Annotated in this window: 43 protein-coding genes and 3 pseudogenes (1 of these 46 running past the window's edge); 20 read left to right on the forward strand and 26 right to left on the reverse strand. The window is 71.4% G+C overall.

The features are described 5' to 3' along the window. Nucleotides 1-191: 191 nt before the first annotated feature. Nucleotides 192-692: a phage holin family protein gene (locus QQM72_RS08380; protein ID WP_314220162.1), complete on the reverse strand. Its 501-nt coding sequence runs from the start codon at nt 690-692 to the stop codon at nt 192-194. Between the two features lie 166 nt (nt 693-858). Between QQM72_RS08380 and QQM72_RS08385 the strand changes: the two genes are divergently transcribed. Together QQM72_RS08385 and QQM72_RS08390 are read left to right on the forward strand one after the other, a co-directional pair. Further along, a complete protein-coding gene (locus tag QQM72_RS08385) occupies nt 859-1,209 on the forward strand; it encodes a VOC family protein (RefSeq protein WP_020125573.1) in 351 nt (116 codons plus the stop codon). 90 nt (nt 1,210-1,299) lie between these two features. Then, a complete protein-coding gene (locus QQM72_RS08390) occupies nt 1,300-1,647 on the forward strand; it encodes a DUF6204 family protein (RefSeq protein ID WP_314220163.1) in 348 nt (115 codons plus the stop codon). Here QQM72_RS08390 and QQM72_RS08395 read toward each other — a convergent pair. The 10 genes from QQM72_RS08395 to QQM72_RS08440 form a co-directional block, all read right to left on the reverse strand. Next, nucleotides 1,619-2,170, reverse strand: a complete 552-nt coding sequence (locus QQM72_RS08395) for a GNAT family N-acetyltransferase (protein WP_314220164.1) — start codon at nt 2,168-2,170, stop codon at nt 1,619-1,621. The genes QQM72_RS08390 and QQM72_RS08395 overlap by 29 nt on opposite strands. 20 nt (nt 2,171-2,190) lie before the next feature. Then, nucleotides 2,191-2,439, reverse strand: a complete 249-nt coding sequence (locus QQM72_RS08400) for a LapA family protein (RefSeq protein ID WP_314220165.1) — start codon at nt 2,437-2,439, stop codon at nt 2,191-2,193. A gap of 71 nt (nt 2,440-2,510) precedes the next feature. Further along, the gene (locus QQM72_RS08405; RefSeq protein WP_314220166.1) at nt 2,511-3,434 is read right to left on the reverse strand and encodes a S66 peptidase family protein; all 924 of its coding nucleotides are present in this window, start codon (nt 3,432-3,434) and stop codon (nt 2,511-2,513) included. Further along, the gene (locus QQM72_RS08410; protein ID WP_314220167.1) at nt 3,431-5,665 is read right to left on the reverse strand and encodes a S9 family peptidase; all 2,235 of its coding nucleotides are present in this window, start codon (nt 5,663-5,665) and stop codon (nt 3,431-3,433) included. Before QQM72_RS08410 ends, QQM72_RS08405 begins: the two co-directional genes overlap by 4 nt. 15 nt (nt 5,666-5,680) lie before the next feature. Next, entirely contained in the window at nt 5,681-6,985 is a 1,305-nt protein-coding gene (locus QQM72_RS08415; protein ID WP_314220168.1) for a M20/M25/M40 family metallo-hydrolase, read from the reverse strand. Nucleotides 6,986-7,065: 80 nt separating this feature from the next. Then, nucleotides 7,066-7,899, reverse strand: a complete 834-nt coding sequence (locus tag QQM72_RS08420; protein WP_314220169.1) for a M55 family metallopeptidase — start codon at nt 7,897-7,899, stop codon at nt 7,066-7,068. A gap of 558 nt (nt 7,900-8,457) precedes the next feature. Beyond that, entirely contained in the window at nt 8,458-9,183 is a 726-nt protein-coding gene (locus QQM72_RS08425; RefSeq protein WP_314220170.1) for a class I SAM-dependent methyltransferase, read from the reverse strand. A 151-nt stretch (nt 9,184-9,334) separates the two neighbouring features. Next, nucleotides 9,335-11,887 carry a SpoIIE family protein phosphatase gene (locus tag QQM72_RS08430; RefSeq protein ID WP_314220172.1) on the reverse strand — a complete coding sequence of 851 codons (2,553 nt, stop codon included), beginning with the start codon at nt 11,885-11,887 and terminating at the stop codon, nt 9,335-9,337. Between the two features lie 154 nt (nt 11,888-12,041). Next, nucleotides 12,042-14,438, reverse strand: a complete 2,397-nt coding sequence (locus tag QQM72_RS08435) for an MFS transporter (protein WP_314220173.1) — start codon at nt 14,436-14,438, stop codon at nt 12,042-12,044. Between the two features lie 153 nt (nt 14,439-14,591). Beyond that, the gene (locus QQM72_RS08440; protein ID WP_142266885.1) at nt 14,592-15,035 is read right to left on the reverse strand and encodes an SRPBCC family protein; all 444 of its coding nucleotides are present in this window, start codon (nt 15,033-15,035) and stop codon (nt 14,592-14,594) included. 201 nt (nt 15,036-15,236) lie between these two features. Between QQM72_RS08440 and QQM72_RS08445 the strand changes: the two genes are divergently transcribed. The 4 genes and pseudogenes from QQM72_RS08445 to QQM72_RS08460 all read left to right on the forward strand — a co-directional run bounded on the left by QQM72_RS08445 (nt 15,237) and on the right by QQM72_RS08460 (nt 19,009). Beyond that, nucleotides 15,237-16,280, forward strand: coding sequence for an Rv2578c family radical SAM protein (locus QQM72_RS08445; protein ID WP_314220174.1), 1,044 nt, complete (start codon nt 15,237-15,239; stop codon nt 16,278-16,280). Nucleotides 16,281-16,459: 179 nt separating this feature from the next. Further along, the gene (locus QQM72_RS08450; protein WP_314220175.1) at nt 16,460-18,037 is read left to right on the forward strand and encodes an alpha/beta hydrolase; all 1,578 of its coding nucleotides are present in this window, start codon (nt 16,460-16,462) and stop codon (nt 18,035-18,037) included. Nucleotides 18,038-18,093: 56 nt separating this feature from the next. After that, nucleotides 18,094-18,492: a RidA family protein gene (locus QQM72_RS08455; RefSeq protein ID WP_314220176.1), complete on the forward strand. Its 399-nt coding sequence runs from the start codon at nt 18,094-18,096 to the stop codon at nt 18,490-18,492. Nucleotides 18,493-18,515: 23 nt separating this feature from the next. Continuing rightward, nucleotides 18,516-19,009 (forward strand): annotated as a pseudogene (locus QQM72_RS08460) (N-acetyltransferase family protein). 31 nt (nt 19,010-19,040) lie between these two features. On the opposite strand, the gene QQM72_RS08465 reads toward QQM72_RS08460, so the two are convergent. Continuing rightward, nucleotides 19,041-19,616 carry an adenylosuccinate lyase gene (locus QQM72_RS08465; RefSeq protein ID WP_314220178.1) on the reverse strand — a complete coding sequence of 192 codons (576 nt, stop codon included), beginning with the start codon at nt 19,614-19,616 and terminating at the stop codon, nt 19,041-19,043. A 436-nt stretch (nt 19,617-20,052) separates the two neighbouring features. Here QQM72_RS08465 and QQM72_RS08470 point away from each other — a divergent pair, with 436 nt between their 5' ends. The 9 genes from QQM72_RS08470 (at nt 20,053) to pssA (ending at nt 30,984) form a co-directional block, all read left to right on the forward strand. Next, a complete protein-coding gene (locus tag QQM72_RS08470; RefSeq protein ID WP_314220179.1) occupies nt 20,053-21,858 on the forward strand; it encodes a 3-hydroxyacyl-CoA dehydrogenase family protein in 1,806 nt (601 codons plus the stop codon). A gap of 118 nt (nt 21,859-21,976) precedes the next feature. Continuing rightward, nucleotides 21,977-22,810, forward strand: a complete 834-nt coding sequence (locus QQM72_RS08475; protein WP_314220471.1) for a TetR family transcriptional regulator — start codon at nt 21,977-21,979, stop codon at nt 22,808-22,810. Between the two features lie 432 nt (nt 22,811-23,242). Beyond that, nucleotides 23,243-24,580, forward strand: coding sequence for a crotonyl-CoA carboxylase/reductase (gene ccrA / locus QQM72_RS08480; RefSeq protein WP_314220472.1), 1,338 nt, complete (start codon nt 23,243-23,245; stop codon nt 24,578-24,580). 17 nt (nt 24,581-24,597) lie between these two features. Continuing rightward, on the forward strand, nt 24,598-26,625 hold the full coding sequence (locus QQM72_RS08485) for a protein meaA (protein ID WP_314220180.1): 2,028 nt from the start codon (nt 24,598-24,600) through the stop codon (nt 26,623-26,625). Next, nucleotides 26,622-27,581, forward strand: a complete 960-nt coding sequence (locus QQM72_RS08490; RefSeq protein WP_314220181.1) for an HpcH/HpaI aldolase/citrate lyase family protein — start codon at nt 26,622-26,624, stop codon at nt 27,579-27,581. The genes QQM72_RS08485 and QQM72_RS08490 overlap by 4 nt, the downstream gene beginning before the upstream one ends. 5 nt (nt 27,582-27,586) lie before the next feature. Then, entirely contained in the window at nt 27,587-28,099 is a 513-nt protein-coding gene (locus tag QQM72_RS08495) for a MaoC family dehydratase (protein WP_314220182.1), read from the forward strand. A gap of 2 nt (nt 28,100-28,101) precedes the next feature. Continuing rightward, nucleotides 28,102-29,316, forward strand: a complete 1,215-nt coding sequence (locus QQM72_RS08500; protein ID WP_314220183.1) for an acyl-CoA dehydrogenase family protein — start codon at nt 28,102-28,104, stop codon at nt 29,314-29,316. Between the two features lie 170 nt (nt 29,317-29,486). Next, nucleotides 29,487-30,143 (forward strand): phosphatidylserine decarboxylase, encoded by a 657-nt coding sequence (locus QQM72_RS08505; RefSeq protein ID WP_020125547.1) that lies wholly within the window; start codon nt 29,487-29,489, stop codon nt 30,141-30,143. Nucleotides 30,144-30,165: 22 nt separating this feature from the next. Beyond that, nucleotides 30,166-30,984: a CDP-diacylglycerol--serine O-phosphatidyltransferase gene (gene pssA / locus QQM72_RS08510; protein WP_314220473.1), complete on the forward strand. Its 819-nt coding sequence runs from the start codon at nt 30,166-30,168 to the stop codon at nt 30,982-30,984. A 194-nt stretch (nt 30,985-31,178) separates the two neighbouring features. Here pssA and QQM72_RS08515 read toward each other — a convergent pair whose 3' ends face one another. Beyond that, entirely contained in the window at nt 31,179-32,297 is a 1,119-nt protein-coding gene (locus QQM72_RS08515; protein ID WP_314220474.1) for a glycerate kinase, read from the reverse strand. Nucleotides 32,298-32,507: 210 nt separating this feature from the next. Between QQM72_RS08515 and QQM72_RS08520 the strand changes: the two genes are divergently transcribed. Both QQM72_RS08520 and QQM72_RS08525 read left to right on the forward strand, forming a co-directional pair. Then, nucleotides 32,508-33,596: an ADP-ribosylglycohydrolase family protein gene (locus QQM72_RS08520; RefSeq protein ID WP_314220184.1), complete on the forward strand. Its 1,089-nt coding sequence runs from the start codon at nt 32,508-32,510 to the stop codon at nt 33,594-33,596. A 184-nt stretch (nt 33,597-33,780) separates the two neighbouring features. Then, nucleotides 33,781-33,918 (forward strand): annotated as a pseudogene (locus QQM72_RS08525) (NUDIX hydrolase); the annotation flags it as partial. Between the two features lie 26 nt (nt 33,919-33,944). On the opposite strand, the gene QQM72_RS08530 reads toward QQM72_RS08525, so the two are convergent. The 6 genes from QQM72_RS08530 to lpdA all read right to left on the reverse strand — a co-directional run bounded on the left by QQM72_RS08530 (nt 33,945) and on the right by lpdA (nt 39,684). Continuing rightward, nucleotides 33,945-34,145 (reverse strand): DUF2191 domain-containing protein, encoded by a 201-nt coding sequence (locus QQM72_RS08530; protein ID WP_314220185.1) that lies wholly within the window; start codon nt 34,143-34,145, stop codon nt 33,945-33,947. A gap of 119 nt (nt 34,146-34,264) precedes the next feature. Further along, the gene (locus tag QQM72_RS08535; protein WP_314220186.1) at nt 34,265-34,774 is read right to left on the reverse strand and encodes a methylated-DNA--[protein]-cysteine S-methyltransferase; all 510 of its coding nucleotides are present in this window, start codon (nt 34,772-34,774) and stop codon (nt 34,265-34,267) included. Nucleotides 34,775-34,783: 9 nt separating this feature from the next. Then, nucleotides 34,784-36,274 (reverse strand): AlkA N-terminal domain-containing protein, encoded by a 1,491-nt coding sequence (locus tag QQM72_RS08540; protein WP_314220187.1) that lies wholly within the window; start codon nt 36,272-36,274, stop codon nt 34,784-34,786. Between the two features lie 118 nt (nt 36,275-36,392). Next, the gene (locus tag QQM72_RS08545) at nt 36,393-36,857 is read right to left on the reverse strand and encodes a DUF7144 family membrane protein (protein ID WP_314220188.1); all 465 of its coding nucleotides are present in this window, start codon (nt 36,855-36,857) and stop codon (nt 36,393-36,395) included. Next, nucleotides 36,854-38,140, reverse strand: a complete 1,287-nt coding sequence (locus tag QQM72_RS08550) for a hypothetical protein (RefSeq protein ID WP_314220189.1) — start codon at nt 38,138-38,140, stop codon at nt 36,854-36,856. Before QQM72_RS08550 ends, QQM72_RS08545 begins: the two co-directional genes overlap by 4 nt. A gap of 131 nt (nt 38,141-38,271) precedes the next feature. Continuing rightward, the gene (gene lpdA / locus QQM72_RS08555; RefSeq protein ID WP_314220190.1) at nt 38,272-39,684 is read right to left on the reverse strand and encodes a dihydrolipoyl dehydrogenase; all 1,413 of its coding nucleotides are present in this window, start codon (nt 39,682-39,684) and stop codon (nt 38,272-38,274) included. Nucleotides 39,685-39,770: 86 nt separating this feature from the next. Between lpdA and QQM72_RS08560 the strand changes: the two genes are divergently transcribed. Further along, entirely contained in the window at nt 39,771-40,121 is a 351-nt protein-coding gene (locus tag QQM72_RS08560) for a DUF6980 family protein (RefSeq protein WP_314220191.1), read from the forward strand. A 171-nt stretch (nt 40,122-40,292) separates the two neighbouring features. On the opposite strand, the gene QQM72_RS08565 is transcribed toward QQM72_RS08560, so the two are convergent. Together QQM72_RS08565 and QQM72_RS08570 are read right to left on the reverse strand one after the other, a co-directional pair. Next, a complete protein-coding gene (locus QQM72_RS08565) occupies nt 40,293-44,201 on the reverse strand; it encodes a glycoside hydrolase family 2 TIM barrel-domain containing protein (protein WP_314220475.1) in 3,909 nt (1,302 codons plus the stop codon). A gap of 203 nt (nt 44,202-44,404) precedes the next feature. Then, entirely contained in the window at nt 44,405-48,577 is a 4,173-nt protein-coding gene (locus tag QQM72_RS08570) for a molybdopterin-dependent oxidoreductase (protein ID WP_399076639.1), read from the reverse strand. Between the two features lie 379 nt (nt 48,578-48,956). Between QQM72_RS08570 and QQM72_RS08575 the strand changes: the two genes are divergently transcribed. Continuing rightward, entirely contained in the window at nt 48,957-49,397 is a 441-nt protein-coding gene (locus tag QQM72_RS08575; protein ID WP_314220193.1) for a TetR-like C-terminal domain-containing protein, read from the forward strand. A 397-nt stretch (nt 49,398-49,794) separates the two neighbouring features. Here QQM72_RS08575 and QQM72_RS08580 read toward each other — a convergent pair whose 3' ends face one another. The 5 genes and pseudogenes from QQM72_RS08580 to QQM72_RS08600 form a co-directional block, all read right to left on the reverse strand. Then, nucleotides 49,795-51,354, reverse strand: a complete 1,560-nt coding sequence (locus QQM72_RS08580; protein WP_314220194.1) for a pectate lyase family protein — start codon at nt 51,352-51,354, stop codon at nt 49,795-49,797. A gap of 1,086 nt (nt 51,355-52,440) precedes the next feature. Next, nucleotides 52,441-52,938 carry a hypothetical protein gene (locus tag QQM72_RS08585; RefSeq protein WP_314220195.1) on the reverse strand — a complete coding sequence of 166 codons (498 nt, stop codon included), beginning with the start codon at nt 52,936-52,938 and terminating at the stop codon, nt 52,441-52,443. A gap of 331 nt (nt 52,939-53,269) precedes the next feature. Then, a complete protein-coding gene (gene trhA / locus QQM72_RS08590) occupies nt 53,270-54,064 on the reverse strand; it encodes a PAQR family membrane homeostasis protein TrhA (RefSeq protein WP_314220196.1) in 795 nt (264 codons plus the stop codon). Between the two features lie 123 nt (nt 54,065-54,187). Continuing rightward, nucleotides 54,188-54,562, reverse strand: a complete 375-nt coding sequence (locus QQM72_RS08595) for a MerR family transcriptional regulator (RefSeq protein WP_314220197.1) — start codon at nt 54,560-54,562, stop codon at nt 54,188-54,190. A gap of 875 nt (nt 54,563-55,437) precedes the next feature. Further along, nucleotides 55,438-55,689 (reverse strand): annotated as a pseudogene (locus tag QQM72_RS08600) (hypothetical protein); the annotation flags it as partial. A gap of 374 nt (nt 55,690-56,063) precedes the next feature. On the opposite strand from QQM72_RS08600, the gene QQM72_RS08605 reads away from it, so the two are divergent. Then, nucleotides 56,064-57,671, forward strand: the 5' portion of a protein-coding gene (locus QQM72_RS08605; protein ID WP_314220198.1) for a M1 family aminopeptidase. It continues 393 nt past the right edge of the window; 1,608 of the gene's 2,001 nt are visible here — the first part of the coding sequence; it begins with the start codon at nt 56,064-56,066; the stop codon falls past the right edge of the window.

Genomic DNA, 57,671 nt, shown 5'->3' on the forward strand with positions numbered 1-57,671 from the left:
CCCCCTGGCAGGAGCCGCAAAACGACGCCGGGGTCCCCGCCGGGCGCCCGGCCTCCGCAGCGCGAGGGCCCCGGAGCAACCGGGCGCTCCCCCCACCCGCCGGGCGGCCCCGCGGCAGCGTGTGCCGCGGGGCCGCCCGGATGCCGAACACGTGACGCGGATACGTCACTTCGGCGGACGTGTACCGCCCGTCAGGCCCGGTGCGGGCTCTCGGGATCGATGTCGTCGGCGCGCGGCGCCCCGCCCGGTTCCGGCACCTGGGCGCCGGGCGCGGTCGGCGGCATCGGCGGGTACGGCAGACCGGTACCACCGGGCGGTCCGGCCGGCGGCGTACCGCCGATGACCCGGCCGGGGCCCTTGTCCGGTGCGGCCTCGAGCCCGGCCGTGGGCGGGGACGACGCGTGCGGCCTGGCGGCGCCGCGCAGCAGGTACGCCACGACGGCGAGGATCGCGGCGGTGATCAGCGCCGCGGCCCAGTCCGGCAGAGCGGTGCCGAGGGCGAGCCCCACCGCGAGTGCGACGGCCGCGCCCGCGTAGAGGGCGACGGCGCCGGACGCCGCGTAGAGCATGGCCGTACGGCGCTGCTTGCGGGTCTGCTCGCGCAGCTCCTCGCGGATCGTCTCGCGCGCCACCTGCGCCAGCTCGTCGACCAGATGCTTGTCCAGATGCTCCAGGTGATCCATGCGCTCCATGGGCCTCGGGTACCCGCTGTCATGGACGCTTAACTCAGCGGACCGGCCTGCCGGAGCGGCGGGCAGCGCACCGGCAGGGGGCCGGGGAGGGCGCCGGGGAGGGCGCCGGGCGGGGATCGGGTGAAGGGATCACCTCATCGCGGCCGCCCCAACTAGGCTCGTCCGCATGGACATTCTGGGAGCCACACTGCGTGTCTGTGTCGACGATCTGGAGACCTCGGTCTCCTTCTACGAGCGGCTGGCGGGCACCGGCGCGCTCCGCTTCGAGCGGGGCGGTGTACAAGTGGCCGCGGTCGGCTGCTTCCTGCTGATGAGCGGTCCTCCGGCCGAGCTGGAACTGCTGCGCAAGGTGGCCGCGACGATCGCCGTCGCGGACGTGGAGGAGGCCCACCGGACCCTCACCGAGCTGGGCGCGGACGTCATCGCCGGCCCGGTGCCCACGCCGGTGGGCCGCAACCTGATCGCCCGGCACCCGGACGGGGCGGTGTACGAGTACGTCGACCGGCGCGGCTCGTGAGGGGCCGGGCGGGCGCGACGAAATTCCGTGGGCGACGGGCCGTCGCAGACGTAGGGTCGGGCGTTCGACGGCAGGCACGAAGGAGCGGCAGTGAGCGAGCAGCACACCTACCGGGTGATCGTCCGGGGCACCTGGGACGGCCTGACCGACGAGGGCCGCACCCGGCTCCTCGCCGAGTCCGCCGACCACGGCCTGACGAGCATGCGGTTCACCGAGGAGGGCACGCTGACGTACGAGCCGTCGCCGCTGAAGCACTTCTCGATGCGCTACGTGGTGGTGTCGGACGCGGCGGACGGCGAGGAGATGGCGGGCGCGTTCGCCGAGGAGCGCGCCGAGGCGACGCTGCGGGAACTCGGCCACGGCTTCACCGGGCTGCGGTCGACGGTCACCGACCTCGACACGATGAAGATCAACTACAAGTCCGCATCTCGGCGGTGATCGCCCACCGCTCGTGGTCCCGCCACTCCCCGTCGATGTAGATCATCTTCGGGGAGAAGCCCTCCCGGCGGAAACCGCAGCCGCGGGCCAGGGCGATCGAGGCGACATTGCCGGGCTGCGCGTTGATCTCCAGCCGGTGCAGCCGCATCGGTCCGAACGCGTGGCCCACCACCAGGTCGAGGGCCTCGCGCATCAGCCCTCGCCCGGCCGCGTGCGCGAAGGCCCCGTAGCCCAGCGCGCCGCACCGGAAGCCGCCCTCGACGATGTTGTTGATGTTGACGAACCCGGCGACCGCCCCGTCCTCCAGGGTGCACACGAGGAAGCCGGCCTTCGACGGGTCCTCGATCAGCCGTCCCGCGTACCCCGTGTACGCGGCGGCGGTGTCCGGCGGGAACAGCCACGGGTGGTGCAGATCCTTGCTCTCCCGCGCGCGGGCGGTGAACTCCGGCCCGTCCTCGTAGGTGAAGTGGCGTATGCCCACGCGGGGGCCCTCGGCGAGGTATCGGGATGCGGTGTGCGGCATCGGGTCAGCCTACGACGAGGTCACCTGCGCCGTTTCCTGAAATACGCGAAGGAGGCGCCGCACAGGACGCCGATGACCAACATCGCCAGGAGCGCCGTCCACAGCGGGACCGTCACCTCGGGGATCAGCAGCCGGATCTTCGTGGGGCGGGTGTTCTGGAAGATGAAGATCAGGGTGAGGACGGCGAGCGCCAGGACGACGATCCGGCCCGGCGTCAGCGCTTCGTTCCTGCCACCGCTCCCGGGCGCCTTCGAGGTCTTCGGGCTCATACGACCAGCCTGAGCCCTGCGCGGCGCTCACGCACGGTGAGCCGCGCCCTCCGGGTGAGTCGGCCGGCAGGTCAGCGCAGGGCGGGGGTGTCGAGGGTCAGCGTGCCCTCGTCGGCGTCGAGCACGGCGGGCACGCCGAAGGGCACGGTGAGCGCCCCCTCGCAGTGACCGAACCCGAGCTCCTCGACGACGGGGACGCCGAGGCCGCCGAGCCGGTCCACGAGGACCGGGCGCAGCTCCTCGTACGGGCCGCACCTTTCCCAGGAGCCGAGCGCGACACCCGCGACGCCGTCCAGCCAGCCGGTGCGCAGGAGTTGGGTAAGGGCTCGGTCGACGCTGTACGGCCGCTCCCCGACGTCCTCGATCAGCAGCAGCCCGGCGCGGGCACCGGTCCGGGTGTGCGGGGTGCCGTAGCCGGTGGCCAGCAGCGCCAGGCAGCCGCCCAGGGTGACGCCCCGCGCCCGGCCCGGAGCGATCGCCGTACCGGTGGAGGCGAGTGTGCGGACGGCCTCGGGGGCGAACAGGGTGGCCCTGAGGTGCTCCTGCCCCCGGGCGCTCTTGATGAAGTCGATGCCCGCGGCCGCGGGCCCGTACAGCGTGACCAGGCCCAGGCGGAGGGCGAACGCCTCGTGCAGGGTGGTGCTGTCGCTGAAGCCGACGAACACCTTCGGCCCGGCGGCCCGCATCGCGTCCCAGTCGAGCAGGTCGACGATCCGCTGGGCGCCGTAGCCGCCGCGTGCGCACAGCACGGCGTCGACGCCCGGGTCGCACCAGGCCCGCTGCAGGTCGGCGGCCCGGTCGGCGTCGGTGCCCGCGAGGTGCGGCAGCCGGTCGTGCCGGTCCAGCACATGGGGGGCGACCACCGGGTCGAGGTCCCAGCCGCGCAACAGGTCGAGGCCGGCCTCCAGTCGTTCCTCCGCAACCGGCCCGCTGGGCGCGACGACCGCGACCCGGGCTCCGGGGGCGAGCCGGGACGGCCGCACGAGTTCCTTCACCGCACAAGCTCCAACCTGGGGATTCCGGGCGGGCACAGCCCGAACGCCTGAGCGTACAGCGACAGCTCGGCCTCCAGGGCGCGCACCGTCGTGGCCGCCCGGCGGAACCCGTGCCCCTCGCCCTCGAACGCCAGGTAGGCATGCGGCACCGGCCGCCCGGCCATCCGGGCCAGGAACCGCTCGCACTGGGCGGGCGGGCAGATCACGTCGTCCAGCCCCTGGAGGAGCAGGAACGGCACGGTGATCCGGTCGGCGTGCTCGACCGGCGAGCGTTCCGCGTACCGGGCGGGCACCTGCGCGAGGGGCCCGACGAGACCGTCCGGGTAGCGCGACTCGAAGTCGTGGGTCCCGCCCGTCGCCCAGCCGACCAGGTCCAGCACGGGGTAGCGGATCGTGCCGCAGGCGTAGACGTCGGTAGCGGCCAGCGAGACCGCGGCGGTCCAGCCGCCCGCGCTGCCGCCCCGGACGGCCAGCCGCCGCCGGTCGGCGGTGCCCTCGTCGGCGAGCGCCAGGGCGACGGCCGCGCAGTCCTCGACGTCGACCACGCCCCACTGCTCGCGCAGCCGCTCCCGGTACTCCCGCCCGTACCCGGTGGAGCCGCCGTAGTCGACCTCGGCGACCCCGATGCCCCGGGAGGTGAAGTAGGCGATCTCCAGATCCAGTACGAGCGGGGCGCGATCGGTGGGCCCGCCGTGCGCCCACACGACGTAGGGCGGCAGTTCGTGGCCGGGCGCGACCTGTCCCGGGTGGTGGGGAGGGTAGACGTGCGCGTGGATGTCACGGCCGTCGGGACCGGTGAACGTACGGATCCGGGGCTCGGGGTAGTACGCCGGGTCCACCGCGTCGTCGTGCGTGGCGCCGACCACCCGGGCCCGGCCGGTCCTGGCGTCCAGCTCCACCACCTCGTACGCGCTGCGCGGACTGGCCGCGACGCCGACGACGCGTTCCCCCTGCACCGCGAGGGTGGGCGCGAACTCCGTCCACGGTCCGGCCGCGTCGACGAGCTCCCCGGTCTCCGGGTCGAGGATCCCGAGCACGGTGGCCCCCCGGCCGTGCACGACCGCGACGAGCCCGCTCTCCAGCGGCGCGAACCAGCGCTGCCCGAGCTTCCACAGGGCTCCGCCGAACTCCTCCTCGCGGGGGCAGACGGGCTGGTGGTCGCGGTACAGGTTCCACCAACCGCTGCGGTCGCTTGTATACAGTAGACAGTCTCCTGTGGACTGCCGTCCGTCGTACGCCGACCGTCCTTCGTCGCGTGTGGACCGTCGCCCGTCGATCGTCGACGGCCCGCCGTCGCCCGTCGACCGGCCTCGGTCGCCTGTCGACTGGCCTCGGTCGCCTGTCGACCGGCTTCGGGAGCCCGTCGACCGCCCTCCGTCGATCGTCGACGGTTCTCCGGCGACTGCCGGCCGTCCGTCGTCAGCCGCAGACCGTCGACCGCCGTCCGGCAACTGTCGCCCGTATCCCGTCGACGGCATCCAGTCGACCTGGGCGATCGACTCCCCCGGGCCGCCGGCCACCACCCGGGCGCCGCTCAGGGTGCCGTCTGCCCCGACGTCGGCGACGACCACCTCCGTGCCCTCCCACGGCATCAAGGGATGGTCCCAGGCCAGCCAGGCGGCCCGGCGGCCGTCGGACGACAGGCGGGCCCCGGTGACGAACCGGCGGCGGTCGTCGGTGAGTTCGCGCACGGCGGCGCGATCGTCGGCGGCCGAGCCGTCCAGCGGCACCGCGGCCAGCAGCCGGCGCACGTCGGTCGGCCGCTCGCCCGTGAACTCCTCCAGCACGCACCACACTTCGCCCCGCTCCAGCAGCAACTGCGGCTCCACCCAGCGCAGTCCGCCACCCACGGACGAGACGGGAGTCAGCGGGCGCGGCCCACCGCCCGACGCGGGCCCGGACTCGGACCCGGGTTCGTACACGTACAGCCGCTGGTCGGCGAAGTGCACGAACACCGCGAGGAGCCGCCCGTCGTGCACGGCAGCGGCCCACGGCTGTCCGCCGTACTCGACGACCCGGCTGCGGACGTTCCAGGGGGCGGGCAGCAGGGACTCCTCCGTGCCGTCGGGCCGACGCCGTACGAGCGTGCGGCGGCCCTGCTCGGCCGGCCGGGGCGCGGTCCACCACACCTCGTCGCCGACGAAGCCGACGTACTCGGGGCGCCCGTCGTGCGTGGCCGCGAGGGCCGCGTCGATGGGCGAGGGCCAGGAACCGTACGGCAGGACCTGCACGTTCTCCCCGTTCGCCTAGGCCGTTCGCAGGAACCGGTCGAGTACCCGGACCCCGAAGTGCAGCGCCGCCACCGGGACCCGTTCGTCGACACCGTGGAAGAGGGCCTGGTAGTCGAAGCCCTCCGGGAGCTTGAGCGGTGCGAAGCCGTAACCGGTGATGCCGAGCCGCGAGAACTGCTTGGCGTCCGTACCGCCGGACATGCAGTACGGCACCACGTGCCCCTCGGGGGCGAACTCCTCGACGGCGGCCCGCATACGGGCGTAGAGCGGGGTGTCCACGGGTGCCTGGAGGGCGACTTCGCGGTGGTGGAACTCCCAGTCGACGTCGGGCCCGGTGAGCCGGTCGAGCGTCGCGCGGAACTCGTCCTCGCCGCCCGGGAGATAGCGGCCGTCGACGTAGGCGACGGCCTCCCCGGGGATCACGTTGACCTTGTAACCGGCGCCCAGCATGGTCGGGTTGGCGCTGTTGCGGACGGTCGCCTCCACCAGGGCGGCCGCCTGGCCGAGCTTCGCCAGCAGCCCGTCCACGTCGTGGAGGTCTTCGTCGACGCCGTACAGCGCGGCGAGTTCGGTGAGGGCGGCCCTGACGGTCGGGGTGAGGCGCAGCGGCCATTCGTGCTCGCCGATGCGCGTGACGGCGGCGGCCAGGCGGGTCACCGCGTTCTCCCGGTTGACCTTGGAGCCGTGTCCGGCGCGCCCGCGTGCGGTGAGCTTCAGCCAGCCGGTGCCGCGCTCACCCGCGGCGATGGGGTAGATCTCGCGCCCGGCGCCGTCGTGGAAGGTGAACGCCCCGGATTCGCCGATGGCCTCGGTGCAGCCCTCGAAGAGTCCCGGATGCCGGTCGGCGAGGAACCCGGAGCCGTCCTCGGCGCTGGCCTCCTCGTCGGCGGTGAAGGCGACGACGAGGTCGCGCCGGGGCCGGACGCCCTGCCGGGCCCAGGACCGCAGCACGGCCAGGACCATGGCGTCCATGTTCTTCATGTCGACGGCGCCGCGCCCCCACACGACCCCGTCACGCACCTCCCCGGAGAAGGGGTGGACGCTCCAGTCGGCGGCTTCCGCGGGGACCACGTCCAGGTGGCCGTGGACGAGGAGCGCGTCCGCGGCCGGGTCGGTGCCCTCGATCCGCCCGACGACGTTGGTCCGCCCCGGGGTGCGTTCGAGGAGTACCGGCTCGATGCCCGCCTCGGCGAGCAGCGCGGCGGCGTACTCGGCGGCGGGCCGCTCCCGGCAGTCGCCGCCGCCACGGTTGGTGGTGTCGATGCGAATGAGATCGGAGGTGAACCGGACGACCTCGTCCCGCGCCTGCGCGTCAGCCATGCCGCTCCCGCCTCTGCCGCCGCCTCGGTCCCTGCCTCGGTCCCTGCCGCCGCTCCCGCCCGGACTCCGGGCGCCGCTCCTCAGCCATACTGCTCCTCGATCGCGGCCGAGACGATCGTGGTGACCGCCTTGAAGGTACGGATGCCCTCGTACATGGTGCCGCTGGTGTAAGCGATCTTCCGTTCGCCGACCCGGGCGACGCCGGGGACGACGGTGGCCGCCATCGCGAGGTGCTCGGCGTCGAACTCCACGGCGACGGTGAACGGCCCACCGCTGAGCGGTTTCTGACGGACCGCCAGCCGTGTCGCCTCCTTCGCCGCCGCGCGGATGTCGGCGGCCGTGCGGGCCGGGGTGCGGCACACGGCCGCGTACCGGGAGACGTGGTCCTTGACCGCGACCTTCAACGCCTCGGGCGCGTACCCGAGCGCGTCCTCGCAGGCCACGTCGTCACCGGTGACGAGGACGACCGGCACCCCGTACTCGGCGACCACGTGCGCGTTGAGCAGCCCCTCGCTGGCCCGTACGTCGTTCAGCCAGACGCCGGTGAGGGAGTTGGCCAGGTAGGTGTGGGCGAGGACGCCCTCCATGCCGGCGCCCGCGTGGTAGCCGACGAAGGCGATGCCGTCGACGTCCCCGTGCTGGACCCCCTCCACCATGGACAGGGACTTGTGCCGGCCGGTGAGCATCTCCGCCCGGTCGTCGAGCCGCTCGAGGAGCAGGTTGCGCATGGTCGAGTGGGCCTCGTTGATCAGGACCTCGTCCGCTCCGCCGTCGAAGAGGCCGAGCACGGCGGCGTTGACGTCCGAGGTGAACATCGACCGGCACCGCTCCCACTCCGGCGCCCCGGGCAGTACGTCGGCCGGCCAGGTGACGCCCGTGGCGCCCTCCATGTCGGCGCTGATGAGGATCTTCACATCCGGCCCCCGTCCACTCAAGGAATCCCGAGCCTATCGGGCCACGCCCCGGTTTTCCGGGCAGCGGCTCCCGTCGCACGGGAGCTTCCCCCTCACGGCGGCCACCGCCGCCGTCCGCCGTCCGCCGTCCGCCGTCCGCCCCCAGCTCGGCCCGCGCGCGGCCCGCCGCCGCGGATCCCCCGGGGATCAGTTCCGCGACCGACCGCGCGGCCGCCCGCATGCCCCCGCCGCTGAGCCCGAGCCCGCAGGGGCCGGCCCGGCCGGCCGCGCACCGGCCGGCCGGACTGATCGGTGTGGACCTGGCCCTCTCGACGGTCCCCGACTCCCTTCGAACGTCCGTCCTGTCGGCCGGGCTGTCGCACAACCGCCTTTCCGGAAGGGCCTCTTCGTCCGAGGAGGCTCTGATGCGGCCGACCCCGCGCGGGTGGCGATCCGGGCACGCACGCCCGCACCTCTCTCAGCGGCCCCTCAGGGGGTTTCCGTGCGTTCCTGGACCCCCTGACACGGTGCGCCGCGCAGGTGTGACAGCCACAGGAGCCCCTTGCGGCACGACCGCGGTCACTCGACGCGGGCCGCCACGTGCCACTTCGACGGCAGCTCGATCCGGGCGCCTTCGGGAACGAACTCGGTTGTCACGAGGGGCAGTTCACCGGAGGCCAGAACCGTGAGACCGGCGGTGCGCAGATACCCGGGCACCGCGTCGTCGGCCACTTCGCCAGGGGCGATGCCGTGCCGGAAGATCGGCGCGAGCTTCGGCGGTGGGCCGTCCGGGCTCTGTGCCAGTGCGCCGAGGACGGGGCGGGCGGCCTCCGACAGTTCGACGAGGAAGACCCGGCCGCGCTCCCCCAGCAGCGCGGCGATCGCGTCCACCAGCGGCTGCCGGTCGTCGGGCTCGCACTGGTGCAGGACGCCCCTCATATAGACGTTGGTGTCGCCGAGTTCGGCGTGCAGCGTCTCGGCCGCGCCCTTCTCGGCCGCGTCCAGCAGCCGGTACGTGGCCTGTCCGGCGGGGTCGGCGCGGCGGGCGTGGTCGAGGGCCGCGGCGGACAGGTCGGCGCCGACTACGTGCGGAAAGCGGTCGGCGAAGTACCGGGTCTGGGTGCCGTTGCCGCAGCCGAGATCCACCAACGCCAGCCCGGGGTCGGCGAGATGGGGTTCGAAGAGGGCCAGGTGGAGGGCGGCGGTCACCTTCGGGTCCGCGTCCCAGAAGACACCGCCCGGCTCCTTTGGGGCCTCGCGCCAGAAGCCCTCCCACGCCTCCCGGTAACGACTCGTCACGCTCATGCACAACTCCCCAGAATGCAAGGCCGATCCGCCGCAAGTGACGGGCGAGTACGGTCTATCGCTCCCTGGTCTGCGCGACAAGCGTGGTGCGCATTCCTTCACGCCGCTTTCGAGATCCGCCCGTCGTCCGGCGCATCCCGGCAGGTCGCTCTCAGCGCCCCGCGGGGCGGCGCGGCAGCGTCAGCTCGAACCACACGGACTTCCCCGCTCCCGTACGGCTGGCGCCCCACTCGCGGGCCAGCGCGCTGACCACGCGCAGTCCCCGCCCGGCCTCGTCACCGGGCCCGGTGCTCAGCAGGGTCGGCAGTTCGTGGTCGTCGTCCTCGACCTCGCACAGCAGGGTATCGCCGCGGACGAGGCGCAGGGCCACGGGGCTGCGGCGGGCGTGCCGTACGGCGTTGGTGACGAGCTCGCTCACCATGAGCTCGGCGGCGTCGGCCTGCTTCGCCAGACCCCAGTCGTGCAGCTGTTCGCGGACCACCGCGCGGGCCCGGCCGACCTGCGCCGGGTCGAGGGGGAACCGCCACTCGGCGACGTCGTCCGGCTCGATGCCGTTGAGGCGGGCCAGGAGCAGGGCCACGTCGTCCTTGCGTCCGCCGCGGGTGTTGAGGGCGCGGATGATGGTGTCGCAGGCATCGTCCATCGAGGCGGCCGGGTGGGCGGCGGACTCGCAGAGGGTCGCGAGCCCTACGCCGATGTCCTCGCCGCGCACCTCCACCAGCCCGTCGGTGCACATCACCAGCCGGTCACCCGGCTCCACGCGCACACGTACCGCCTCGAAGGGCACTCCGCCGACGCCGATGGGCGCGCCGGTGGGCAGGTCGAGGAGCTCGCTGCGGCCGTCGACGGCACGCACCAGCACGGGTGGGATGTGGCCCGCGTTGGCGAGGTGCAGCTCACCCTCGATCGGGTCGTAGACGGCGTACAGACAGGTCGCGAGGTAGGTGTCGCCGAGCCGCTGCGCCAAGTCGTCCAGGTTGCGCAGGAGTTGGCCGGGTGGCAGGTCGAGGGCGGCCATGGTCTGCACGGCGGTCCGCAACTGCCCCATCATCGCCGCCGAGTTGAGCCCGTGCCCCATGACGTCGCCGACGACGAGGGCGGTGCGCGCGCCGGGCAGCTTCACCGAGTCGAACCAGTCGCCGCCGACCCGGCCGAGCAACGTACCCGGCAGATAGCGGGTGGCGATGTCACAGCCCGCCATCCGCGGCGGGATGTGCGGCAGCATGCTGTCCTGGAGGGTCTCGGCGACGCTCTCCTGGTAGGTGTACATGCGCGCGTTGTCGAGCACGAGGCCCGCGCGGGCCGCGAGTTCGGCGCCGGTGACCCGGTCCATGTCGTTGAAGAGGGCACGCTCGGGGTGGCGCAGCAGGATCATGAAGCCGAGGACCACGTTCCGCGCCTTGAGCGGGACCACCAGCATGGAACGGCCGGTGATCAGGGGCCGGATGTCACGCTTCTCGAACTGCGAGGCGATGGCGTGGCCCATCTGCTCGCTGATGCGCGGCACCAGGACGGGCTGTCCGGTCGTCATGCACTGGAAGAACGGGGTGTGCGCGGGGAACGGCATGGCTTCGCCGACGGGTACGACGTCGTCCCAGCGGCCGGGTTCGTCGGTGTGCTCGACGGCGACCCGGTGCCACATGGTGGTCGTGTCGGGCACGCCGTCGGGGAACCCCTCCCCGGCGACGACCTGTTCGCGCAGATAGGTGCCGGCGACGTCGGTGAAGCGCGGGACGACGGCTCTGCTGACCTCGAGGATGGTGCGGGAGAGGTCGAGGGAGGTGCCGATCTTCCCGCTGACCTCGTTGAGGAACTCCAGCCGCTCACGGACGGCGACGTATTCGAGGTCCTCGCCCTCGTCGACGAGCTCCTGCGGTACGGGCATCCCTTCGGCGGCGACGTGGGCGGCCCGCTCGCGGCGCGCTCTGCGCTCGACGCGTCGGGCCACGCCCCAGTCGGGGGTCACGGGCACCCGGTCGTTCTGGCTGAACTCCAGTACCGGATAGCCGAGTTCGAGGATCTGCGCGACGATGCGGGCGCTTTCGCCGACGCTCATGCTGGGCAGGATCTCGGGCAGCCGCCGGGCGAGTTCCGAGGCGCCGGGGAAGTCGGTGTGCAGGGCGAAGGCGGGCGCGATGCGTTCGACGGCCAGCGGGTCCGCCGGGTCGTCCTGGTGCAGTGCGGCCGCGTCTGCGGCCAGTACCAGCAGCCGTTCCGTGCCCGGTCCGACCAGCGGGTACGCCCACCACAGCACGTCGGCGCGACCACCGTCGCGGTCCCGCCCTGGCACGGTGATCCGGGCCCGTCCGGCGGCCGGGTAGCCGAGGCCCCGGTCGAGGGAGGAGTCGAGGCCGGGCCCGAGTCCGTCGTAGGCCGCGTAGTCCCCGTAGCCGTCGTACCCGCCGCCCGGAGGATCGTCGTCCGGCTCGGGGAGCGCTCCGGAGACGGGGAGCAGGTCGATCGCGGGCCGGCCGATCGCCTCTTCCTTGACGACGCCGAAGAGCCGGCGTGCGCCGGTGCTCCAGTGGGAGACGAGCCCCTCGCGGTCGACCACGACCACGGCCAGGGGGACGCGCCCGGCGTCGACGGAGTCTCCCCCACCCTCCGGGCGGGGGGACCTCCGGCTCGCTTCGCCCGCCGTGTCGGCCGCGCCGCTCCCGGCTCCGCGGCTGGGAGGTACGTCCCTCTCGGTGCCACGGTCCATGGCCCAGGCCCTCTCTCCCCAGAGCTGTGCAAGATCTGTCCCGCCGTCACCACCGTACGGCGCACGTCGCTCGGCATGTGCGGCAATCCTGGAATTGGTTTCAGCCGGGCGCGCCGGGGTACGCCGCCCGTCCCGGCGTCCGCCGGCGACGGGATCAGTCCTCGTGGCCGAGCTGGAGGTCGCGTTCCGCGCGCCCGCCGCCCGTCACGTGGAGGACGGTGGCGACCGGCGGGTAGCCGGCGGCGATGACGGTGTACTCGCCGCAGGACCGGTCGACGAAGCGGAAGGCGCCGTCGGGGCCTGTGGTGAGGGTGTCCACGACGTTGCCCGCCGCGTCCAGGAGGGTCACGCGCGCGTCCTCGACGGGCCGCCCGCCGGTGGCCCGGACGGTGCCGCGCAGCAGGGCGCCGTCGGCGAGTTCGATGTCCTGGCGGGTCTCCCCGGCGGCCTGGACGCTGACCGGGACGGCGGCCGGACGGAAGGCGGCCGCGCCGGCGGCGAGGGTGTACTCCCCCGCGACGAGTCCGGTGAGGACATAGCCGCCCGCGCGGCCGCTGCGGGTGCCGGCGACGACCTCCCCGTGCATGTCGGTGAGGGTGACGGTGGCCTCCCCCACCGGGGAGCCGTCGGCGGTGACCACGCTCCCGGCGAGGCGTCCGGCGCGGCCGAGGACGACGTCCAGTTCGACGGGGCGCGCGCCGGCGGTGACGGAGACGGCCCTCGGCCGGTGCCCGCCGGCGGCGGCGATCAGGACGTACGCCCCGGAGCCGGGCGCGGCCAGCGCGAACCGTCCGTCATCGCCGCCGGCGTCCCGGCCGATCTGCTGCCCGCTCACGTCGATGAGCGTGAGCGCCGCGCGGGGCACCACGGTCCCGTCGGGGTGCCGCACGGTGCCGCGGACGGGGATGCCGGTGGTGTGCGGCGCGTGGAGCGCGAGGGCCTGCGGGACCGCCGTGTTCCCGGGCGCGGGTTCCCTCGCGGCGGTGTGGTGGGACACCAGCGGTTTCTCCTCGAGGAAGAAGGCGACGAGCAGGCCGAGGAGCAGCACCGGCACCAGGTAGAGGAAGATCCTCGGCATGGCGTCGGCGTAGGCGCGGATGTAGGCGTCGCGCAGCTCCGGGGGCAGGGCCTGGACGAGCTGTGGGGTGAGGGACTCGGGGTCCGGGAGGCCGCTGCCGGTGGGGGCGGGCAGGCGGGTCCGCAGGGCGTCGGTGAGCCGGTCGGCGAAGAGCGTGCCGAAGACCGCCGCGCCGACACTGCCGCCGATCTGCCGGAAGTAGGTGTTGGCGCTGGTGGCGGTGCCGAGGTCGGCGGGGCGCACGGAGTTCTGCACGGCGAGGACGAGCACGGGCATCACCAGCCCGATGCCGGCGCCGAGGACGGCCATCCAGAGGCTGTACTGGAGCCGGGGTGTGCCGGCCTCCAGCCGGGACAGCAGCCACATGCCGAGGGCCGCGAGGGCGCTGCCGAGGACGGGATAGATCCTGTAGCGGCCGGTGTGCGTGATGAGCTGCCCGGAGAGGACGGAGGCGCCCACGATGCCGCCCGTCATGGGCAGCATCAGCAGCCCCGACTCGGTGGCGGTGGCCCCGTCGACCATCTGCAGGAAGGTCGGCAGATAGCTCGCGGCGCCGAACAGCGCGACGCCGATCACCAGGCCGACCAGCGCGGTGACGTTGAAGACGGGGTCCTTGAACAGCCGCAGCGGGATGAGGGGTTCGGCGGCGGCCCGCTCCACCGCGAGGAACAGGAAGGCCGCAACGACCGCTCCGGCGCCGAGGCCGAGGATGACGCCCGAGTCCCAGGCGTGCCGGGTGCCGCCCCAACTGGTGAGCAGGACGAGGCAGGTGGAGGCGGCGGCGAGCAACAGGGCGCCGAGGACGTCGAATCGGGGCTTCGCCGTCGGCTTCGGCAGCTTCAGCACGACGGTGACGACGGCGAGGGTGAGCAGGCCGAAGGGAACGTTGAAGTAGAAGCACCAGCGCCAGGAGAGGTGGTCCGTGAAGTAGCCGCCGAGCAGCGGTCCGGCGACCGAGGCGAGGCCGAAGGCGGCGCCGATGAGGCCCATGAACCGGCCGCGCTGCCGGGGCGGCACGATGTCCGCGATGATCGCCTGCACGCCGATCATGAGTCCGCCGGCGCCGACGCCCTGGACCGCGCGGAAGGCGATCAGCTGGTCCATGGTCCGGGCCCGCCCGGCGAGCGCGGAGCCGATGACGAAGACCACGATCGCGAACTGGAAGACGCCCTTGCGGCCGAGGAGGTCGCCGAGTTTGCCGTAGACCGGCAGTCCGACGGTGGCGGTGAGCAGGTAGGCGGTGATCGCCCAGGACATCCGGTCCAGGCCGTGCAGTTCGCCGACGATCCTGGGCAGGGCGGTGGCGACGATCATCTGCTCCAGGGCCGCGAGGAGCAGGGCGAGCATCAGGGAGAAGAAGATCAGGCGCACCCGGCGTCGGCCGGGTTCCGGCGGGCCGGCCGGCACCGGCGGCCGGCCCTTCGCGGCAGGTGCCGTGACCGGCTCGTCCTGCGCCGACGTGGTCCCGCCCATGTGCCGCTCCCCTCGTCGCGCCTGCCACGCAATTCCCGCGTAAAGCGACAACTACGAGCAAGCGCGACGGGTCACGGCGCCATCCCGGTCACAGGAGAGATCCACCCGAACCGGTGAAGGGAGTCAACGCGCGCGGAGCGCACGGGTGTTGATCTACTTCTCGACCTCGGTGGCGAGGTTGGCGAGAATCAGGTCGTAGATCCGGTTGAGACCCTTGGGCGCGAACGTCCTCTCGAAGAAGCCGCCGATGCCGCCGGCGCCGTTCCAGGTGCTGGTCACGACGACGCGGGACTTGCCCTCGCCCGCCGGGGTGACGCGCCAGACGGTGACCATCGAGGAGTTGCGGTCCTTCTCGACGAGCTCGCCGTCGGTGGGCTCGGCGACCTCCAGGAGGCAGTCACGGACGCGCTTGCTGGTGGCCTGGAGCTTCCAGTGGACGAGGGTGCCCTCGCCGTCGCCGCCCTCGCGCACCTCGTACTCGCTGAAGTGCTCGGGCAGCAGCTTCCCGCGCGCGCCGCTGTAGTCGGCGATGGTGTCGAACACCTTCTCCGGATCCGCGGCGACGACCCGCTCGGTGGTGGCCTCGACCTGCGCCATGGGGTTCCTCCACGTCTGTGTTGCTCAGGGTTGTTCGGGGTTCCTCAGGTTCGGGTCAAGCCAACCACCCCGGTCCACGGCCGCCCAAATCGGGGTCCTGGAAGCGATCGCGGGGCGATCGAAATCCGTTCCCGAAAGGTTCCTCGCACGATCATGGGAACACATGTTCTATTGTGGGGCCAGTGCTACCGAGGAGGCGTCATGCGCTGGGACAACCTCACCGTGGAGACCCGTCACGACCGGCCGGCCGATGCCGCGCTGTTCGGCGCGGACGCGGTCACGACCAGGACGTTCGACACGCCCGAGTTCGCCGGCATCACGTTCCACGAGATCCGGGCCCGCTCGATCCTCAACCGGGTGCCGGGGGCCTCCCGGATGCCGTTCGAGTGGACGGTGAACCCCTACCGGGGCTGCACGCACGCGTGTGTGTACTGCTTCGCCCGCAAGACGCACAGTTATCTCGACCTCGACACCGGGACCGGCTTCGACACCCAGATCGTCGTCAAGGTGAACGCGCCGGAGCTGCTGCGGCGCCAGCTGGCCTCGCCCCGCTGGCACGGCGAGCACGTCGCGATGGGCACCAACGTCGACTGCTACCAGCGCGCGGAGGGCCGCTACCGGCTGATGCCGGGCATCCTGTCCGCCCTGCGCGACCGGGCGAACCCCTTCTCGATCCTGACCAAGGGCACCCTGATCCTGCGCGACCTCGACCTGCTGCGGCAGTCCGCCGAGGTGACCGACGTCGGCGTCTCGGTCTCCGTCGGCTTCACCGACACCGAGCTGTGGCGCACCGTGGAACCGGGCACGCCCGCTCCCCAGCGGCGCCTCGACGTCGTCCGGACCCTCACCGACCACGGGATCGGCTGCGGAGTGCTGATGGCGCCGGTGATCCCGTTCCTCGGCGACGAGCCGGCCCAGCTGCGCGCCACGGTGCGGGCGGTCGCGGCCGCCGGGGCCACCTCGGTCACCCCGCTCGCGCTGCATCTGCGTCCCGGCGCCCGCGAGTGGTTCATGGCCTGGCTCGGGCAGCACCACCCGTACCTGGTGCGCCGGTACGAGCGGCTGTACGCGGACGGCGCCTACGCCCCGAAGTGGTACCAGCGGCGGATCACCCGTCAGGTACACGAACTGGCCGAGGAGTACGGGATCGGCCCCACGCGCGCGGGGATGCCCCGCCGGATCCCGCGGCCCGAGCCGCGGGAGGAGCCGGCCGGCTCCGGGCCCACCCAGCTCTCGCTGATCTGAGCGCGTGGATCCGGGCGCCGGCACGTCGATCTGAGCGCGTTCGAGCGCATCCGGCGACCCGATCGGGTCATTCGACGGCGGAACAGGTTCTGACGGACGCTGTTTTCGGGACGATGCGGCAAGGGCCGTGACCTGCGGTCCGACCATCTCCGGCCCCTTCGTCGCCTCTGGAGCACTCCATGAACCAACGCGCAGCCGTGCTGTGCGCTGCCGCCGTCGTCGTGGCCGGGACGGTCACCGCCGTGCCCGCCGCCGCGAGCCCTGCACCCGCCGCGGAGCCCGCCCGCGCGGCGGCGCTCTCCTGGAAGAACTGCCGCACCACCGGGCAGCCGAAGCTCCAGTGCGCGTCCCTGAAGGTGCCGCTCGACCACGCGCGGCCGGGCGGTGAGCAGATCACGCTGGCGCTCTCCCGCGTCCCGCACACCGCGAAGACGTACCAGGGCCCGCTCCTGGTCAACCCCGGTGGCCCCGGCGGCCGGGGGCTGAGCCTCGCCGGATTCGTCGCCTCGGCGCTGCCGAAGGCGGTGGCGGCCCAGTACGACGTCATCGGCTTCGACCCGCGCGGGGTGGGCAAGAGCACGCCCGCGCTGGACTGCGCGCCCGGCCACTTCGCCTCCGTGCGCCCGGACTCCGTGCCGAGCACCGAGGCGATCGAGAAGGCCAACGTCGCCCGCGCGCGGTCCTTCGCGACAGCCTGCGCCAAGAAGTACGCGCGCGTGCTGCCGTACATCGACACGGTCAGCGCCGTACGGGACATGGACGCGATCCGTGCCGCGGTCGGTGCGCGGCGGCTGAACTACTTCGGCTACTCGTACGGCACCTACCTGGGCGCGGTGTACGCCAGGCTCTATCCGCAGCGGGTACGGCGCCTGGTCCTGGACTCGATCGTCGACCCCACGGGCGTCTGGTACGAGGACAACCTCACCCAGGACCTGGCCTTCAACGACCGGCACCGCGCCCTGATGGCCTGGATCGCCAGGAACGACAAGACGTACAGGCTCGGCACCGACCCGGAGCAGGTCGAGACCAGGTGGTACGCGATGCGGGCGGCCCTCGCGGGCAAGCCGGCCGACGGCCGGGTGGGCGCCTCGGAGCTGGAGGACACCTTCCTGCCGGGCGGCTACTACAACGGCTACTGGCCCCGTCTCGCCACGGCGTTCGCGGCGTACGTGCACCGCAAGGACGCGGCCCCGCTGGTCGAGGCGTACGAGAACCTCGCCGCCGTCGACGCCGCCGGGGACAACGGCTACAGCGTCTACACCTCGGTGCAGTGCCGTGACGCCTTCTGGCCGCGCGACTGGGACGAGTGGCGCACGGACAACTGGTCGGTGTACGCGAAGGCGCCCTTCATGACCTGGAACAACGCCTGGTACAACGCGCCGTGCGCGTTCTGGCCGACCGGGTCGGTGGGGCCGGTGAACCTCGCCAACGGCGAGCTGCCGCCGGCCCTGCTGTTCCAGGCGACGAACGACGCGGCCACCCCCTACGAGGGCGGCGCGACGGTCCACGCGCTGCTGCGCGGTTCGAGCCTCGTCGTCGAGGAGGGCGGCCAGAACCACGGCATCACGCTGAGCGGCAACGCCTGCCTGGACAAGCACCTGGCGGCGTACCTGGCCGACGGCACGGTGCCGCGCGGGAGGGGCGGGGTCGACGCGGTGTGCAAGGCGCAGCCCGACCCGAAGCCGTCGGCCTCGAAGACCGCCTCCCCCACCGCCCACGGCTCGACGCTGCACGGGCTGCTGGGGTTCCGTGGCTGAGCGGTGATCACCGACCCGTCGGGGGTGTTGTCGGACCCGTGGTCCACCATGGACGCATGAGCGAACCGACCAGGATCCCCGCCCCCGACGGAGTCGCCGCCGCGGCCCAGTACTCGCATGTCGTCATGGGCACCGGCCGTTTCGTGGCCGTCGCCGGTCAGCTCCCGCTCGACGAACACCGCAGGCTGGTCGGCGAGGGCGACCCGCAGGCCCAGGCCCGCCAGGTCTTCGAGAACCTGCGCCGATGCCTGGCCGCGGCCGGAGCGACCTTCGACGACGACGTCAAACTCACCTATTTCGTCACGGACATGGCCCACATGCCCGCGATCCGCGCGGCCCGCACCGCCCACATACCCGACGACCGCCTCCCCGCCGCCTCGGCCGTGCAGGTCGCCGCCCTGGTCCACCCCGACTTCCTGATGGAGATCGAGGCCTTCGCGGTGGTGGGCGAGTGACTCCCAGGTCCGTCGTACGGGACATGGTGCTCACCGACGTCGACCGGGTCTGGTCCGGGGCTGGCAGAGCGCCTACCGGGGGCTGCTGCCGCGGTCGTACCTGGACGCGCTGAGTGTCGCCGAGGACGCCGGCCGCCGCCGTGCCCGCTTCGGGCGGGGCGGCGGTGCCGGCGTGGTGAACCTGGTCGCGGAACAGGCCGAAAAGACGGTCGGCCGGGCCGCCCACGGCGCCTACCGCGACGGTGAAGTCCTCACCGCCGAGGCCGAGTTGTACGCGATCTACGTCGACACCGAGCACCTCGGCCGTGGTGTCGGGCGGGCTCTTCTGCGGGAGTCGGTGCGGCGGGCCGACGCCCTCGGGTACTCCCGCATGTACCTCTGGGTCCTCGAGGGCAACGCCACGGCCCGCCGCTTCTACGAGCGTGCCGGGTTCCACGCGGACGGCGCCGAGGAGCCCTTCGAGGTGGAGGGCGTCGCGGTGCCCGAGGTGCGCTACGTCGGGCACCTGCCCCTCTGAGGGCGCGCACCCGCGCGTCGGTCCTGCTCCCTCACCGCTGCCGGGGAATGCGCGCCAGCGCGTGTACGGCCGCCTCCGCCAGTGCCGGGTGGGCCAGGGCGTCGTTGAGTACCGGTCGGGCGCGGTCGTCGGCCAGGGCGCCCAGCCCTTCCACGCAGGCGAGGGCCACCCGGCGATGGGGGTCGTGCGGGCTCAGGCGCCGCCGCAGGGTCGTGATCAGCGCGGGTACGGACTCGGGTGCGCGCAGGTCCACCAGCAGCCGGACGGGGTGCAGGGCGTAGGCGACGCGCAGTTCGTTGGTGGCCAGGGCGGCCGCGGCCCGGGCGGTGCGGGGATCGTCGAGCCTGGCCAGCGCGTGGGCGGCGGAGGCGCAGCGCGGCGGATCCCGGTGGTTGAGCAGCAGGACGAGCGCCTCGAAGGCGCGCCGGTCCCCGGCGCGGCCCAGCCGGAACGCGGCCAGCTCGCGGGCCCAGAGGGGCTGTCCCGACTCGGTGAGCACGCCCGCCAGTTCGTCGTGGTCCGCGGTACGCGCCAGCCGCTCGTAGGCCGCCGTCGCGCCGGACTCGCGCCGTAAGCGCTCCGTGAGCGATCGCAACTCTTCGTCCATGTGCCGAGCGTAGGGGCTGGGCTGGGCGCGGAGGCGCAAACCGGGCACCTGGCCCGCCCGGCCGGGTGGGGACGTTCGAGCGAAACAGGTCACATCCCCAGGGGCTGGCGCGCTCGTTACCCACCGGTTAAGCTCATACGAGCGAGTCAATCACTCGCTTCACCTCCTCGTGGTGGCCTGGTGACGCAGTCGCCGCGAGAAGTCGGTTCGGTACCACATGTACCGCTGTACGACCCGGCCACGGGACAGGGCCGGTCGGATCCGCCGTTCGCTCCGGGCGTGTGCGCGCCCTCGGCGACGGCACCGGGCGTGTGCGCTCGTCAGCCCGGCAACACCCGCGAATCCTTCACCGCATCCGGTGCGCCCGAGCCTCGCAGAGGCCGTTCGGCGCACCCGGGCGCGTTCCCAGTCGTCACCTCATTTCTGGAGTCCCGCGATGGTCGCTCCCCTGTCCGACACCCCTCTGTCCCCGCTCCGGACGATCGCCGTCATCGGCCTCGGCACCATGGGCACCGGCATCACCGAGGTCCTGGCGAAGGCCGGTCGCGAGGTGATCGGCATCGACATCAGCGAGGCCCAGGCCGCGCGGTCCCTCGCCGCGGTGGAGGCCTCCACCGCCCGCGCCGTGCAGCGCGGCCGGCTCACCGAGCAGGAGCGCACCGCGGCCTTGGCCCGGGTCCGCGTCTCCACCGATCTGCGCACGGCGGCCGACGCCGACCTCGTCATCGAGGTGGCGCCGGAGTCGTACGAGATCAAGCAGCAGATCTTCCGCGAGCTGGACGGGCTGCTGCGGCCCGAGACCATCCTCGCCACCGGCACCAACGCGCTCTCCGTGACCCGGCTCGCCGCCGACTCGGCGCGTCCGGAGCGGGTGCTGGGCCTGCACTTCTTCAACCCGGCGCCGGCCATGAAGCTGGTCGAGGTCGTCTCCTCGGTGCTGACCGCGCCCACCGCCGTCACCGCCGTCACCAACCTCGCCCTCGACCTCGGCAAGGAGCCGGTCGCGGTCGGCGACCGCCCGGGCTTCGTCGCCGACGGCCTGCTGCTCGGCTACCTCAACCAGGCCGCCGCGATGTACGAGGCCCGGTATGCCTCCCGTGAGGACATCGACGCCGCGATGCGGCTGGGCTGCGGACTGCCGATGGGCCCGCTCGCCCTGCTCGACCTGATCGGCGTGGACACGGCCCGTACGGTCCTGGAGGCCATGTACGCCGAGTCCCACGACCGGCTGCACGCCCCCGCGCCGATCCTCAAGCAGCTCAGCGAGGCGGGCCTGACCGGCCGCAAGTCGGGCCGCGGCTTCTACACCTACGACGCCCCGAACAGCGCGACGGTCGTCCCGGACGCGCTGACCCCCGTGTCCGGCGACGGCGCGGCCCCCGGCCGTCCGGTCCGCTCGGTCGGTGTCGCCGGCTCCGGCACCATGGCCTCCGGTATCGCCGAGGTCTTCGCCAAGGCCGGCTACGACGTCGTCCTCGCCGCCCGCAGCGAGGAGAAGGCGCAGACCGCCAAGGCACGGATCGGCAAGTCGCTCTCCCGCTCGGTCGACAAGGGCCGGCTGACCGCGGAGACCGCCGCCCAGATCCTGGACCGGATCACCCCGGCCGGCTCCTACGAGGCCTTCGCCGATGTCGACCTGGCGCTCGAGGCGGTCGCCGAGGACCTGGAGGTCAAGCAGCAGCTGTTCGCGACGCTGGACAAGGTGTGCAAGCCCGGCGCGGTCCTCGCCACCACGACCTCCTCGCTGCCGGTCGTCGCCTGCGCCCGCGCCACCTCGCGCCCGCAGGACGTGATCGGGATGCACTTCTTCAACCCGGCGCCCGCGATGAAGCTGGTCGAGGTCGTCCGTACGGTGCTGACGGCCGACGACGTCCACGCGACGGTCCGCGAGGTGTGCGGGCGGATCAAGAAGCACGCGGTGGACTGCGGGGACCGCGCGGGCTTCATCGTGAACGCGCTGCTCTTCCCGTACCTGAACAACGCGATCAAGATGGTCCAGGAGCACTACGCGTCCCTCGACGACATCGACGCGGCGATGAAGCTGGGCGGCGGCTACCCGATGGGCCCCTTCGAGCTGCTGGACGTCGTCGGACTGGACGTCTCCCTGGCGATCGAGAAGGTGCTGCACCGCGAGTTCCGGGACCCGGGCCTGGCCCCGGCCCCGCTCCTGGAGCACCTGGTGGCCGCGGGCTGCCTCGGCCGCAAGACCGGCCGCGGCTTCCGCGAATATGCCCGCCGCTGACGGCATCGGCGACCGGCTCCGCACGGACGAGGACTGGGGCGGGCTGCTCGACCCCGCCTTCGGGCCCCCGCCCACCGAGGGCGGGGGAAACCCCGGACAGGCGCACCGAGCTGCGCACATGCAGTACGTTCGGGTCATGCCCCAGCCCGCCAGGTCCTCACGTACACCAGCCACGCCCGACGCGCCGGAGAGCGCCGCGGGCAGCCGCGCGGCAGCCCAGCGGCTCAAGATGCGCCGAGAACTGGCGGCGGCGGCGATGGAGCTGTTCGCGACCAAGGGGTACGAGGCGACCACCGTCGACGAGATCGCGGCCGCGGCCGGAGTCGCCCGCCGGACCTTCTTCCGTCACTTCCGCTCCAAGGAAGAGGCGATCTTCCCCGACCACGACGACACCCTGATCCGGGCGGAGGCCGTGCTCAACGCGGCCCCGGCGCACGAGCATCCGCTCGACACGGTGTGCCGTGGCATCAAGGAGGTCATGAAGATGTACGCGGCCCGGCCGGAGATCTCGGTCGCCCGCTACAAGCTCACGCGCGAGGTGCCCACCCTGCGCGAGGCGGAGATCGCGTCGGTGGCCCGCTACGAGCGCCTCTTCACCCGCTACCTCCTCGGGCACTTCGACGAGCACGCCCACGACGACGACGCCAACGACGATCCGCTGCTCGCCGAGGTCGCCGCGTCCGCCGTGGTCACCGCCCACAACCACGTGCTGCGGCGCTGGCTCCGGGCCGGCGGCCAGGGCGATGTCGAGACCCAGCTCGACCATGCCTTCGCGATCGTGCGCAAGACGTTCGGGACGGGTATCGGAGCCGGCCGCAACAGCGCCGGGACCACGCAGTCCGCCCCGGCGGCGGTCTCCGCCCAGGGCGAGGTCCTGGTGACGGTCGCCCGCACCGACGCCTCGCTGGACGAGGTCATGCGCACCATCGAGCAGGCTCTCAAGGAGCGCTGAGCACCCCTCGGAACCCCTTTCACGCTGTGACGACGGCCACCCCACCGGGTGGCCGTTTTGGCATGTCAGAGCCCCTTTTCGCGCACATTTCAGAGCCCGTTCGATCGATCATCGCTCATTTGTTACGTAAAGATTTCAGCTGAGACCAAGTTCTGGCACTCAGTGCCTTGCGGGGTGACACGCGGTGTCATACGTTGAAGGTGTCCGGGCGGCCGGCGTGCAGAGACCATTCGTACGTCGGCTGTCCCCGCAAGCTCATGGTTTGCGCGCCCGGACGCCTGCGTCACAGGCAACCTCCCGCGCCACAAAGCGCTGCCGAACAGCACATCCGCCGAACCGACGGCACGTTCACCCCAAACCCTCAGCAGCAACCGACGTAACCCTCAGCGCCCCGCCCTCAGGGCGCTCACCGCCGGAGGCAACACCGTGACCATGCAGAAGATCCTGGACGCGATCCAGTCGCCGGACTCGACACCGGACGACTTCGCCGCTCTGCCGCTCCCCGAGTCCTACCGCGCGATCACCGTGCACAAGGACGAGGCGGAGCTGTTCGCCGGGCTCGAGAGCCGCGACAAGGACCCCCGCAAGTCCCTCCACCTGGACGAGGTGGCCCTGCCCGAGCTCGGTCCGGGCGAGGCCCTGGTGGCCGTCATGGCCTCCTCGGTCAACTACAACTCCGTGTGGACCTCGATCTTCGAGCCGGTGTCGACGTTCTCCTTCCTGGAGCGCTACGGCAGGCTCAGCGAGCTCACCAAGCGGCACGACCTGCCGTACCACGTCATCGGTTCCGACCTGGCGGGCGTCGTCCTGCGCACCGGCCCGGGCGTCAACGCCTGGAAGCCGGGCGACGAGGTCGTCGCGCACTGTCTGTCCGTCGAGCTGGAGTCCTCGGACGGCCACAACGACACGATGCTCGACCCCGAGCAGCGCATCTGGGGCTTCGAGACGAACTTCGGCGGCCTCGCGGAGATCGCCCTGGTCAAGTCCAACCAGCTGATGCCCAAGCCGGACCACCTGTCGTGGGAGGAGGCGGCGGCCCCCGGCCTCGTCAACTCCACCGCCTACCGCCAGCTCGTCTCCCGCAACGGCGCCGGCATGAAGCAGGGCGACAACGTCCTGATCTGGGGCGCCAGCGGCGGACTCGGCAGCTACGCCACGCAGTTCGCGCTGGCCGGCGGCGCCAACCCGATCTGCGTCGTCTCCTCCCCCGAGAAGGCCGACATCTGCCGGGCCATGGGCGCCGAGGCGGTCATCGACCGCAACGCCGAGGGCTACAGGTTCTGGAAGGACGAGCGGACCCAGGACCCCAAGGAGTGGAAGCGTTTCGGCAAGCGCATCCGCGAGTTCACCGGCGGCGAGGACATCGACATCGTCTTCGAGCACCCCGGCCGCGAGACCTTCGGCGCCTCGGTCTACGTCACCCGCAAGGGCGGCACCATCACCACCTGTGCCTCGACCTCCGGCTACATGCACGAGTACGACAACCGCTACCTGTGGATGTCCCTGAAGCGGATCATCGGCTCGCACTTCGCCAACTACCGCGAGGCCTGGGAGGCCAACCGGCTGATCGCGAAGGGCAAGATCCACCCGACGCTGTCCAAGGTCTACTCCCTGGAGGAGACCGGGCAGGCCGCCTACGACGTGCACCGCAACCTCCACCAGGGCAAGGTCGGCGTCCTCGCGCTGGCCCCCGAGGAGGGTCTGGGCGTGCGCGACGAGGAGAAGCGCGCCCAGCACATCGACGCCATCAACCGCTTCCGCAACATCTGAGACACCCGGGGTCATAGATGACTGAGCGTCAGAAGGACCGGCCGTGGCTCATGCGCACGTACGCCGGTCACTCCACGGCCGAGGCGTCCAACGAGCTGTACCGGCGCAACCTCGCCAAGGGCCAGACGGGTCTGTCGGTCGCGTTCGACCTGCCCACCCAGACCGGCTACGACTCCGACCACGTCCTCGCCCGCGGCGAGGTCGGCCGGGTCGGTGTGCCGGTGGCCCATCTCGGTGACATGCGCAGGCTGTTCCAGGACATCCCCCTGGAGCAGATGAACACCTCGATGACGATCAACGCCACCGCCATGTGGCTGCTGGCGCTCTATCAGGTCGTCGCCGAGGAGCAGGGCGCGGACATCACCCTGCTCCAGGGCACGACCCAGAACGACATCGTCAAGGAGTACCTGTCCCGGGGCACGCACGTGTTCCCGCCGGGGCCGAGCCTGCGGCTCACCACGGACATGATCGCGTACACGGTCTCCCACATCCCGAAGTGGAACCCGATCAACATCTGCAGCTACCACCTGCAGGAGGCCGGGGCCACGCCGGTCCAGGAGATCGCGTACGCGATGTCCACGGCGATCGCCGTGCTGGACGCCGTCCGCGACTCCGGACAGGTGCCGGCCGAGAAGTTCGGCGACGTCGTCGCCCGTATCTCCTTCTTCGTCAACGCGGGCGTCCGCTTCGTCGAGGAGATGTGCAAGATGCGCGCCTTCGGCCGCATCTGGGACCGGATCACCCTGGAGCGCTACGGCATCGAGAACGCCAAGCAGCGCCGCTTCCGCTACGGCGTCCAGGTCAACTCCCTGGGCCTGACGGAGGCGCAGCCGGAGAACAACGTCCAGCGGATCGTCCTCGAGATGCTCGCCGTGACGCTGTCGAAGGACGCACGCGCGCGTGCCGTGCAGCTGCCCGCCTGGAACGAGGCCCTCGGCCTGCCCCGCCCCTGGGACCAGCAGTGGTCGCTGCGTATCCAGCAGGTGCTCGCCCTGGAGAGCGACCTGCTGGAGTACGAGGACATCTTCGAGGGCTCGAAGGTCATCGAGACCAAGGTGGCCGAGCTGGTCGAGGAGTCCCTCACGGAGATCGAGCGGATCCAGGAGATGGGCGGCGCGATGGCCGCCGTCGAGTCCGGCTACCTCAAGTCGCGGCTCGTCTCCTCGCACGCCGAGCGGCGGGCCCGGATCGAGTCCGGGCAGGAGAAGATCATCGGCGTCAACATCTTCGAGACGACCGAGCCCAACCCGCTCACCGCGGATCTCGACACGGCCATCCAGACGGTCGATCCGGCGGTCGAGGCCCGGGTCATCGCCTCCCTCGGGAACTGGCGCGACACGCGCTACCAGCCGCCCTTCAACCACCCGCGCCCGTGCAAGGCGCTGGAGAAGCTGAAGGAGGCCGCCAAGGGCACCGCCAACCTCATGGAGGCCACCCTGGAGTGCGCCCGGGCCGGCGTCACCACCGGCGAGTGGGCCGGGGCGCTGCGCGAGGTGTTCGGCGAGTTCCGCGCCCCGACCGGGGTGTCGTCGGCGCCGGTGGCGGTCCCGGCCGAGGAGGGCTCGGCCATGGCCGACGTCCGCCGCCGGGTCGAGGTGACCGCGAAGGACATGGGCGTCGGCAAGCTGCGCTTCCTGGTCGGCAAGCCGGGCCTGGACGGGCACTCCAACGGCGCCGAGCAGATAGCCGTCCGCGCGCGGGACGCCGGCTTCGAGGTGGTCTACCAGGGCATCCGGCTGACGCCCGAGCAGATCGTGGACGCCGCGCTGGAGGAGGACGTGCACGCCGTCGGGCTGTCCATCCTCTCCGGCTCGCACGCCCAGCTGGTGCCGGACGTCCTCGAACGGCTGCGTGTGGCCGGTGCCACAGACATCCCGGTGATCGCCGGTGGCATCATCCCGAATGGAGACGCCGAACAGCTCAGGGCTGCCGGCGTGGCCGCGGTCTTCACCCCGAAGGACTTCGACATCACCGGAATCATCGGCCGCATCGTCGACGAGATCCGGAAAGCGAACAAGCTCGACCCCCTGGAGGTCCCCGCATGACCGTCAACCGTCTGCGTCCCCGCCGCTCGTGTCTCGCGGTCCCGGGCAGCAACCCCCGCTTCCTCGAGAAGGCGCAGGGCCTCCCGGCGGACCAGGTGTTCCTCGACCTCGAGGACGCGTGCGCGCCGCTCGCCAAGCCCGAGGCGCGGCACACCATCGTCAAGTTCCTCAACGAGGGCGACTGGACGGGCAAGACGAGGGTGGTCCGGGTCAACGACTGGACGACCGAGTGGACGTACCGCGACGTCGTGACGGTGGTCGAGGGGGCCGGACCCAACCTCGACTGCATCATGCTGCCGAAGGTGCAGAACGCGCAGCAGATCGTCGCGCTGGACCTGCTCCTGACGCAGATCGAGAAGACCATGGGCTTCGAGGTCGGCCGCATCGGCATCGAGGCGCAGATCGAGAACGCGCAGGGCCTCAACAACGTCAACGAGATCGCCACGGCCTCCCAGCGCGTCGAGACGATCATCTTCGGCCCGGCCGACTTCATGGCGTCGATCAACATGAAGTCGCTGGTCGTGGGCGAGCAGCCGCCCGGCTACCCGGCGGACGCCTACCACTACATCCTGATGAAGATCCTGATGGCCGCCCGCGCCAACGACCTCCAGGCGATCGACGGCCCCTACCTCCAGATCCGCAACGTCGACGGCTACCGCGAGGTCGCCGGACGCGCGGCCGCCCTCGGCTTCGACGGCAAGTGGGTGCTGCACCCGGGCCAGGTCGAGGCGTCCAACGAGATCTTCTCGCCGTCGCAGGAGGACTTCGACCACGCCGAGCTGATCCTGGACGCGTACGACTACTACACGTCCGAGGCGGGCGGCAAGAAGGGCTCGGCGATGCTCGGCGACGAGATGATCGACGAGGCCAGCCGCAAGATGGCGCTGGTCATCTCCGGCAAGGGCCGCGCCGCCGGTATGCAGCGCACCGGCAAGTTCGAGATCCCGGAGGGCTGAGCGCCATGCAGTTCGGACGCACCTACGAGGAGTTCGAGGTCGGGGCGACGTACAAGCACTGGCCGGGCAAGACGGTCACGGAGTACGACGACCACCTGTTCTGTCTCCTCACCATGAACCACCACCCGCTCCACATGGACACCAACTACGCGGAGCGGACGACCGACTTCGGCAAGAACGTCGTCGTGGGCAACTACATCTACTCCCTGCTGCTCGGCATGTCCGTGCCGGACGTCTCGGGCAAGGCGATCGCCAACCTGGAGATCGAGTCGCTCAAGCACGTGGCGCCGACCTTCCACGGCGACACGGTCTACGGGCAGACGACCGTGCTCGACAAGTGGCCGTCGAAGTCGAAGAACGACCGCGGGATCGTCTACGTCGAGACCAAGGGCTACAAGCAGGACGGCACGCTGGTCTGCGTGTTCCGCCGCAAGGTGATGGTGCCGACCGAGACGTACATCAAGGAGCGCGGCGGCGAGCAGCCCGGCCGCCCCGAGCTCAGGGAGCAGGAGAAGTAGCCATGGCGCGACTCGCCCAGACCGCTGGTCTGACCGACATCCAGCAGGAGATCCTCGCCACCGTCCGCGACTTCGTGGACAAGGAGATCATCCCGGTCGCGACCGAGCTCGAGCACCGCGACGAGTACCCGCAAGCGATCGTCGACGGCCTCAAGGAGTTGGGCCTGTTCGGCCTGATGATCCCCGAGGAGTACGGCGGTCTGGGCGAGTCGCTCCTGACGTACGCCCTGTGCGTCGAGGAGATCGCCCGCGGCTGGATGTCGGTCTCCGGCATCATCAACACGCACTTCATCGTGGCGTACATGCTCAAGCAGCACGGTACGCAGGAGCAGAAGGACCACTACCTGCCGAGGATGGCGGCCGGCGACGTCCGCGGCGCCTTCTCCATGTCGGAGCCGGCTCTCGGCTCGGACGTGTCGGCGATCACGTCGAAGGCGGTGAAGGACGGCGACGAGTACGTCCTCAACGGCCAGAAGATGTGGCTGACGAACGGCGGCACGTCGTCGCTGGTGGCCGTTCTGGTCCGAAGTGACGAAGGACACTCCCCCGAAGAGGCGGCCGCCAAGCCGCACAAGTCGATGACGACCTTCCTGATCGAGAAGGAACCCGGCTTCGGCGAGGTCCGCCCCGGCCTGACCATCCCGGGCAAGATCGACAAGATGGGGTACAAGGGGGTGGACACCACCGAGCTGATCATGGATGGCCTGCGCCTTCCCGCCGATCGCGTGCTCGGCGGGGTCACCGGCCGAGGTTTTTACCAAATGATGGACGGGGTCGAGGTGGGTCGCGTCAATGTCGCGGCCCGTGGTTGCGGCGTCGCCCAGCGTGCCTTCGAGCTGGGGGTCTCCTACGCCCAGCAGCGCCACACCTTCGGCAAGCCGATCGCCCAGCACCAGGCGATCCAGTTCAAGCTGGCCGAGATGGCTACCAAGGTCGAGGCCGCCCATGCCATGATGGTGAACGCCGCGCGCAAAAAGGACTCCGGGGAACGAAACGACCTCGAGGCAGGGATGGCGAAGTACCTCGCCTCCGAGTACTGCAAGGAGGTCGTGGAGGATGCCTTCCGGATCCACGGAGGCTACGGCTTCTCCAAGGAGTACGAGATCGAGCGCCTCTACCGTGAGGCCCCGATGCTGCTGATCGGTGAAGGCACCGCAGAAATCCAGAAAATGATCATCGGGCGCAGACTGCTCGAGGAATACCGGTTCCAAGGCTGATTGTCCGGGTTGGGGGTGTTTTCTTCGAGAAGAAGATCACACCCCGTCACCTTCTCTCTGCCGTCGACTCGGCTTCCTTGCTTACCCAGTTGTGGCCCCGAACCGCTACGATCGCGGAAAGCCGCCGTCCCCCCGTCGAAGCGCGGCATCATCCGCTACGAAGGTCATCCATGCCCCACAGCCAAACCTCTGCACACCGCGACAGCCTGGTAGGCGCACGCCTCGCGCGCGGAGCATCGCCGTGGCTTCTGCCGACCGTCGCCACCGCAGCCGTCAGCCTGCTGCGCGCCCGCCGCTCGGGCGCCGCCAAGGCCGTCGCCGTGCCCGCCACCGCTCTCGCGGCGGGCATGCTGTGGTTCTTCCGCGACCCCGAGCGCGAGATCGCCTCGGGCCGGGTCATCTCCCCCGCCGACGGTGTGGTGCAGAGCATCATGCCGTGGAAGGACGGACGCACCCGGGTCGCGATCTTCATGAGCCCGCTCAACGTCCACGTCAACCGCGCGCCGCTGGCCGGCACCGTGACGTCGGTCGAGCACATCCCCGGCGGGTTCGTGCCGGCGTTCAACAAGGAGAGCGAGAACAACGAGCGCGTCGTCTGGCACTTCGACACCGAGCTCGGTGACATCGAGATGATCCAGATCGCCGGAGCCGTCGCCCGCCGCATCGTCCCCTACATCCCCGAGGGCACGAAGGTCGAGCAGGGCGAGCGGATCGGCCTGATCCGCTTCGGTTCGCGTGTCGACATCTACCTCCCCGAGGGCGTGGACGTCGCGGTCGAGGTGGGGCAGAAGACCGTGGCAGGGGTGACTCGCATTGACCGTGATTGACCCGGAGACCCAGGCGGGCTGGGTGCCCGAGGCCGACGAGGTGGACGAAGAGGAGGAGATGCCCCTCTCTCTCCGCCTGTCGATAGCGGACACCCTCACCCTCGGCAACGCAACGTGCGGCTTCATGGCGGTGTACTTCACCACCACCGGCATCCTGATCCCGCACCTCACCGGCAGCCAGGAATCCGGCATGGCCCGCCACAGCGCGGCCACGGCGGTCATCCTGATGCTGTGCGCGGCGGTCTTCGACCTGTTCGACGGCCTGGTCGCACGCAAGCTGCGCTCGTCCCCGATGGGCGCGGAACTGGACAACCTCTCGGACCTGATCAGCTTCGGTCTGGCCCCGGCGTACTTCGTCCTGGTCTACGGCATGGTCGCCGACGACGCCCACCAGCGGGTGGCGGCGGTCGGGGCGATCGTGGTGCTGCTGGCGGTGGTGCTGAGACTCGCGAGATTCTCGTGCGTCACCGTCAAGGACGGCACCTTCCAGGGCATGCCGTCGCCGTTCGGCGCGCTGACGGTCGTCTCGATCGTGCTCCTCGAGCTGCCGTTCGTCGCCACGCTCATGGCGATCATCGGCACCGCGTGGCTGATGGTGAGCCGGGTCGAGTACCCGAAGCCGCGGGGCCGCCTCGCCGGCGCGATGCTCTGCTGGATCGTGCTGTCCATGGGCCTGCTGGCGGCCTGGGCGTTCGACGCCCCGAGCGGTCAGCTGCTGCTCCAGACCGGCTGCGCGCTGCAGCTCGTCATGTGCGCGGTCATCCCGCTGTTCGCCACGGCGCGCCGGGTGAACAACTTCCGCGACAACCGGCGCGAGGCGCGGGCGGCACAGCTGCCCTGACCCTCGCTCCACCGCGAAACGGGTGCGGCCCGGACCTTCGAGGTCCGGGCCGCACCCGTTTCGCGTTCAAGGACGTCCGCAGTGTGCCCTTGCCCTGTGCGGGAGCCCGGCATCAAGAAAAGCCCGCGTGGGACGCCCGCAGCTCCGTCAGGGAGACCGGCGGCGAGCCGTCCCCCCTCTGACGTAGCCCCCGCTCAGCTCAGGAAGTCGCGGCCGATCTGTTCCGCGACCCGTTCCAGGATCGGCCCCGCGTCCGAGATGCAGGTCGCCACGTCGGGCTCGACATCCGTCAGCGGATAGGCGCGGCGGATGCCGGCCCGGCCCAGCGCCGCCGGGGGCAGGGCGAGGCGGCCGCAGACGGCGACGACCTCCTTGCCGGCCGCCCGGGCTGCCGCGGCGACGCCCGCGGGAGCCTTGCCGTGCAGGGTCTGCTCGTCCAGCGAGCCCTCACCGGTGATCACCAGCTCGGCCCGCTCGAGCGCCGACGCGAAGCCCAGCACGTCGAGCATGACCTCGATGCCGGCGCGGAACCGGGCGCCGACGAGCAGCGCCCCGTAGCCGATGCCGCCCGCGGCGCCCGCGCCCGGCGCGGCGGCGTACTGCGCCGCCTTCGACCCGAGCGCCGTCTCCAGTACCTCGGCGTAGTGCGTGAGCGCCGCGTCCAGCGTCTCGACGTCGTCCGGCGAGGCGCCCTTCTGCGGGCCGTACACCGCCGGTGCGCCCTTGGGGCCGGTCAGCGGATTGTCGACGTCGCTCGCCAGGACCAGTTCCACGGCGGCCAGCCGGGGATCCAGCCCCGACAGGTCGGCGCGGGCCAGCTGCGCGAGACCGCCACCGCCCGGGGCCACCGGCTCGCCGTCCTCGTCGAGGAACCGCGCGCCGAGCGCGGACAGCATGCCCGCGCCGCCGTCCGTGGTGGCGCTGCCGCCGACCCCGAAGACGATCGTCCGCACTCCCGCGTCCAGCGCGGCCCGCAACAGCTCGCCCGAACCGTAGGTCGACGCCGTCAGGGGCGCGAAGACGCCGGCCGGGAGCCGCTGCAGGCCGCTCGCCTCCGCCATCTCCACGACCGCGGTGTCGCCGCGGACCGCGAACGCGGCGCTCACCTCCTGTCCGAGAGGCCCGGCGACCCGCACCTCCCGGCGTTCGAAGCCTGCCGCGACCGCCGCCGCGACGGTCCCGTCACCGCCGTCGGCGACGGGCAGGGCCTCCACCTCGAGGTCCGCCACGACCCGGCGCAGCCCGGCCGTCACCCGCTCGGCGACCTCCACGGCCGTCAGCGAGCCCTTGAACTTGTCCGCGGCCACGAGCACCCGTCGGGTGCCCCGCGCTGGAGCGTCCGTCACCTTGCATCCCCTTGCTCTCCGGGCCCCGCGCACGTCAGGGCCAGTCGCGCCGCTGCGACCTTAACCGGAAGGCGCCCCCGCCGTCATGCGGTGCCCGGACCCTGGAACAACCCTGAGCGGCGGCTGTGGGCCTTCGCAACCCTCGCGGGTGGCACCGGAATCGGGTAGACCGGACCCATGACCCCTGTGGGCGGCGAGCCGGAGCTCGCCGACCGCGTCCTCGGGGGCTGGCTGGGCCGGATCGCGGGCAACATGCTCGGCAAGCCGGTCGAGCAGGGCGACCTGTGGACGCGCGAGCGCATCGACCGCTATCTGCGGCGGGCCGCAGCCCTGCCGCTCACCGACTACCTGCCCGAGCCGGCCACCGAGGAGGACGGCCTGCGACTGCGCCCGGAGTGGCGGGAGTGCGTGCGCGGCCGCATCCACGGCAGCTGCCGCGACGACGACGTCGACTACGCGATCCTCGGGCTCGACCTCCTGGAGACCCACGGCTTCGGCTTCGGCACCGAGCAGGTCGGCGACCTGTGGCTGCTGCGGCTGCCGTACCTCCAGACGTTCACCGCCGAGCGGGCCGCCTACCGCAACCTGACGGCCGGGCTGAAGCCGCCGCTGACGGCGACGTACGACAACCCCTACCAGGAGTGGATCGGCGCCCTGATCCGCGCCGACATCTACGGCTGGACCTGCCCGGGACTCCCCCGCCGAGCCGCCTCCCTCGCCCGCCGGGACGCGGTGCTCTCGCACACCGGCAACGGCGTGTACGGCGCGATGTTCGCGGCCGCGCTGATCTCGGCGGCGTTCACCGCGCCGACGGTGCGCCACGCGCTGGACGAGGCGCTGGCCGTGGTCCCGGCGAGCAGCCGGCTCGCCCGGACCGTACGACGGGTCGCCTCCCTCCACGACACCCGCATGACCTGGGAGGACACGCTCGCCACGGTGAGCGAGGAGACGGCGGGCCTGAGCTGGATCCACACCGTCCCGAACGCCGCCGTCCTCACCGCCGGGCTGCTGTACGGCGACGGCGACTTCACCCGGACCGTCACGCTCACCGTGCGCGGCGGCCTGGACACGGACTCCAACGGCGCGACGGCCGGTTCGGTGGCCGGTGTCCTGACCGGCGCCTCGGCGATCCCGCCGCAGTGGACGGAGCCGCTGGAGGACACGGTGCGCAGCGCGGTGTTCGGCTTCGACGGCGTCCGCATCAGCGAGCTGGCGCGGCGGACGCTGCGCCTGGTCGGGGAGCGGGACCGCCCGGCGCAGATCTGAGCCGGTGCGCGGCCGGCCCGGCACCCCTTCGCCGGCACATCTTCGCCGGCGCCCCTTCGCCGGCCGCCCGTACGCGTGCCGCCCGTACGCTCGCCGCCCTTGCGCTTGCCGGATGAGCGCCCCCGCCACGCCCGGCTTCGCGGCGTACATCACCTCCCTGCCCCGCGTCCTGGCGGGCGCCGCCGCGTGGCGGCTGGTCCCGCGCGAGGAGCTCACCGACCACCTGCCGGGTTCGCTGGGTCACCGGGTCCTGGCCGCACCGGACGCGCTCGCGGACGGCTCGACGACGGCGGAACTGGAGAACGGCCGCCCCGCCCGCTGACCCGCGGCCCGCCGGCCCCCGCCCGCTCAGCCCTCGACGTCGCGCGGCTTGCCGTCCACCTCACGCAGGGCCTCGTCACGGACGGCGGTCCTGGCCTCCGTGCGATGGCCGCGCTCGATGTAGTCGCGCACGACCACTTCGACGGCGTCCTGGGGGTTGCCCACACCGGTGAGCACCATGACTTCGACGACGAGTTCGGCGTCGAGCGAGACAGCGACCTTGGCCATGCGGGGACGTTAACACCGGCCGGGGCGCCGCGACATACACTCGCGACCGCCCGCGTCCCGGCCCTACGCTCGCTGATCCCCGCCCACCTGCGCGACGGGCGTCGCGGGGACACGAGTCCTTACGCCTCGAGTGAGAAGAGGGCCGCGTCGCCGGGGGCGGTGCCGCCCTCGAAGTCCAGCAGGCGCCGCTTGCGGTCCAGGCCGCCGCCGTAGCCGGTGAGGCCGCCGCCGGCGCCGATCACGCGGTGGCAGGGCACGATGATGCCGACGGGGTTCCGGCCGTTGGCGAGGCCCACCGCGCGGGAGGCGGTCGGATTGCCGAGGGCTTCGGCGAGTTCGCCGTAGGTGCGCGTCTCGCCGTACGGGATCTTCCGCAGTCCGTCCCAGACGGAGCGCTGGAACGGGGTTCCGTGCAGCCGCAGTTCGAGGCTGAACTCCTTCAGATCGCCTGCGAAATAGGCCTCCAGCTGCTCCTCCGCGTCCCCGAACAGGGTGTCGTCGCGGGGGCCGAAGGTCTCCTCGGGTGGGCGGTGTCGCTGTTCGGTCATGTAGAGGCCGCACAGGACGCCGTCGTCGGCGACGAGCGTGAGAGGGCCGTACGGGCTGTCGACGATCGTGTGCTGTTTCACCGAAGTTCCTTACTCGGGGAGGAAGTTGATCGGGTGACTGTCGGTCGCCCACAGGTACTGGACGGCGTACGCCCGCCAGGGGCGCCAGCCCGCGGCGCGGGCGGTGAGCGCCGCCGGGGTGCAGGGCAGGCCCAGTTCCTTTGCGGCGCGCCGGATTCCGAGGTCGGTGGGGAGGAAGGCGTCGGGATCGCCGAGGGCGCGCATCGCGATGACGTCGACGGTCCAGGGTCCGAAGCCGGGCAGGGCGAGCAGGACGGCGCGGGCCTTGGGCCAGTCGCTCTCCACGCCCAAGTTCAGTCTCCCGTCGGCGAGTTGTGCGACGAGGGTGGTGAAGGTGGTGCGGCGGGCGCGGGGCATCGCCAGGGTGTCGGGGTCGACGGCGGCGAGCGCCTCGGTGGTCGGGAAGAGGTGGGTGAGGCCGCCCTCCGGGTCGTCGACCGGTTCTCCGTGCGCGGTGACCAGGCGGGCCGCGTGGGTGCGGGCGGCCGCCGTGGAGACCTGCTGACCCAGCACGGCGCGTACGGCGAACTCCGCCTCGTCGACCGTACGGGGCACCCGGCGACCGGGGGCCTTGTCCACCAGGGGCGCGAGCAGCGGATCCGTGCGCAGTTGCTCGTCGATGGCGAGCGGGTCGGCGTCCAGGTCGAGCATGCGCCGGCAGCGGCTGATCGCGACCGTGAGGTCGCGCAGGTCGCTGAGGGTCAGGCGGCAGCCGATGTGGTCGGGGTTCGGGGTGAGCGCCACGACGCCGTGCCCGTACGGCAGCCGGAGCGTGCGCCGGAACGCGCCGTCCCGCCATTCCTCGACCCCCGGGACGCCGGTCGCGGCGAGGTGCCCGAAGAGGTTGTCCGGGTTGAGCGGGGCCCGGAAGGGCAGGCGCAGGGCGAGCGTGCCGGGCGTGGCCGGGCGGGCCGAGGGGTTCTTCCGCGGGACCCGGGCACGCAGTTCGCTCGGGGAGAGCGCGAAGACCTCGCGCACCGTGTCGTTGAAGGTGCGGATGGAGGCGAAGCCGGACGCGAACGCGGCCTCCGCCATCGGCAGTTCGGTCGTCTCGATGAGCAGGCGAGCGGTCTGCGCACGCTGTGCACGGGCCAACGCCAGCGGGCCCGCGCCGAGTTCGGCGAGGAGTTGGCGTTCCACCTGGCGGGTGCTGTAGCCGAGGCGGGCCGCGAGTCCGGGCACGCCTTCACGGTCGACGACACCGTCGGCGATCAGCCGCATGGCGCGGGCGACCAGGTCGGCGCGCTGGTTCCACTCCGGGGAGCCCGGCGTGGTGTCGGGCCGGCAGCGCTTGCAGGCGCGGAAGCCGGCCTGCTGGCAGGCGGCGGCGCTCGGGTGGAAGACCATGTTCTGCGGCTTGGGCGGCACGACGGGGCAGCTGGGCCGGCAGTAGATGCCGGTGGTCAGGACCGCCGTGAAGAACCAGCCGTCGAACCGCGCGTCCTTGGACTGCACGGCGCGCACACAGCGCTCGCGATCGGTGTACATCCCGTTCTGCATACGTCCAGCATCGGCCGGTCGCCGATCGGGCGCTGGCGAGAATCCGACATCGGCCTCGGCCGGCCCGCACCGCCCGCCGGCTCCCGCGCAGGGGTGCCGGGACGCCCTGGCGCCGGTCTCAGCCCGTCCTCTCCGGCCACGACGCCAGCGACCAGATCACGAACACGTCGATCCCCATGACCACGATCGACCAGAGCGGCTCGTAGGGCAGGAACAGGAACTGGGTGACCAGGCTCAGCGCGGCGAGGAAGATGCCCGCGAAGCGCGCCCAGGGCACGCCCTTGAGGAGGGCCGCGCCGGTCGCCGCCGCGACGACGCCGAGGACGAGGTGGATCCAGCCCCAGCCGGTGAGGTCGAGTTCGTAGGCGTACGAGCCCACACGGGCGTAGATGTCGTCCTTCGCGAGGGCCGCGATGCCCTGGAAGGCCGCGAGCACGCCACTGCACAGCAGCAGGACACCGGCGAAGACGACGCCGCCGGCCAGGCCGTCGTGCGCGGCGGGCCGGGACGGGCCGCCGGGGGGCGTGGACCAGGAGGTGCCGATCTCGCCGTGCGGCTCTCCGGTCGGGGAGTGCGAGCTCATGCGGGGCTGTCCTTTCGGCGGGGCCGGGTCGCGAGGAAGTCGACGATCCCCAGTGCGAAGAGCAGGGCGAGAGCGAGACCGACCACGACCCAGCCGGTCGGATACGGCCACAGGACGAAGGCCAGGACGGCTCCCGCGGCCAGGATCCAGGTGATCCAGGTGCGGTAGCGGTCGACGAACGGGCCGACGGGGCCGGTGCGCAGTCCGGCGTGGTCGGCGGTCGCGCGCACGGCGCCGATGCCCGAGTGCCAGAGCCGCCGCACCAGAGCGGCGTGGCGGCCGGGCCCGGTGAGCCAGGCGGCGAGGGCGATCACCACGCCGAGGGCGACCACCGACCGCACGGAGGTGCGCAGGAAACGGGTGAGCGTGTCGTACACGGACCCGGCGGCCGGCTGGGAGACGCCGGCCGGGAGGGCGTCCAGGTAGACGACGCGGAAGACGGTCAGCGCGACGCCCAGCAGGAGCGTGGCGAAGGCGAAGCAGAGCGCGGCGACGATCAGGACGCGGCGGCGGTGCGCCGAGAGCAGGACGCCTGCCGCCACCAGCAGGACCGCGATGACGGGCAGCCAGAAGCCGACCAGCTGGAGCAGCCGGAAGTAGGTCTTGACCTTGCCGACGTCCTCGGACCTGAGGACCGTGAAGTTCGTGTGGATCTCGGGGATCTTCCCCGCGACCGTCATCCCGGAGTCCACCAGTCGTTGCTTGACCTGGTCGACGACCGGGGCGAGGTCGACCGTGACCGTGTCGTTCTCGATCTTCACCGCGCCGCCGCCGCTGCCCGTGAGGGCCTTCTCGACGGCACTGTGGACCCTGCGGTTGGCGTCGGTCCAGATCTTCTCGAAGGCGTCGGAGGCCACGACCGCCTGCGCCTTGTCGTGCACGAAGCTGCGGACGGCGCTCTCGAGCGAGGGACCGAGCCTGCCGAGGGCCTTCTCCAGCAGGGGACGCTGGGCCGGGACGGCGTCCTGGAGGAGCGTGGTGAGGTCGAGGCGCCCCATCACCGCGTTCGTGACGCGGGTGGCGGCCGCGTTCTGGACGTCCTTGTCGGAGGCCAGCGGGCGGACGGTGTCGACATAGCGGTCGGTGTCGCCCACGATGCTGGAGGTCCAGGCCGCCACCAGGCCCAGCGGGGCCAGGACGCAGCCGAGGACGATGAGGACGACCGCGACGATCGAGCGGACCCGGTGGTGGGTGGGACGACGGGTGCGCTCCTCCTCCAGTGCCGCGATGCGGGCCCTGAGTGCGTCCAGCTCCGCGTCGGCGGGAACACCGCTTTCCGGCATGGCGGACTCCCTCGCCGTCGGTCGGATCCGGCCCTGGGTCGGACCGTGGATGCCAGCACATCCCGGCCGTGCGGCGACGGCGAGCGAGGCGGGGCCGTTCGGGTGAACGACCCCGCCCGCAGGGCAGGCCGCTACATGTTGATCATGTGCCCGGCCAGGCCGTGCACGGCCTCCTTGACGGCCTCGCCCAGCGTCGGGTGGGCGTGGACGTTGCGGGCGACCTCGTGCACGGTGAGGTCCCACTGCTGGGCGAGGGTCAGCTCGGGAAGCAGTTCGGTGACGTCGGGGCCGATCAGATGACCGCCGATGAGCTCGCCGTACTTGGCGTCGCTGATCAGTTTCACGAAACCGGTGGTGTCGCCGAGACCGTGCGACTTGCCGTTCGCGGTGAACGGGAACTTCGCCACCTTGACGTCGTAACCCTTTTCCCGCGCCTGGGCCTCGGTGTAGCCGAAGCTGGCGACCTGGGGCTGGCAGTAGGTGGCGCGCGGGATCATGGCGTAGTCCAGCTCCATGGTCTCCGCGTCGGCGAGGGTCTCGGCGGCGATGACGCCCATGGCCTCGGCGGCGTGCGCGAGCATCAGTTTCGCGGTGACGTCGCCGATGGCGTAGATGTGCGGGACGGAGGTGCGACAGCGGCCGTCGACGTCGATCGCGCCGCGCTCGGTGACCCGCACACCCGTGTTCTCCAGGCCGTAGCCGGTGACGTTCGGGGCGAAGCCGATCGCCTGGAGCACCTTGTCGGACTCCAGGACCTGCTGGGCGCCGTCCTTGCCGGTGACCGTGACGCGGACCCGCGGACCGGACTCGTCGATGGACTCCACCCGGGTGGAGGTGAGCACGTCGATGCCCAACTTGCGGTACTGCTTGGCCAGTTCGGTGGAGACCTCGGCGTCCTCCAGAGGCGCGACCCGGTCCAGGAACTCGACGATCGTCACCTTCACACCGTAGTTGTGCAGGACGTACGCGAACTCGATGCCGATGGCGCCGGCGCCCGCGATGACGATCGACTGCGGAAGGTCGTCGGCGAGGATCTGCTCCTCGTACGTCACCACTCGCGCACTGCGCTTGGTGCCGGGGAGCAGCTTGGGGGTGGCGCCGGTGGCGATGATGCAGTGGTCGAAACCGAGGGTGCGGGTCTCTCCGTCGTAACCGGTTACCCGCAGGGTGTGGTCGTCGACGAAAGCGCCGCGGCCGTCGAACTCGGTGATCTTGTTCTTCTTCATCAGGTAGTGGACGCCCTTGACCCGGCCGTCGGCGACCTTGCGGCTGCGGCGGTACGCCTCTCCGTAGTCGAAGGAGACCTGTCCGTCGACCTTGATGCCGAAGGTCTTCGCCTCACGGGTGAAGATGTGGGCGAGCTCGGCGTTGCGCAGGAGGGCCTTGGTGGGGATACAGCCCACGTTCAGGCAGACGCCGCCCCAGTATTTCTCCTCGACGACGGCGACGCGCTTGCCCAGCTGGGCGGCGCGGACCGCGGCGACGTAGCCGCCCGGACCGGCGCCTAGGACCACGACGTCGAAGCGTTCGTCCTGCTCGGTCATGGATTCGTTTCCTTTTCCGTGGAGTGCGATACGGGTGATGCGTGCTGCCGTTCCGATTCTCGCGCGCCGGCGGGAAGAATGTGTGAGTGATCGATCACTGCTGCGCCGAGATGACCCGCCAGGCCGGCCTCCGATGCCGGGTACACCCCGACGTCTTCGCCTGCCCGGACGCACTGGTCCGGTTCGAACCGAAGTTCGGGGAGTACGGGCTGATCGTCCACGACGGGGGGACGGCCTCCCTGGAGATCGCCTTCTGTCCGTGGTGCGGCGCGCGTCTGCCGGAGTCGCAGCGCAACCGGTGGTTCGACGCGCTCGAGGCACGGGGGATCGATCCCGGGGAGGACGAGGTGCCGCCGGAGTTCGAGGACGACCGGTGGCTGCGCGAAGGTCTCGCCGACCCGGTGTCGCCCGGCGAAGATCTGCCGCGTTCTCGCTGAGGCGTCGCAGAAGCGCCGGCGGTACGGGCCCGCGGGTCAGGCATGCGTCGCCGTACCCGGGCCGGTACCGCCGGCAGAGGTGGAACTGGTGGAACTGGTGGAGCGGTAGAGCGGTAGAGCGGTAGAGCGGTAGAGCGGTAGAGCGCTGGAACCGGTGGAACGGTGAAGCGGTTACTCGGAGGTTGCCGTGGGCCGCCGCGACGCGGACGTCGCCTTGTCCACGTCGGTCAACGGCCGGAGCCGGTAGGTGTACGCGTAGTCGCGGTCGGCGAACAGTTTGTACTCGTCGTGGGTGTGCGCGCCCCAGCTGTTGTCACCGCCGACGCCCATCTGCCGGTGGTTCAGGCGCAGTACGACCTCCTTGCGAGGGGTGAGCTGGTAGTCGTGGCGAGCCCCGACCGACAGGTCCTCGGGTGTGAAGTGCGAGGCGTTGAACTCCAGCAGCGGCTCGCCGGAGACCAGCAGGCCGGTGCCGTCGCCGTCGGTGAGGGCGACCCAGCGCACGTCCGTCCTGTTGCCGTTCTCCTGGGGCCGCAGATAGGAGGTCCACTGCCCGGTGACGGTGCCGGAGTACCGGCCCACGTCCGTGGCGTCGTTGCGGTCCCAGTGGTTCTCCTCGGGACCTCGGCCGTAGTAGTGGAGCTTCTCCAGGCGGGCGGGCAGGAACAGCAGCGTGCCGACCTCCGGGATGTACGGCAGGGAGGCGGCACCCGGGTGCAGGGTGTTGTCGACCTTGATCTCACCGTTTCCGAAAACGGTGTAGGTGGTGGTGTACGTCGATTCCGTCGTGGTGGGCAGCGTGCCGGCCACCTTGATCTCCACCGCCCGGTCGCGCAGCGCCCGCACGCTCACGTCGGTCACCTTGCGACGTGTGCCGGCGTCGCGCCAGGTCTGGTTGCGGGTGTGCTGGCCGTTTCCCCGGTCGTTGTCGGTGGGGGCACGCCAGAAGTTGGGGGCCGGTCCCGAGGAGATCAGCCGGGCGCCGCCGGCCTCGTAGGAGGTGATGACGCCGGTCTTCTTGTCGACGGTGACCGAGAAGTTCCCGCCCTTGACGGTGACCGATCCGGCGCCGTCCCGGTGGCTGAGCGCCGGGACACCGGCCAGGGGCAGGGGCGTGACGGCGGGGCTCCCGGCGTCGACGGGGAGTTGCTGCCTCGCCACCTCGAAGCCGGACTTCGCCCACTTCGTCGTCTCCCTGGTGGTGAACGACAACTGGAGGAAGTACTCGGCGCCCGGCGCCGGGTGGTCGGGCAGCGCGAAGGGCACCGTGATGTCCTTGCTCGACAGCGCGGCCACATCGAGTTGGGAACGGCTCAGCTTCCCGCGCCGGACCACTTCCCCGTCCCGCACGAGTTCCCAACGACCTTCGAATTCACGGAGGTTGGTGAACAGGTACTCGTTGGTCAGGGTGACCGCAGCTCCGGGCGCGAGCAGGCCGCCAAAGGCCGGGGCGGCACCCACGGCCTGGTAGATCCGCTTGACCTCGGCGGACTTGCCGGTGGCCCCGCGGTCGGCGGTCACGATGCCGTCGCCGGAGAACGCGCCGTCGTTGGGGTTGTCGCCCCAGTCGCCCCCGTAGGCGCGGAACGACTTCTCACGGGGGCGCTTCTCGGTGAGGCCGACGGTGGCGGCGTCGAACCAGAACCGTACGCCGTCGTCGCCCGGCCCGCGGCCGGCGAAGGCCAGTTCGGCCGCGCTCAGCGCCCGGGCGTACACGCGTGCCCGCCGGACGGTGCCGCTGAACTCCCGGGTGGGGTTGTCGACATCGGTGGCCAGTGACAGCGGCGCGGTGTTGACGGCGGGGCGCACCGTGGTGGTACGGGTGGCCCGGACCACACCGTCGACGTACAGGGCCAACGTGCCGGCCGCCGCGTCGAAGACACCCGCGACCTGGTGCTCGGTGCCGGTCCAGTCGCCCGGCAGTGCCCAGCTCGCGGTGATCCACTGACCGCTGCCGTAGATGAAGAACTCCAGGGTCCTGTTCGTCTGTTTCAGCGCGTACTGGGTGTCGCCCTTGGCGAGGATCGGCTGGTGGTAACCGGTTACGTGCGGGGTGATCCAGGCTTCCAGCGTGAGGGAGCCGGTGAGGTCCAACGACGTGTCGCGGGCGAAAACGGTTCCGCCGAAGACGCCCTCGTCGCGGGTGAAGGTGCCGCTGGAGGCGATGAGCTCGCCCCTGAGCGCGGCGGGGCCGGCCTCGGTGAACAGCTTGCGGACGGGGGTGGGCCAGTCGAGGGCCTGATCGACGAAGTCCCAGATCCAGCCGCCCTGGAGCACGTCGTGACGGCGGATCAGATCCCAGTACTTCTTGAAGTTCCCGCTGGAGTTCCCCATCGCGTGGGAGTACTCGATCATCACGTACGGCCGGGTGTCGCTCGTGTCCTTGGCCCGCGCCTCGACGCGGGCGGGAGTGTCGTACATCTCGGAGCGGATGTCGCTGATCCCCGGGCGGTCGTCACCCTCGTACTGGATGACGCGGGTGGTGTCGTAGGAGCGGATCCAGTCGTGCATGGCGTTGAACGTGGTGCCGCCGCCGGCCTCGTTGCCGAGGGACCAGATGACGACCGACGCGTGGTTCTTGTCGCGGTGGACCATGTTCTGGGCGCGGGCCACGCACGCCGTCGTCCACTCGGCGTGGTTGCCGGGGTACTCGCCCCGGATGCCGTGGGTCTCGAGGTTGGTCTCGTCCACGAGGTACAGGCCGTACTCGTCGGCGAGCTCCAGCCAGAGCGGGTTGTTGGGGTAGTGCGAGGTGCGGACGGTGTTGATGTTCAACCGCTTGATGATCCCGATGTCCTCGACGAGGTCGGCGCGGGTGAGGGCCGAGCCGCGGGCCGGGTGCATCTCGTGCCGGTTGGTGCCCCGGAAGGAGACCGGCTTGCCGTTGATGCGCATCAGGCCGTCCCTGAGCGCGAACTCGCGCAGGCCCACACGGTGGGAAAGGGTTTCGATCACCTTTCCGGACGGGTCGCGCAGCTGGAGCACGGCGGTGTAGAGGTACGGATGTTCGGCCGACCACAGCCGCGGCGCGGGCACGGCCTTCGCGGCCTGCACGGCCGTCTCCTCCCCGGCGCCGAGCGCGACGACCTGTTGCAGGGGCCGGGACCACACCGGGTGCCCGCCCGCGTCGTACAGCTGCGTCTCGACGCAGTAGCGGCCGGCTCCCTGTCCGCCGTAGTCCCGCACGCTCGCGGTGACCGACAGCCGGGCCGTCTCGTGGTCGTCGCTCAGCGGGGTGTCCAGCCTGAAGTCACGCAGGTGCACGGCCGGTGTGGAGTACAGGTAGACCGAGCGGAAGATGCCGCTCAGCCGGATCATGTCCTGGTCCTCGAGCCAGTCGCCGTCCGAGTAGCGGTAGACCTCCACCGCGATCTGGTTGGTGCCCGGCTTGAGGTGCGCGGTGATGTCGTACTCGGCGGGGTCGTAGGAATCCTCGTGGTAACCGACCAACTCGCCGTTGATCCACACGTAGTGGGCGGACTTGACCCCTTCGAAGTGAAGGAACGTCCGCCGTCCCGCCCAGCCGCGCGGGACCGTGAAGGTGCGCCGGTACTGGCCCACGGGGTTGTAGCGGGTGGGGGCGGCCGGCGGCTGCGCCTCCTCCCCCAGTCCGTTGGCGCCCCACCACGGGTAGGTGATGTTGATGTAGATCGGGCGGTCGTGACCGTGCAACTGCCAGGCGGCGGGAACCGGGATGGTGTCCCAGCCGCTGTCGTCGACGTCGGTGCGGTGGAAGTCGGGGTCCCGGTCGTCGGGACGGTCGGCGTGGGCGAACTTCCAGGTGCCGTCGAGGCTCAGCCGGTACGGCGAGCGGGTGCGGTCGGCGGCGAGGGCCTGGGCGAGATCCGCGTACGGCATGAGGGTGGTGTGCGGGGCTTCGGTACCGAGCCGGAAGACGTCGATGGCGCCGTTCCACTCCGGGGTCCCGTCCGCCGCGACGGCCCGGTGGGCGGTGGACGGCGCGGACAGGGCGAGCGCGCCGAGGACGGCGGCCGACCCTTCGAGCAGACGACGACGGCTGACGACCGTCCGCCGGGGGTGGTCCGGTTCCACCCGCTGGGGGTGGTCCGGCCGGTCCATGGACGACACGTGCGGGTGCGACATGACCACGACCTTCCTCGGGGCGACCCGTGCGGCTTCGCACGGACGGAGGGTGCGTCAGATCTTGTCCACTCCTGTTGAAAAAACGAACATAGACGCGCCGCGATGGCCGAATATCAACTCTCTTCGGCGCAACGCCACTTGGTGCCCGCGCCTCCCACGGGCATTTTTGGTGACTCCCGTCAGTACACGTCCCGCACGTACCGCTTGTCGGAGGCGAGCTGCTTCACGTAGGCAGCCGCCTCCGGCTCGCTCAGGCCGCCGTGCAGGACCGCGACGTCACGCAGGGCCAGGTCGACGTCCTTGGCCATCCGGGAGGCGTCGCCGCAGACGTAGAAGTGGGCGCCGTCCTGGAGCCAGGACCACAGGTGCGAGCCGTGCTCACGGATCCGGTCCTGGACGTAGACCTTGGCGCGCTGGTCGCGGGAGAAGGCGGTGTCCAGACGGGCGAGGGTGCCGTCGTCCAGGAGGGCGCCCAGCTCCTCCTCGTAGTAGAAGTCCGTCGCCCGGTGCTGCTCGCCGAAGAACAGCCAGTTGGGGGCCCGGTGCCCACGCGCCCGGCGCTCCTGGAGGAAGCCGACGAACGGCGCCACGCCGGTGCCGGGGCCGACCATCACCATCGGGGTGGCCGGGTCGGCGGGCGGCCGGAAGTGCGGGGAGCGCTGGACGTGGACGGCCACCTCGGTGCCGGGCTCGGCATCGGCCAGGAAGGGTGAGCAGACGCCCTGCCGGGGACGGCCGGCCAGGTTCTCGTACCGCACGACGGACACGGTGAGCGAGACGAGGTGGGGGTCGGTCAGCGGGCTGGACGAGATGGAGTACAGCCTCGGCTGCAGCCGCCCCAGCAACTCGGCCCACTCCTGCGCGTCGGCGCGGACACCGAACTCGGCGGCCACGTCGACGGCCTGGCGTCCCCAGGACCACTTCGCCAGCTCGTCCTTGTTGTCGGGACGCAGCAGCTTGCGCAGTTCACGCGGGTCGCGGGTGCGGTCGGCGGTGAAACGCAGCAGGGCCGGAGTGATCCGGGTGATGTCGAGGTGACGCAGGAAGGCCTCCCCGAGCGCCACCTCACCAACGCCGTTCACCTGCACGCGCGCGTGCGCGTCGAGGCCGGTGACGCTCAGCCACTCCGCCACCATGTCTGGGGAGTTGAGGGGTCGTACACCCAGGGCGTCGCCCGCCTCATAGACGAGCGGGGTCTCGCTGTCGCGGGTGTCGAAGGTGAAGCGCCGGACCTCCTTGCCGGAGCCCGGCAGGCTCAGCAACCGGTTGCCGGTCAGGCGCGCGGTGACGGGAGCGGGGCGTTTGGGGCGGGGCGGGGCGGGCGCCTTCGGCACGGCGACGGAAAGGGCTTCCGTAACGGTCACCGGCGCCTGAGCGGTGGCAGGAATCCGGGTGGCGGGAATCCGGGTGGCGGGAACCCCGGTGGCCGGGATCCGGCCGGCGCCCGGGGCCGCGGGTACCGGTTCCGTGACCTCCTTCAGGGCGGTGGCCACCTGGTCGAGCCAGGCCTCGGCTTCCGTCTCGTAGTCCGGCTCGCAGTCGGCACGGGGGGCCAGCCGGACCGCGCCGAGTTCGTCCAGCCGACGGTCCAGCCGCCGGCCGTGCCCGCAGAAGTCGTCGTACGAGGAGTCCCCGAAGGCGAGGACGGCGTAGCGGTGGCCTTCCAGGCGGCCGGTGCCCAGCGCGTCCAGGCCGTCCCAGAAGCCGGCGCCGTTGTCGGGGGCGTCACCGTCGCCGAAGGTGCTGGTGATCAGCAGCAGGTCGGCGTCGGAGGGCAGCGCGGCGGGGTCGGCCTCGTCCATGGCGACGAGGGACGCCGGGTGACCGCCCGCGGTGAGCCGCTCGGCGGTGGTGGTGGCGAAGTCCTCGGCGTTGCCGGTCTGCGAGGCCCACAGGACGACGACCCGGCGCGCCGGAGTCTGCGGCGACGTGGCGGTGGCGGTGGCGGTGCGGGAGTACATGCCGGCGAGGGTGCCGTTGACCCACAGCGCGTGCTCGGGGCTGAAGGGCGCGTCCGCCGGCAGCACCGGTACCCCGGGGGCGCCGGCCGGGATCCCGGCGAGGAAACCGACCAGGTACTGCCGTTCGCGCTCGGTCAGGACCGGCGGCGGGGCGGGGCGCAGACCGAAGACCTCGGCCGCGGCGGGCAGGACGGCGGTCGGTACGAGCACGGCTCCGGGCCCTTCCGGCACCGGGGTCCGGGTGCCCGGCGCGTTGCCGAGCGGATACTCCGGCGCCGGCGCCTCCGTGACGGGCGGCTGCACGGTAACCGGTGTCGACACCTTCGTCAGGGAGACCGCGCACACCTTCAGCTCGGGCTGGAAGGAGAGCGGGTCGACGGCGTCGCTGGTGACCGCGTTGACGCTGAGGTACTCGCCGAACAGGTCGTTCCAGTGGAACGGCGCGAAACAGGAGCCGGGCAGGACGCGGTCGGTGACGACGGCGGGCAGCACGGCCCGGCCGCGCCGCGAGGCGACCTCGACGGAGTCGCCGTCGGATATCCCGAGCGCGGCGGCGTCCTCGGGATGCACCTCCACGAACGGGCCGGGATCCAGCTTGTTGAGCTTGGCGACCCTCGCGGTCTTCGTCAGGGTGTGCCACTGGTGCTGGAGGCGGCCGGTGTTCAGGAAGAACGGGTAGTCGTCGTCCGGCATCTCGGCGGGCGGGACATGCGGACGCGGGTGGAAGACCGCGCGACCGGAAGCCGTGGGAAAGGTGAGCGAGCCGTCGTCGTTCACATAGCGGATCGGGTTGCGGTCGGGGCCGTCGGCGGTGGCCGCCGGCCACTGCACGGGGGTGGCACGCAGCCGGTCGTAGGTCACTCCGCGCAGGTCGTAACCGGTCTGCGGGTTGTGGGCGCGCTTGATCTCCTCGAAGATCTGCTCGGCGGTGTCGTAGCTGAAGCCGCTTTCGTAACCCATGGCGCGAGCGACGGCCGCGATGAGCCGCCAGTCCGCCATGGCCTCGCCGGGCGGGTCGGCGGCCGGCCGGGCGAGGGTGAGGTTGCGCTCGCTGTTGATGAGGACGCCCTCGGTCTCGGTCCACATCGCGCCCGGCAGGACAACATCGGCGTAAGCGTTTGTCTCCGTTTCGGCGAAGACGTCCTGCGCGACGACGAACTCGGCGGCCTCCAGCCCCTCGATCACCGTCCTGCGGTTGGCGACGGAGGCGACCGGGTTGGTGCAGATGATCCAGCAGGCCTTGATGTCGCCCTCGGCCATCTTCCGGAACATCTCGACGGTGCCCTTGCCGACGCCGTCGGCCCTGATCGTGCCCGGCTCGAGCCCCCACAGCTCTTCGACGAAGGCACGGTCGCCCTCGACGAGGACGGAGCGCTGACCGGGCAGCCCCGGGCCCATGTAACCCATTTCCCGGCCGCCCATGGCGTTGGGCTGGCCGGTGAGGGAGAAGGGGCCGCTGCCCGGGCGGCAGATCCTGCCGGTGGCGAGGTGGAGGTTGACGAGCGCGTTGGTGTTCCAGGTGCCGTGCGTGGACTGGTTGAGGCCCATGGTCCAGCAGCTGGTCCACTCCCCCGCCTCGCCGATCAGCCGGGCCGCCGCACGGAGGTCGTCCTCCGGGATGCCGGTGATCTCGGCGACCGTCGCGGGCGCGTAGTCGGCGAGGAACTCCGGCATGGCCTCCCAGCCCTCGGTGTACGCGGCGACGAAGTCGGGGTCGGTGTGGCCGTTCTCGTGCAGGAGGTGGAGCAGGCCGTTGAGGAGGGCGAGGTCCGTGCCCGGCGCGACCTGGAGGAACAGGTCGGCCTTGGCGGCGGTGGCGGTGCGGCGCGGGTCGACGACGATCAGCTTGGCGCCCGCCTTCACCCGGTCCATCATCCGGAGGAACAGGATCGGGTGACAGTCGGCCATGTTGGAACCGATGACGAGGAAGACGTCCGCCTTGTCGAGGTCCTCGTAGGAGCCGGGCGGGCCGTCGGCGCCGAGAGAAAGCTTGTAACCGGTTCCGGCGCTTGCCATGCAGAGTCGGGAGTTCGACTCGATCTGGTTGGTACGCAGATATCCCTTGGCCAGCTTGTTGGCCAGGTACTGCGCTTCGAGGCTCATCTGGCCGGACACGTAGAGGGCGACCGCGTCGGGGCCGTGTTCGTCGACGATCGCCCGCAGCCGTCGTGCCGTCTCGGCGATCGCCTCGTCCACGGGGGCGGGCTCGGGTTCCGCGCCGCGGTCCGGGCGGACGAGCGCACCGGCCAGCCGGCCCGGCGCGGCGAGCATGTCGGCGGTCGTCGCGCCCTTGGTGCACAGGCGGCCGAAGTTCGCCGGGTGCTGCTTGTCGCCGGACGCCTTCAGGACCGTACGGCGCCCGTCCGGTCCGCGGCCGATGTCGAGGAGCATGCCGCAGCCCACACCGCAGTACGAGCAGACCGTGCGCACCTTCGTCGTGGTCGCGTTGTCGGTCCGCGGGTCCAACGCGGCCACGGGCGCCCCCTTCCTTCTGACGATCAGCCTGGTGAGAGCCTCTGCAAGCCTCTGTGACGGTACGAACCGTGCATTACGCAGGTGTCTCCCGGACCGGCCGCCAGGAGTTAAGCCCGACGCACACCGGGGGGCGGGCTGATGTGAGCGAGCCGCTGCCGCCCGCAGGAGGGCAGGCTACCCGGGGCGGCGGGCGGGCACGTTCCGGGGCGGCGCGGGGGCGGATTTCGGCCGCGTAAGCGGTTACGGACCCGTTGCACCACGACGAGGTCCGACGGCACGCGTAAGCGGTGCCCGGGTGTTCCGCCACTGGGCCCTGGCGCATCGCCAGGAGTTCCGTCTGCTCTTCGGCACGCCCACCGTGGCCGCCGGTGTGGCCCACACCGATGTGACCGCCGAGTGGGTCCGGCACCTCGCCGCCCTCTGGGGCGCCGAGCACATGCGGCTGTGGGCAGCCCGCCCCTATCCCATCCTGGCGGACGAGGACCTCGCCCCACGGATGCGCCGGCAGATCGCCGACTACCGCGCCGCCACGGGCGTGGAAGTGCCGCTCGGCGCACTGATCGTCATGCTGTCGTGCTGGCGCACGCTGTACGGACAGGTGGCTCTGGAAGTCTTCGAGCACCTGACCCCGTTGGTCTCGGACCAGGAACCGATGTTCGAACTGCTGATGCACGAAAGCGTGACCCGTATGGGGCTGGGGGCCGAATACCGGCCCCCGGACGGCCTCAGGCCGTAGGGATCCCCCTCCAGGATCTTTCAGGACCCCGCCACGATCCCCGCCACGATCCCCGCCACGATCCTTCCGGTCCGCGTCACGATCCCCGCCACGGTCCTTCCGGCCCCCGCCACGATCCTTCGGGACCCCGCCAGTTTCCGTCGACCCCCTGGCGGTGGTCGCGCCACCGCCCGCACCGCCCGCACGGCCCGCACGGACCGCACGGACCGCACCGACCGCACCGACCGCACCGACCGTTGCTCACGGGCAGGAACGGTCGCAGCCGTTCCTGCTCCGGGTCCGACAGATCACGGCGTTCCCCCTCCCCCACCGCCTCCGCCCTCCCCCGCCCGCCCGTCCCATGACGAGACGACGAGCTGATCAGGCGGAGGCCACATGATCGGCCGGACGGCAGCTCCTAGGCGTAGGTCTCGAACTCGGCCACCCTCGGAGTGGCAGTTGAGCCCGTGATCTCGAAGGTGACCTTCTTCAGCGAGGTGGCCGTGAAGGAGATGGTGCCGGCTCCGCTGCCCGAGGTCAGCAGCGCCCCGGTGTCGGCGTTGAGCACCCGCCAGGAGCCGATGTTGCCGGTGGCACCGGAGGCCTCCCGGATGTTGATCTTGGAGACGGTGGTGGCCGAACCCCACTTGATCGAGATGGAGCCGGTCGAGCCGGCCGGCGACCAGTAGGTGCTCGTGTCGCCGTCGCGGACGTTGCCGTAGCTGGTGCCGGACGCCTTGCTGGAACCGTCGGCGTCGGCGCCGATGCTCAGGTTGGTCCCGCCGGGCGTCGACGTCGCGGTGGCGGTCGGCGTGGCGGTGACGGTGGCGGTCGACGTGGGGGTCGAAGTGGCGGTCGCGGTGGGCGTCGTCGCGGCGCAGTTACCGTCCGACACCTTCAGGCCGTTGTTGGCGCCCGCGGTCGCGGTCACGATCGACGGCACGCAGGTGGCGGCGTCGAGACTGTAGGCGTAGGGGATGCCGACGGTCGTGTTCGACGTCGGGTTGGGCCCGGCGGGGTTGTTGTCCTCGCCCGGCTGCGACCAGGTCACGTTGTCGAAGATGTTTCCGCTGACCTGCCAGTAGCCCGGCAGGTCGGTGTAGAAGGTGCCGAGGACGTCCTTGGAGTCCTTGAAGTAGTTGTTGTCGACCTTGGCCTTGCCGCCGGCCCGGGGGTTGATGCCCGATTCGTTCAGGCTGACGTAGTAGTTGTTGTAGATGTGGGCGGTGGCGCCGCGCAGCAGGGGGGTGCGGGAGTCGATGTTCTCGTACCGGTTGTGATGGAAGGTGACCGGCCCGTTGGCGAGGTCGCTGTCGCTGGAGCCGACGAGACCGCCGCGGCCCGAGTTGCGCAGGATGCTGTAGGACAGGGTCACGTACTGGGTGCTGTCCTTCATGTCGAACAGGCCGTCGAAGCCCTCCGACTCACCGCCCGAGGCGATCAGCGTGGCGTGGTCGACCCAGACGTTGTGCACATCGCTCTCCATGCCGATGGCGTCACCGCCGTTGGAGGTGGGCGAGCCCGACTTCTTCACGTTCTGGACGGTCACGTTCTGGACGATGATGTTGCTGGACTGGCGGATGTGGATGCCGATCTGGTCGAACACGGCTCCGCTGCCGACGCCGACGAGCGTGACGTTGCTGATGTCCTTCAGTTCGATCACGCCGGCGGCGGTGTTGCAGCCGGCGCCCGACACCTTCGCGGTGTTGCCGACGGTGACGGTCCCCTCGACCTGGATGGTGATCGGGGTGCTGGTACTGGCCCGGCCGCACAGGGCCTCGTGGATCTGGGTGCCCGTGGTGGCCTTGACCGTTGTCCCGCCGGCGCCGCCGGTGGTGCCGCCGTTCTGGGTGGCGTATCCGGTCGCGCCGGCGCTGGCCGCCGACGCGGTGGGCATGGACAGGACCACGCCTGTCGCAGCCGCCAGGGCCAGCGTGCCGAGTGCCGCGGAGAGTCGCAGAGCGACTGGCTTTCTCATCCTTGCCTCGTCTTTCGTCATCGCGTACGGGGGTGCCGCGCACGTCGGTGCCCGGATCCGGGGCAGTCGAGCTCGCGCACCCATGCCATGTTCATGCCATGCGCGTACTGAAGCGGGCCTCCGCCGGCCCGGTGCGGATGCCGTTCTCGCCACGGGCCGGAAGGGACGGTGATGCCGATGCGGTGCGGACAGTGCCGCCTTGACGCCGGTGGCGCGAAGGTCACGCGTGCGACGCGGCCGGGACCGGGTCGGGACGCACGCATGCAGAGGCGACGCGGGGGCGCCGCCGAGAGCGAGACGACGGGGGCCAGGGCCGGCGCGGCCCCGGCCGGCCCCTGGTGCGGGTGCCCGCCGCCGCGGCCACGGCGACGAGCGCGATGCGTCCGCGCCCCGGAGCGCATCCCGGAGTCCTGGCGCGTCGGCACCTCGGTACGGTCAGCCCTGGCCAGCCTTGCGCCGGATCGGTTGCGGCGCGCGGGCTGCTCCACGGCCGATACCGCGGGCCGCTTCCCCGACACGGTCAACAGGCGCCGGGAAAGCGCTTTCTCCACGCGAGGATAGGGCGGTCACCACGGGGTGACAAGTATGTGAACGCCGATCGATCTGTCGAACTCCCGCCACCGCCCGATCGAGGCACCTCAAGGCACCTCAAGGCACATCGACCTTCCCCAATGCACTTCGATACACCGCGATGCACCTCGATGTACCTCGATGCACCTGAGGCGCCCAGGATGGCGCTACGCATCGCGGGGAGCCAGGGGGGCCATGGACCTTCGCATCCCTGCCGCCCCGTACAACACTCCCGAATGTTCATATCCATGAACACACTCCGACTCAGCGGCCGGTGGGCAGGCACGTTGCGCGCGAGGCGGCCCCTGCCCCCGCATTGCGACGACGGGGCGGACCGGCACGACATGCACGGCAACACGAACCGGCAACCGATGCTCGGCACTCGGCACTCAGCACTCGGCACTCGATGCCCGACGCCCGATGCCCGCTCGGGGAAGTCCGGTGCGGTTCAGTGGCGCCCGCGAGGGCGTGGGAACCGCGCCTCCGGGTTGGCGCACCGGACTTCCGCCAACGCGTTCAGCAACCGCCGCAGTTGTAGTACAGGACGTCCCAGTGGTTGCCCTCGTCGGCGTAGACGTTGCCGGAGCCCGAGCGGTACTGCGGGGCGCCGTCGCCACGCAGGCCGATGTAAGTGAAGGTGTTCTTGATGTAGTTGGTGACGCAGGTGCTCTTGCCGTAGTCGAGCTTGTAGCCGTTCCAGTGCGAGTAGGTGCCACTCGCGTGACCGGTCTCCGTGCCGCCGGTGATGTTGAGCGCACACCCGGTGGCCCGCTTCAGCGTCTGCGCGCCCTGGGCCGTGGACAGGTTCAGCTGCTCGAAGGACGTACACGTGGAGTTGTTGCGGTCGGAGCAGTTGCCGGACGAGGACCAGGTGATACCCACCTCGCGGAACATCGAGGTGGCCGTGGCGTGACTGACCTTGGTGACGGCGAAGGCGTCGGTCGCGGTGCCGACGACGGCGACGCCGGGGGCGACCACGAGCGCGAGGGCGGTCAGTGCGGAGCGGAACTTCATGAAGGAACCCTTCCTGCGGACGACCGTGCTTCCTGTGGAATGACTGTGCAGGCGGTACGGGCAGTGCAGGGAGATGGTGCACGACGTCTACGCGCGTTCGCCAGAGGACAGCGGTCTTCGAACCCTCGGCGCGGACAACCCGGGCGAACACGGGCGGGCCCGCCCGGACACCTCCGGCGCCAGGACCCTGCGCTCGGCGCAGGATGGTCGTCGCTGCCGTCTGCGCCGTTCGCTGCCGTCCTGTTCGGTGCGCACCGGAAAGGGCGGGGCTACGAACGGCAATGCCCCATGAGCCCCGGGAAGCAGCGGCCGTGGCCGGTCGTCGACGTGGTCACGTGGCCGCCAGGAGGATGGCCGTGTAATGCGCGGTGAAGGCGGCGATGGTCAGGGCGTGGAAGACCTCGTGGAAGCCGAACCAGGCCGGTGAGGGGTCGGGGCGCTTGAGTCCGTAGACGACGGCGCCCGCGGTGTAGAGCAGGCCGCCGGCGATGACGAGTACGAGAACCGCGATGCCGCCGGTGCGGGCGAAGTCGGGCAGGTAGAAGACGGCCACCCAGCCCAGGGCGATGTAGCACGGGGTGTACAGCCAGCGGGGAGCACCGATCCACAGGATGCGGAAGGCGATGCCGATCAGAGCGCCCGCCCACACCGCCGTCAACAGCACCCGCTGCTGACCCGCGGGCAGCAGCAGTACCGCCAGCGGGGTGTAGGTGCCGGCGATGATCAGGAAGATGTTCGCGTGGTCCAGCCGCCGCAGCACCGCCTCCCCGCGCGGGCCCCACGTGCCGCGGTGGTACACCGCGCTGGTGCCGAACAGCAGACAGGCCGACAACGCGTACACCGCGCAGGCCGCCACCGCCGCCGCCGAGCGCGAGACGGCGATCAGGACGATCCCGCCGGCCAGCGCCAGGGGGAACACGCCGGCGTGCAGCCACCCGCGCATCCTGGGCTTCAGCGCAGCCGCCGCGCGCTCCACCCCGCCTTCCAGGCCGACGGCGGCAGTCAGCCGGCCGGCTGTACCGGGCGGCGCGTCAACCGCCGGGGCGAGCGGGACGTCGGGCGGGGCTTCGGAGCCGGGCTGGGATTCCCGTCCGTGTACCGGCGGTTGAGCATCTTCGGCGATCATGCGCTCGTATTCTCAAATCGACTGATCAGTGTGGCCTGGCGTGTGGCTGCGCAGGCTGGAGGCTGAGACCTGGGGGCCCGTGCTGCCGGCTACTACTGGCAACTGGCCACCAACTGCTTGCCACTAACTGCTTGCTACCGGCTGCTTGCTACTGGCTGCTGCGGGGCAGATGCCGGCCGTGTGCCCGGAGGCGGCGCGGCGGTACTCGGCGTTGATGCGCTGCGCTTCTTCGAGTTGGTCTTCGAGGATGATGATGCGGCAGGCGGCCTCGATGGGAGTCCCGTGGTCGACGAGTTCCCGGGCGCGGGCGGCGATCCGCAACTGGTAGCGGGAGTAGCGGCGATGTCCGCCCTCGGAGCGGAGCGGGGTGATGAGGCGGGCTTCGCCGATGGCTCGGAGGAAGCCCTGCGTGGTGCCGAGCAGCTCGGCGGCCCGGCCCATGGTGTAGGCGGGGTAGTCATCGTCGTCGAGACGGTCGTAGGAGTCGTCTGCTGTCACTTGCACCTCTCTGTACAACGCGTAGAGGGGCCCTGGCGCCGTACGGCGCCAGGGCCCGAAGGAACTGCTACACCATCCGCCGGCCCTTCTACTGCGCCGGCCTTCTGTTTCCGCAGACCCGACCGAGACGCAGTCGGGTGTGCCGGGATCGCGATTGCCTGACCGGAGACCACCTCACTGTCGATGTCCTGCGGTACCCGGGCTCAAGACTCACGCCCGGGCGATCCTGATGGCGTTCGGCTCCTCCGTTCTTCCCTGGTCGATCAACTGCTTGCCGAACGGGGACTGCGTACTGCTGATGACGCGAACTGCCCAACGGCCTGTGACAGCGCCGCTCTTCGGCAGCCGGCCGCGTCGCCCGTCCTGCGTCTGCTCTGGCTTGGAACCCCGCTGCCGAACCTCCCGGTGCGCGCGTCCGCAGCCGACGCCTTCACCGAGGTACCACTCACCGACTTCACTGCCGGGTACTGCCACTGCGGTACTGCTCACGGCGGCCCCTGATCACTGCGGGCCCCCCGGTCCGGTCGTCAGCTCCGTCGCCGTCCTGCAACAACCCTGGCTTCGAAACTCCACCACCGCACCGTCCTGCGCACTGCAACTGCGGTACTGCCACCCGGCAGTTCGTGTCTGCCGGTCCTGCTGTCTCTCTGGGCTACGAGAGAAACCATAACCACGCCATCGACCAATGTCTACTCTCGTCGGCATAGATTTTCGTGCGCTGGTCGGTGAGGTACGACTCCGAGTGCCTCCTCGCCGGCAGGGGCCGACGGCTGCACACCGGCCACCCCGGCCCAGTCGGCCACCCCTGCTCGACCGGCCACCCCTGCCCAGTCGGCCACCGCGCCCGAGCCGGCCATCGCAGTCGACGGCCGGCCTCAGGCAAGAGCCGGTGCCGGATCACCGACGGCCATCGACTCCAACCGCTTGATCTTCTGCCGCACCATGTACAGCGGGATCACCCCGAACACGCCGAACGACATGTCGATCACGCTCCACCAGAAGGGAATCCCCCGGAGCGGTCCGCAGATCAGCGCCAGCGGGATGATCCCGGCGCAGGCGATCATCGAGAACTCGACGACCCAGATATTGCGGACCGGGTCGCGGAAAACGCCGTTCGCGGCCGCGGATCGCGCGTCGTTCGCGCCCGTGCATCGAGTGCCGGACGCGGTCGCGCATCGCGGGCCGGTCGGAGCCGTGGATCATGCCGGTCGGAGCCGAGCGCACTCCGGCAGACGAGTTCGACGGCTGCGACGCGAGGCCGGTACCCCCACTCCCCGGGGCTCGCGAGGCGCAGCGGAGCGGCGCGCGGCAGCCCCGGAGGCCGCGAGCGGGGGCGTCGGGTCCGGTTCCGAGGTGGACCCTTTACCCATGCCCGATGGCATGACCGCGTCAAATCTGTCAGGCTTCCGAAAGCCGTCGCGCACCGCCCTCCGGTACACCCACGCCGTCAGGGACAGCCACCGAGCAGGCCGGAATCCCGGCCGCCGCAAAGGAGCCACGTGTGAGACCCACCCCCCGCAAGGCCGTCGCCGCGAGCGCGCTCACCCTCGCCGCGCTGGCCGCCGTCTCGCTCCCCGCCACGCCCGCGGCAGCCACGCCGGAGCGGGCCGCCTCGATCGCGGCCGCGCCCGGCACCGCCGCCCCTGCGGCAGCCGTCGCACCGGGCGGCATCGCCTCCACCAACGTCGCCGAGCCCGGGAACGCGGCTGCCATGCCCCGGAGCGCGGCTGTCGCGCCCGCGAAGGCCGCTGCCGAGGCCGACGCCTGCACCCCGGCCCAGGTGATCACCAACGGTGGCTTCGAGAGCGGCACCTCGTCGTGGACCCAGTCCTCGACCAGTGTGATCACCAGCCGCACCGGGCAGAGTGCCCACGGCGGCACCGCCTTCGCCTGGCTGGACGGCGTGGGCAGCACCCACACCGACACGCTTTCGCAGAGCGTCACGATCCCGTCCGGGTGCGCCACCGCCACCCTCACGTTCTGGCTGCACATCGACACGGCCGAGACGACCTCGTCCACCGCGTACGACAAGCTGACGGCCAAGATCGGCACGACGACACTGGCCACGTACTCGAACCTGGACAAGAACACCGGCTACGTCCAGAAGTCGTTCGACGTGTCGGCGTTCGTGGGCCAGACCGTGAGCCTCGCCTTCACCGGCACCGAGGACTCCAGCCTCCAGTCGAGCTTCGTCCTCGACGACCTCGCGCTCAGCACCTCCGGCGACACCGCTCCGCCCGCCGACGCCACCCGCACCCCGGCGGCACCGTCGTACACCGTCAACCTGACCAGCAACGCGGCCGGCACGGTCTGGACCGGTCACGAGAGCGCGACCTTCACCAACGCCTCCGCGACCGCGCTCAGCGAGGTGTATCTGCGGCTCTGGGACAACTACCACGGCACCTGCACCTCGATGCCGATCGCGGTCAGCAACGTCACCGGCGGCACCGCGGGCGCCCTGTCGGTGGGCTGCACGGCCCTCCAGATCACCCTCGCCAGTCCCCTCACCCAGGGGCAGAGCGCCACGATCGGCTTCGACCTGGGCATCACCGTGCCGAGCGGCGCCGACCGGTTCGGCTACGACGGTGCGTTCAGCTTCATCGGCAACGCGCTGCCCCTGCTGGCGGTGAAGGACGGCGCGGGCTGGCACCTGGACCCGTACACGAACAACGGCGAGTCGTTCTACTCGCTGGCCGCGGACTTCAAGGTGACCCTCGACCATCCGACCACCCTCCTGGTGCCGGCCACCGGCGCCTCGGTCGACGCCGCCGGCACCAGCGGCCGCACCGTCACCACGGCCACCGCCACCAAGGTCCGTGACTTCGCCTGGGCGGCGGGCCCGTTCAGCAAGATCTCCGGCACCTCGACCGCCGGGACCCCGATCAACGTCTACTCCGTCACCGGCATCAGCTCGGCCAACGCCCAGTCGATGCTCACCACCGCCAAGACAGCCGTGGACGCGCACGCCGCCCGCTTCGGCGCCTACCCGTACGGCGAGTTGGACGCCGTCATCGACAACAACTTCTGGTTCGGCGGCATGGAGTACCCCGGCTTCGTCCTCGACCTGGTCAGCACCACGGCGCTGACCCATGAGATCGGCCACCAGTGG

This window comes from Streptomyces zaehneri (assembly GCF_032248645.1).
In the GTDB taxonomy this organism is placed as follows: Bacteria; Actinomycetota; Actinomycetes; order Streptomycetales; family Streptomycetaceae; genus Streptomyces; species Streptomyces coriariae.

What these genes read in the sequence shown, in the direction of transcription:
- QQM72_RS08425 (WP_314220170.1), bottom strand. Translation starts at nt 9,183, where the DNA reads ATGAGCGTGACGAGTCGTTACCGGGAGGCGTGGGAGGGCTTCTGGCGC.
- ccrA (WP_314220472.1), top strand. Translation starts at nt 23,243, where the DNA reads ATGCAGAAGATCCTGGACGCGATCCAGTCGCCGGACTCGACACCGGAC.
- trhA (WP_314220196.1), bottom strand. Translation starts at nt 54,064, where the DNA reads ATGATCGCCGAAGATGCTCAACCGCCGGTACACGGACGGGAATCCCAG.
- QQM72_RS08470 (WP_314220179.1), top strand. Translation starts at nt 20,053, where the DNA reads ATGGTCGCTCCCCTGTCCGACACCCCTCTGTCCCCGCTCCGGACGATC.
- QQM72_RS08475 (WP_314220471.1), top strand. Translation starts at nt 21,977, where the DNA reads ATGCAGTACGTTCGGGTCATGCCCCAGCCCGCCAGGTCCTCACGTACA.
- QQM72_RS08580 (WP_314220194.1), bottom strand. Translation starts at nt 51,354, where the DNA reads ATGAGAAAGCCAGTCGCTCTGCGACTCTCCGCGGCACTCGGCACGCTG.
- QQM72_RS08415 (WP_314220168.1), bottom strand. Translation starts at nt 6,985, where the DNA reads ATGGCTGACGCGCAGGCGCGGGACGAGGTCGTCCGGTTCACCTCCGAT.
- QQM72_RS08400 (WP_314220165.1), bottom strand. Translation starts at nt 2,439, where the DNA reads ATGAGCCCGAAGACCTCGAAGGCGCCCGGGAGCGGTGGCAGGAACGAA.
- QQM72_RS08435 (WP_314220173.1), bottom strand. Translation starts at nt 14,438, where the DNA reads ATGGGCGGGACCACGTCGGCGCAGGACGAGCCGGTCACGGCACCTGCC.
- QQM72_RS08395 (WP_314220164.1), bottom strand. Translation starts at nt 2,170, where the DNA reads ATGCCGCACACCGCATCCCGATACCTCGCCGAGGGCCCCCGCGTGGGC.
- QQM72_RS08565 (WP_314220475.1), bottom strand. Translation starts at nt 44,201, where the DNA reads ATGGACCGGCCGGACCACCCCCAGCGGGTGGAACCGGACCACCCCCGG.
- QQM72_RS08465 (WP_314220178.1), bottom strand. Translation starts at nt 19,616, where the DNA reads ATGGACGAAGAGTTGCGATCGCTCACGGAGCGCTTACGGCGCGAGTCC.
- lpdA (WP_314220190.1), bottom strand. Translation starts at nt 39,684, where the DNA reads ATGACCGAGCAGGACGAACGCTTCGACGTCGTGGTCCTAGGCGCCGGT.
- QQM72_RS08530 (WP_314220185.1), bottom strand. Translation starts at nt 34,145, where the DNA reads ATGGCCAAGGTCGCTGTCTCGCTCGACGCCGAACTCGTCGTCGAAGTC.
- QQM72_RS08495 (WP_314220182.1), top strand. Translation starts at nt 27,587, where the DNA reads ATGCAGTTCGGACGCACCTACGAGGAGTTCGAGGTCGGGGCGACGTAC.
- QQM72_RS08520 (WP_314220184.1), top strand. Translation starts at nt 32,508, where the DNA reads ATGACCCCTGTGGGCGGCGAGCCGGAGCTCGCCGACCGCGTCCTCGGG.
- QQM72_RS08545 (WP_314220188.1), bottom strand. Translation starts at nt 36,857, where the DNA reads ATGAGCTCGCACTCCCCGACCGGAGAGCCGCACGGCGAGATCGGCACC.
- QQM72_RS08585 (WP_314220195.1), bottom strand. Translation starts at nt 52,938, where the DNA reads ATGAAGTTCCGCTCCGCACTGACCGCCCTCGCGCTCGTGGTCGCCCCC.
- QQM72_RS08450 (WP_314220175.1), top strand. Translation starts at nt 16,460, where the DNA reads ATGAACCAACGCGCAGCCGTGCTGTGCGCTGCCGCCGTCGTCGTGGCC.
- QQM72_RS08440 (WP_142266885.1), bottom strand. Translation starts at nt 15,035, where the DNA reads ATGGCGCAGGTCGAGGCCACCACCGAGCGGGTCGTCGCCGCGGATCCG.
- QQM72_RS08385 (WP_020125573.1), top strand. Translation starts at nt 859, where the DNA reads ATGGACATTCTGGGAGCCACACTGCGTGTCTGTGTCGACGATCTGGAG.
- QQM72_RS08380 (WP_314220162.1), bottom strand. Translation starts at nt 692, where the DNA reads ATGGAGCGCATGGATCACCTGGAGCATCTGGACAAGCATCTGGTCGAC.
- QQM72_RS08570 (WP_399076639.1), bottom strand. Translation starts at nt 48,577, where the DNA reads ATGCTCCTCGACATCGGCCGCGGACCGGACGGGCGCCGTACGGTCCTG.
- QQM72_RS08490 (WP_314220181.1), top strand. Translation starts at nt 26,622, where the DNA reads ATGACCGTCAACCGTCTGCGTCCCCGCCGCTCGTGTCTCGCGGTCCCG.
- QQM72_RS08455 (WP_314220176.1), top strand. Translation starts at nt 18,094, where the DNA reads ATGAGCGAACCGACCAGGATCCCCGCCCCCGACGGAGTCGCCGCCGCG.
- QQM72_RS08500 (WP_314220183.1), top strand. Translation starts at nt 28,102, where the DNA reads ATGGCGCGACTCGCCCAGACCGCTGGTCTGACCGACATCCAGCAGGAG.
- QQM72_RS08430 (WP_314220172.1), bottom strand. Translation starts at nt 11,887, where the DNA reads ATGGACCGTGGCACCGAGAGGGACGTACCTCCCAGCCGCGGAGCCGGG.
- QQM72_RS08540 (WP_314220187.1), bottom strand. Translation starts at nt 36,274, where the DNA reads ATGCAGAACGGGATGTACACCGATCGCGAGCGCTGTGTGCGCGCCGTG.
- QQM72_RS08550 (WP_314220189.1), bottom strand. Translation starts at nt 38,140, where the DNA reads ATGCCGGAAAGCGGTGTTCCCGCCGACGCGGAGCTGGACGCACTCAGG.
- QQM72_RS08505 (WP_020125547.1), top strand. Translation starts at nt 29,487, where the DNA reads ATGCCCCACAGCCAAACCTCTGCACACCGCGACAGCCTGGTAGGCGCA.
- QQM72_RS08485 (WP_314220180.1), top strand. Translation starts at nt 24,598, where the DNA reads ATGACTGAGCGTCAGAAGGACCGGCCGTGGCTCATGCGCACGTACGCC.
- QQM72_RS08445 (WP_314220174.1), top strand. Translation starts at nt 15,237, where the DNA reads ATGCGCTGGGACAACCTCACCGTGGAGACCCGTCACGACCGGCCGGCC.